This is a genomic window from Hydrogenophaga sp. H7, assembly GCF_002025745.1.
Lineage (GTDB): Bacteria > Pseudomonadota > Gammaproteobacteria > Burkholderiales > Burkholderiaceae_C > Hydrogenophaga > Hydrogenophaga pseudoflava.
This window is the reverse complement of sequence record NZ_MCIC01000017.1, coordinates 225,445-282,163: the sequence shown is the minus strand read 5'-3', so window position 1 is coordinate 282,163 and position 56,719 is coordinate 225,445. Positions and strand designations below refer to the sequence as shown.

The following is a 56,719-nucleotide window of genomic DNA, read 5'->3' as shown; positions in this document are numbered from 1 at the left end:
CGCCGGGCCGCACGCAGAGCATCAACCTGTTCGCACTGGGCAAGCAGGGCGTCACCGATGCGGTGCTGGCCGATCTTCCGGGCTATGGCTACGCCGCTGTGCCCAAGGAAGCCAAGCTGCGCTGGCAGCGCGTGATGGCCAACTACCTCGTCACGCGGGAAAACCTGCGTGCGGTGGTGCTGCTGTGCGACCCGCGCCTGGGACTGACCGAGCTGGACGAGGCCCTGCTGGAGATCATCCGCCCTCGCGTCGAGGACGGTCTGAAGTTTCTGGTGTTGCTGACCAAGGCCGACAAGCTCAACCGGGCGGAAGCCAACAAGGCGCTGTCGATCGCGAAGCTGCAGGCTGGCGGCGGCGAGGTCCGGTTGTTCTCGGCACTGAAGAAGCAGGGCCTGGACGAAGTCGCGCTGCTGCTCTGGAACTGGGCCCATGAAGCGCCCGCCGCGCCCCCGGCTGCGGACGAAGGCGCCGATGACTCCGACTCCGACGACGCTCAGCGATAGAACGAGGCTTCACCCGCCGGTCGGGTCTTGAAGCGCTTGTGCACCCAGTAGTACTGCTCGGGTGTTTCGTCGATCCACTCCTGCAGCAGCCGGTTCATGCGCGCGGTGTCGGCCACCACGTCCTCGGTCGGAAAGTCCTGCCAGGGTGGCAGCACCGTGATGTCGTAGCCCTCCGGCGTCAGGCGGCTCAGGATGGGCAGCACGCGAGCACCGCCCATGCGCGCAAAGCGCGAGAGCGAGGGAATCGTCGCCGCCGTCACCCCATAAAACGGCACAAACACCGAATCGCGAGGCCCGTAGTCCATGTCGGGCAGCAGGTACAGCGGCTCCCCGGCCCGCAGCGCGCTGACCAGGGCCTTGAGACCGGCGCTCTTGGCCACGATGTGCGGCTCGCCGAAGCGGCGCCGGCCTTCGGCCATCCACTGGTCCATCACCGGGTTGCGCTGACGTGCATACAAGCCACAGAAGCGCCGCTCCACATGGGCCGTCAGCCCGATCCAGCCCGCGTCCATGCCGACAAAATGCGGCGCAAACAGCAGCGTCGGGGCGGTGCTCTGCAGCTCGTGCACCGCACCACGCAGGCGCAGGCGGCTGCGGACCTGCTCTGCGCTCCCCTCCCACAGCCAGCCCCGGTCCAGCCAGGCCTGGGCAAACAGCACGAAATGCTGGCGCACCATGCGCCGGCGCTGGGCGGCGTCATGTTGCGGGAAACAGAGCGCAAGGTTGATTTCTGCGATGCGGCGGCGGCGGCCCACCAGGGCGTACAGCAGCCATCCGAGCATCGCACCCAGCGCCCGCAGCCAGGACAGCGGCAGATGCCGGGTGATGCGCAACATGCCCAGCACCGCCAGGCTCAGCAAGGTTTTCAGCAAAGGGCCGCGCGAAGGTGTTGTGGAGGCCGTCATGAGGTGCGCTCTGCCTCCAGCCGTGCCGCATGGCTAACGCCTGACGGCGCCTTGTAGCGTTCGTACGACCACAGGTACTGGGCCGGACACTCCCGCACCAGGGACTCCATGGCGAGATTGATCTGGTGCGCCGCTTCCTGTGGGTCGGACGACAGCTGTCCACCCGCTTCCGGACGGAAGGGCCGCAGGCGCACCCGGTAGCCGCGCCCCCAAGACAGGCGTTCGCCCCAGATGAGCAACACGCGGGCCCCCGCCGTCAGCGCCAGCCGGGCCGAGAGGGTCATGGTGTAGGCGTCACGGCCGAAGAAAGGTGCCCAGACCCCCTGCCCTTCGGGCGGCACCTGGTCGGGCAAGAGCCCCACCCCCTGGCGTTGCTTGAGCGCCTTGATCAGCTGCTTGACCCCCGCGAGCGTGGTCGGAGCGGTCAGCAGGCCGGGCCGGCTGCGCGCCTGCTCCATGATCTCGCGCAGCCAGGGCTGGCGCGCCGGCCGGTACAGCACCGTCACCGGCATGCGGTCGCCAAAATGCTGGGCGAACAACTGCGCGGTGACTTCGAAGCACCCGAGGTGCGGCGTCAGGAACAGGACGCCATTGCCCTCGGCGATGGCCTGCTCGATGAGCTCACGGCCTTCCCACTCCAGATGCACAGGAGCGCCCAGCCACAGGCGCGGCAGCTCGGTGACCATCTTGCCAGCCTCGGCCACCGACGCGAGCGCCACCGAACGGGGAAAACCGGCCTGCTCAGCGTGGGCGAACAAGGTGCGCCGGTAGCGACCCGACAAAGCGAAGCTCAGCCAGCCCAACAGCCAACCGAGGCCATGCAGCAGCGGAAGCGGCAGGCGCGACAGAAACCGGAACAGAAGTGGATACAAAGCTTTAGAACCGGATGGGCGTAAAATCCGCCCATCGCCGAGTTATTGAACTAATTGCGGGGCGATTCACAAATGCCGCTAAAGCGTTCGCCGAACCCAGAAAGACCGGCAACGCCGGTTCAAACACTCTGGAGTTTATATGGCGAACGACTTCCTCTTCACGTCCGAATCCGTCTCCGAAGGCCACCCCGACAAGGTTGCCGACCAGATCTCGGACGCCATCCTCGACGCGATCTTCAAGCAGGACCCGCGCTCGCGCGTGGCCGCCGAGACGCTGTGCAACACGGGCCTCGTGGTGCTGGCCGGTGAAATCACCACCAACGCCCATGTCGACTACATCCAGGTGGCGCGCGACACCATCAAGCGCATCGGCTACGACAACACCGAATACGGCATCGACTACAAGGGCTGCGCGGTCATGGTCTGCTACGACAAGCAGTCCAACGACATCGCCCAGGGCGTGGACCACGCCAGCGACGACCACCTCAACACCGGTGCGGGCGACCAGGGCCTGATGTTCGGCTACGCCTGCGACGAGACGCCCGAGCTGATGCCCGCGCCGATCTACTATGCGCACCGCCTGGTCGAGCGCCAGGCCCAGCTGCGCAAGGACGGCCGCCTGCCCTTCCTGCGTCCGGACGCCAAGAGCCAGGTCACCATGCGCTACGTGGACGGCAAGCCGCACAGCATCGACACCGTGGTGCTGTCCAGCCAGCACGCGCCCGAGTGGAGCCTGGGCGACAAGATGAAGCCCGAGTTCAACGAGGCCATCATCGAAGAGATCATCAAGCCGGTGCTGCCCAAGGAATGGCTGCAGAACACCCGCTACCTGATCAACCCGACCGGCCGCTTCGTCGTCGGCGGCCCGCAGGGGGACTGCGGCCTCACCGGTCGCAAGATCATCGTCGACACCTACGGCGGCGCCTGCCCGCACGGTGGCGGCGCCTTCTCGGGCAAGGACCCGTCCAAGGTCGACCGTTCCGCCGCCTACGCCGCGCGCTATGTGGCCAAGAACGTGGTCGCCGCAGGCCTGGCGCGCCAGTGCCAGGTGCAGGTGGCCTACGCCATTGGTGTGGCCAAGCCGATGAACATCACGGTGTACACCGAAGGCACCGGCAAGATCAGCGACGAGAAGCTCAGCGCCATCGTGGCCGAGGTGTTCGACCTGCGTCCGAAGGGCATCATCCAGATGCTGGACCTGCTGCGCCCGATCTACGAGAAGACCGCCGCCTACGGCCACTTCGGCCGCGAGGAACCGGAGTTCAGCTGGGAACGCACCGACAAGGTGGAGGCGCTGCGCGCTGCCGCTGGTCTGTAAGTCCTTTGCCTTCCTCTGGACAAAAGCCCCGCATCGCGGGGCTTTTTTATGGTTCCAAGCGGCGGGTCACAGGTCCACAATGCCTGAAGTTTTCCGTTTGGCCGCCGATACGGGCTGAACGGCAACCCATGCCTATTGCAACGCCACGACCTGGAGCCTGGAACCATGGAACCCCCTGTCTGCCCGGATCGGACCGACAACGCCAGTCCCGAACTTGAACGACTGGTGGCTTTGCGCACGCAGGAGCTCAAGATCGCCCTGGAGCGCGCCCAGTCACTGTATGACCAGGCCCCCTGCGGCTACTTGTCGCTGGATGCCGACCTGCGTTTCGTCAACCTCAACCGCACCCTGCTGGACTGGCTGGGTTACGAGCGCGAAGAACTGCTCGGCCAGCATCGCGACCTGGCCTCGCTGCTGGAGCCGGAGTGGGTGGCGCTCATGCGTGTCCGCATGCAGAACCTGATCGATACAGGCCGCACCGATCCGCTGGAACTTGAGATTCGCCGCAAGGACGGTTCCCGCTTCCACGCCCTGTGCTCCTCGACCGCGGTGGTCGATGAGCAGGGCCGCTTCCTCTACAGCAACACCACGATCACCGACATCAGCGAGCGCAAGGCCGCCGAGCAGCGGCTGGCGGCGCACGACGCCTTCCTGCGCAGCATCACCGACCGCATCCCGACGCACCTGGCCTACTACGACAAGGACCTGATCTGCCGCTTTGCCAACACCGCGCATGCGGCGCGCAGCGGCCGGCTGGTCGGAGAAATGGTAGGCGCGCACCTCAGCCAGCTGGTGGATCCCGAGCAGTTGCCGGACATCCTGCCGCACGTGGCCGACGCCCTCAACGGCCAGAAGCAGACCTTCGAGTCCGAGCGCACCGAAGCCGACGGATCGCGCAGCTTCTACGAAATCCACTACATCCCCGACTTCCAGCTGGGCACTGTCGAAGGCATCTTCATCGAGCTGCACGACATCACCGATCGCCGCCGCACCGAGGAGTTCGTGCTGGAGGCCAACCGCGACCTCGAAGAGCGCGTGCGCGAACGCACCGCCGAGCTGTTCCAGAGCGAGCAGCGCTACCGCCTGATGGTCGACGCCATCCAGGACCACTGCATCTACTTCGTCGACGAGTCCGGCGCCGTCACCGAATGGACGGAAAGCGCCCAGCGCCTGCACGGTTTCACCCGCACCCAGATGATCGGCAAACCCTACCTGCGGCTGCTGGCGGTGGACAACGCCGGTGAGGACGAGGTCGACCCGGCGCAGGTGCTGCGCCTGGCCACGGCCCATGGCCAGTGGGAAACCCGCGGCTGGCGCCTGCGCGACGACGGCTCGCGCTTCTGGGCGCACACGGTGCTGACCGCGCTGCGCAACGAGGCGGGCGAGCTGCAGGGGCTGTCCTGCATCACACGCGACATGACCGCCGCCAAGAGCCTGGAGGACGTGATGAACGACCTCAACAAGGAACTGGAAAAGCGCGTGGCCGAACGCACACAGCAGCTGGTGGCGGCCAACAAGGACCTGGACGTGTTCTCGCACATGGTCTCGCACGACCTGCGCGCGCCTCTGCGCCACATCAGCAGCTTCGTCACCCTGCTGCAGGAGCAGCTGGGCGAGGTCAACGACCCGATCGCGCAGCAGTACCTCAACTCGATCAACAAGGCCAGCAAGCGCATGAGCCTCATGATCGAAGGCCTGCTGGAATACGCCCGCCTCGGCCGCGTGGCCATCGAAGCGCAGCCGGTGCCGCTGGCACCGCTGCTGGAGGGCCTGATCTCGCACTTGAAACAGGAGAGCCAGGGCCGGACCATCGAATGGGTGGTCGAGGACGACCTGCCGGTGGTGCGCGGCGACGCCATGCTGCTGGCCCAGGCCTTCGGCAACCTGCTGAACAATTCGGTCAAGTACACGCGGCCGCGCGAGAAGGCCCACATCGAGATCGGCTGGAAGATCAACCCCGTGGGTGGCCGCACCTTCTACGTGCACGACAACGGCGTCGGCTTCGACCTGGAAAAGGCGCACAACCTGTTCGTGATGTTCCAGCGCCAGCACCACTCGATGGACTTCGAGGGCACGGGCACCGGCCTGGCCCTGTCGCAGCGCATCATCGAGCGCCACGGCGGCCGCATCTGGGCCGAAAGCGCGCCCGGCGAGGGCTGCACCTTCTACTTCACGCTGCCGTTCGAGGGACCCGAGCCGGAGATGGACTTTCCGAAGTCGTCGATGGCCGACCTGACGGTCTGAGCACCCGGCCCGCCGCCGGGCTCAGACCTGCAGCGGCGGCTGAGAGAGGTGCAACACCACCTTGCGCGGATCGTCGGAGAGGCGGTCCAGCGCCCGGTTCAGGCGCGCCAGCAGGCGTTCGTCGCTGAGTGCATCCTCCAGCGAATCCTTGTCGTCCGGCGGGGTGCTGGAGACCAGGCGGAAGCGCAGCGGCAGTTCGACGGGCAGGTTGGGCACCTTCTCCAGCCCCTTGGCCACCACGTGCTGGCCCAGCAGCTTGAGCAGCTCGGGCTTCTGCGGACCTTCGATCAGCATGGCGAAGCGGGTGTCCGAGATGCGGCACACCGTGTCCACGTCGCGCACCACGCCGCTCAGGCGCGACGCTGCCACCACCAGCGCCCGGTCACCGGCCTCGCGCCCTTCGCGCGCCACGATGTCCGCATGGTTGGACAGCTCCACCAGCATCACACCGCAGCGATGCCCCGAACGGCGCGCCCGCTTGAGCGCGTCGCGCAGGCGCAGGCGCAGCACCGGCGCGATCGTCAGCCCCGTCAGCGGGTCGGTGCTTTCCATCGCCCGCAGCCGCGCCCGGTTCTCGCTGAAGTCCTTGGCCCGCCGGTGCAGGATGTACAGCAGCAGGGGGATCTCGATCGCCGAGCCGATCAGCACCCCGTACTGTGTCGCCAGGCTGTCGGGCAGCACGCCGGCACTGCGCAGCGCCGGGAACGGGTACCCCAGGTGGACCGGCAGGAAGCCCAGGAAGAGCCAGCCGGCGTAGGTTTCGCCCCGGCGCCAGGTCCAGAGGCAGAGCGCAATGCTCAGCACCACCGACAGCAGGCCGTAGAGGTTGAGCAGCTTGAATGCCAGCGGCGACAGCAGGGCCGCGTAGACCAGGGAATAGACCACGCCGAACAGCGACCAGGCCACCACGAAGCGGTCGACACCCCGGGAATGGCGTGGCACCGCACAGGCCTCGCGCACGAACCAGATGCCCGAGCCGGTGAGCCAGAGCATGAAGAACGACGGCGCCAGATCGTTCCACACGGCCCAGTGGGGCCAGAAGAACAGCCCCCCGATACCAGTGAACGAGGCCTGGAAGCCCAGCATGGACGCCACGTAGAAACAGTAGGCGACAAAGGCCCGGTCACCATAGAGCCGGACGTGGACCCAGCCCAGGAACAGCACCAGCAGCCCGAACCCGAGGTAGCCGCCGATGAACAGGAAGGTGGTGTAGCGCTTGGACTGCAGGTTCTCTTCGGTCAGCAGCTGCAGCCGAGGGCTGGTGGGCGCCGGCGCGTTGGCCAGCCGCAGCCACAGTGGTTCGGTGAGCAGGGGATCGACCGAAAACACCGGCGTCTGGTCGGGGTGGCTCCACTGGGCCACCGGCAGGTGGTCGCCCGCACGCTGCTCGGTCCATCCACCGTCCGCCCCGCGGGTGTAGAGGCGGGCATCGTTGGTGAAGGCGGCCGCGGTCAGCATCAGGTACCAGCGCCGCCGGGAGTCCAGCTGGCCAGGCTCGATGCGGACCCACAGCGCCGACGAACCGAGCTCGAAGGACCGGTAGTGGTCCATCGCCTCCCAGGTGCCCGGGGACTCGGCGGCGACCTGGTCCACCGTGGCGCTGCCGGAGGAGTCGATCCAGAACCGCGTGGACAGGGTGATGTCGCCCTCGCCCGGCACCTTGTCGGCCCGGGCCGTCAGGGGCAGCAGCGCGGCCAGCGCCAGCAGTCCCAGCAACACCATGCGCCAACAGGCATGGAAGCTGGAGCGGAGGCGGGCAGTGGCGCTGGACGGCATGGCCGGATCGTAGCGGCTGCACCGCGCAGCTGTTACAACTTTCACGCCACTCATCCGGCCTTGGCGCCATCTGTCGCGTGAACGCCTCGAAGCGGTCGCCGGTGCCAGTCGCCGGTGGTCGTCAGCCGGTCTTCCAGCCGGTTCACCCAGCCTGGTGCGAGCGGGTCGTGGCTCCAGCCGGCGATCAGCTCGCCCATGGGATTGAGCACCCGGTCCGGCAGCGCCAGGGGCCGGGTCTGGTTCATCAGGAAGCGGGTGAGCAGGTGGTAGCCGACGGCGCGGGTGAACAGCCGGGACAGCGAGAAGCCGGGCACCACCAGGCCGACGACGCCGTCGGTCACGCCCACGAGCAGCCGCCCGAGCTGGAACACCAGCCGCGTGGCCCAGGACACGTGCCCGTCGATGCCGATGCGGGCCGCCGTCTCGGGCCCGATCAGCCACCGGGTCAGCGGCACCGGCAACCCGCGCAGCACCGGCACGCGGATCGAATGCGCCATGGCCGCCACGAGCGCCCGGCCCAGCGGCGGCCGCGGATCGGCCTGGCCCGGCAGCAGCGGAGCCTGGGCCTGCAGCACGTCGAACAGCGCCGCCGCCTCGTCCATGGTCCAGGCCATCAGCTCCCGGCGCACGCCCAGCACATGGCCCATCACGTTCCAGGCGTGCAGGTAGGCCTCCTCGTCCTCGCGCGGCAGGCCCAGCCCGAGGGTGCGCATGCCCTTGAGGAAGGAGTAGCTGAAGGTCAGCAGGGTGTAGGCCAGTTCGATCTGGTTGCAGGGCAGGCCCTGGGCGTCGACGTCCCAGCCGTGCGCGGCGAGTGCGCGGTGCATGCTGCGGTCGGCACCCGCCAGCAACTGCGGCAGCACGCGACCACGCACCTTCTGCGGGTCGCCGCGCAGGATCAGGTGCCGGATCGTGGCGTGGATCAGCCGCACCTTGAGCACCTGGGCCACGCCCGAGCCCTCGGGGTCGGTCAGGCCGCCCTTCATCATCACCGGGAACACCATGGCGGCGGTCTGGCGGATGCGGTGCTCGGTGTGCTGTTCCAGCTGGCCGGCGATGTGCAGCACCTCGGCCAGCTGCGGCATCACGTAGCACTCGGGCAGGCTGGAGCAGAACAGCAGGGTGCAGGACAGCGGGCCGTGCTCCATGAAGATCGCCTCGGCCCGTGCGATCTTGCCAGCGTCGGCCCAGTCGGGCAGCGCCCGGGCCTGGGCCACATAGGCCTCCAGCGCAGCCGCCACCTCGGGGTCGGCCTGGCTGGCCGCCGCCCAGCCCGGCGCCAGCGCCGCGTTGTGGGTCCAGGCCGACATCAGCTGGTTGGCCTGCGCCAGGCGGGTCGCCCCCTCGCCCGTGACCGCGCTGTCGCCCGTGCGCCGGCCGATCAGGGCGGTGATGGTGTCGTCCGCTGTCGGGTCGGCCTGCATCGACTGGGCGGCCAGATCCAGCCCGGCCAGCGGACGCGCACGGGCGGCGCGCTGGTGCGGGTGGGACCACTGGCGCCAGACGGCCCAGGCCACGACCACCGGCAGACCCATCGCAAAGAAGGCGATGGCCCGCACCTCGATGGGGTGGCCCAGCAGCACCTGGAACACCAGCCCGCTGGCGTAGATGAGGATGGGCACCAGCACCGCCAACGGCAGGCCATCCGCGGGCGGTGGCGAGCGGCGCGGCGCGGCCAGCGCCTGGAAGCTGCCAACGATCAGCAGCGACACCGCCATCCAGCCGGCAAAGCCCTGCAGGGTCTCGCCGAACCAGCCGCCGTCGGTCTTCTGCATGATCCAGGCCTTGAGCACAAACACGAAGTACGAGTCGGCGCCCAGGTCGAAGGCGGTGATCACCATCGCCGCCAGCCAGGCCGTCAGCAGGCCGCTGCGGAAACCTGGATTCGCGTGGACCGGCCGGCGCCAGAGCATCAGCGAGGCCATCACGTAGCCGATCAGCGCCAGCGCGAACCACATGAGGGGAATGGCCAGCGGCACGTCCCCCAGGCGCGGACCGAGCACCTCGGTGTAGGTGTAGCGGCCGAAGAACCAGCCGCGCGAGGAGCCCATCTGCTCGGCGAACCAGCCCAGGCCCAGGGCCAGCAGCATCAGGGCGCGCGTCCGCCGGTAGCCCAGCAGCCGGGTGGCCGACCAGGCGCAGACCCAGAACATCACGGCGCACGAAACCACCAGAGCCAGGGTGAGGCCGGGGTAGTGCCAGGCGGTCCAGATCAGCAGCAGCGCCGTGCCAGCCGCCGCCGCCTGGAACACGGCGCGGTCAAGAACAGATGGGGCGGAGGAAGTGAGGGCAAAAGAAGGGGCCACAGCCAACGGCTTTCATTGCTTGGTCAACCCCCTTGGGCCGGCATTGTGACCGCAAGCACGGCGCGATACCCGCGCGGGTTCCCCCGCCCCGCGCGCAGGCGCCGTCAGCGTGGCACGAGGAAGGTGGTCTTCTCGTCCAGCCGGATCGCCTCGTCGGTGCTCGACTGCAGCCGGAACACGATGGGGTGCGAGCCGCTCGCGGCGCCCGGGGGCACCTGCACCCGCACGGCCAGCGTGCGCACCTCGGTCGGCAGCACATCCACCACCGGCTCCGAGGCGAGCGCGATGCCCTCCATGCCCTCCACCGCCAGCCGGATCAGTTGCCGGTCCTCGGTGGCGTTCATGATCTGCAGGCGGTAGACGTTCTCGATCCGTCCCTGGTCGACCATGCGGGCGAGCGCGCCGCGGTCGCGGATCACGTCCACCTTCATCGGCACGCGCAGGTACAGGCTCACGCCCACCGCCACCGCGATCGCCCCCAGGATGGCCGAATACACCAGCACGCGCGGGCGCAGCGCGCGGCGGATCGTCTGTGCCTTGTCCCAGCCGCTGGTCATGGCGTTCTGGGTCGAGTACTTGACCAGGCCGCGCGCGTAGCCGAACTTGTCCATCACCTCGTCGCACACGTCGGCGCAGGCGCCGCAGCCGATGCACTCGTACTGCAGGCCCTTGCGGATGTCGATGCCGGTGGGGCAGACCTGCACGCACAGCGTGCAGTCCACACACGAACCCAGGCCCTTTTCCTTCGGATCGACCTTCTTGCCGCGCGAGCCGCGCGGTTCGCCGCGGGCGGCGTCGTAGGTCACGATCAAGGTGTCCTTGTCGAACATCGCGCTCTGGAAGCGGGCATAGGGGCACATGTACTTGCAGACCTGCTCGCGCATGAAGCCCGCGTTGCCGTAGGTGGCGAAGCCGTAGAAGAAGATCCAGAAGGTCTGCCAGGCACCCATGGTGCCCGCCAGCACCTCGGCGGTCTGGGCGCGGATCGGCGTGAAGTAGCCGACGAAGGTGAAACCGGTCCACAGCGCGAACAGCACCCAGGCCAGGTGCTTGGCACCACGGCGCGCGAACTTGGCGCCGCTCATGGGCGCGTCGTCCAGCCGGATGCGGGCCGCGCGGTCGCCCTCGATCTTCTTCTCGATCCACATGAAGATCTCGGTGTAGACCGTCTGCGGGCAGGCGTAGCCGCACCACAGGCGCCCGGCCACCGCGGTGAACAGGAACAGCGACAGCGCCGACATCACCAGCAGGCCGGTGAGGTAGATGAAGTCCTGCGGGTACAGCACCAGACCACCCAGGTAGAAGCGGCGCGAGAGCAGGTCGAACAGCACCGCCTGGCGCCCGTTCCAGTTGAACCAGGGCAGCGCATAGAACAGGATCTGGGTGAACCAGACCGCGGCCCAGCGCAGGTGGGTGAAGGTGCCGCTGACCGAACGTGTCTGGATCTTCCGGCGCGACTCGTACAGGGAGATTTCAACGGCGTCCGGCTCGGGACTGGCCGCCGGTGCGGCGGTGGCTGCAGTGGTGGTGGACATGGTGAGGGTGGGGGAAAGTCTGCCGATGCCTGCCACTTTCCAAGAACCGTGCCAGACAAAAAATTCTTTGAATTCAGGCACTTGCCATCGGCCAAGTCTCTGCGAAACACTGCCACTCCGCCAATGGCTGCCAATATGGCAGATCATCTGGCAGCCTGGAATTTCCGGGGACGCACTTGAAATGGGCAGGACCGGCCCTTATGATTAGCACTCGCTGGAGTTGAGTGCTAACACCCGACTCCCAGTCGATCCGCGGGGCCCAGCCCCATGGCCAGTGGCCCCGCCCATCTGACCCCCAACATTTGATCCATTTCAGGAGATGCAATGAACCTTCGTCCTCTCGCCGATCGCGTGATCGTCAAGCGCATTGACAGCGAAACCAAGACCGCCTCCGGCATCGTCATCCCCGACGCCGCCGCAGAGAAGCCCGACCAGGGCGAAGTCCTGGCCGTCGGTCCCGGCAAGAAAAACGACAAGGGCGAACTGTCCGCCATGAACGTCAAGGTCGGTGACCGCGTTCTGTTCGGCAAGTACAGCGGCCAGACCGTCAAGGTCGATGGCAACGAACTGCTGGTCATGAAGGAAGACGACCTGTTCGCGGTCGTCGAGAAGTAATTCGCCCCTCATCCATCCCCAATTACTGAATCGGAGAAATCAACATGGCAGCAAAAGACGTCATTTTCGGCGGCGAAGCCCGCGCCCGCATGGTTGAAGGCGTGAACGTCCTGGCCAACGCGGTCAAGACCACCCTGGGCCCCAAGGGTCGCAACGTGGTGCTCGAGCGCTCCTTCGGCGCCCCCACCGTGACCAAGGACGGTGTGTCCGTGGCCAAGGAAATCGAACTCAAGGACAAGCTCCAGAACATGGGCGCCCAGATGGTCAAGGAAGTTGCTTCCAAGACTTCGGACAACGCCGGTGACGGCACCACCACCGCCACCGTGCTGGCCCAGGCCATCGTGCGCGAAGGCATGAAGTACGTGGCCGCCGGCATGAACCCGATGGACCTGAAGCGCGGTATCGACCGTGCCGTCGAGTCCCTGATCGCCGAGCTGAAGAAGGCCTCCAAGCCCACCACCACCAGCAAGGAAATCGCCCAGGTCGGCTCCATCTCCGCCAACAGCGACACCTCCATCGGCGAGATCATCGCCAACGCGATGGACAAGGTCGGCAAGGAAGGCGTGATCACCGTGGAAGACGGCAAGTCGCTGCAGAACGAACTCGACGTGGTCGAGGGCATGCAGTTCGACCGCGGCTACCTGTCGCCCTACTTCATCAACAACCCCGAGAAGCAGGCCGCCCTGCTGGACAACCCGTTTGTCCTGCTGTTCGACAAGAAGATCAGCAACATCCGTGACCTGCTGCCCACGCTGGAAGCCGTGGCCAAGGCCGGCCGTCCGCTGCTGATCATTGCCGAAGACGTCGAAGGCGAAGCCCTGGCGACCCTGGTGGTCAACACCATCCGCGGCATCCTGAAGGTTGTGGCTGTGAAGGCTCCTGGCTTCGGCGACCGCCGCAAGGCCATGCTGGAAGACATCGCCATCCTGACCGGCGGCAAGGTCATCGCCGAAGAAGTCGGCCTGACCCTCGAGAAGGTGACGCTGGCCGACCTGGGCCAGGCCAAGCGCATCGAAGTGGGCAAGGAAAACACCACCATCATCGACGGCGCCGGCGCTGCCGCTGACATCGAAGCCCGCGTCAAGCAAATCCGCGTGCAGATCGAAGAAGCCACCAGCGACTACGACCGCGAAAAGCTGCAAGAGCGCGTGGCCAAGCTGGCCGGCGGCGTGGCCGTCATCAAGGTCGGTGCCGCCACCGAAGTCGAGATGAAGGAAAAGAAGGCCCGCGTGGAAGACGCCCTGCACGCCACCCGCGCTGCCGTGGAAGAAGGCATCGTCGCCGGTGGTGGCGTGGCCCTGCTGCGCGCCAAGCAAGCCGCTGGCGCCATCAAGGGTGACAACGCCGACCAGGACGCCGGCATCAAGCTGGTCCTCAAGGCCATCGAAGCCCCGCTGCGCGAGATCGTGGCCAACGCCGGTGGCGAGCCCTCCGTCGTGATCAACAAGGTGCTGGAAGGCAAGGGCAACTTCGGCTTCAACGCCGCCAACGACACCTACGGCGACATGATCGAAATGGGTATCCTGGACCCGACCAAGGTGACCCGCACCGCGCTGCAGAACGCCGCCTCCGTGGCGTCCCTGATGCTGACGACCGAGTGCATGGTCGCCGAGTCCCCCAAGGACGACGCACCCGCCATGCCCGGTGGCGGCATGGGCGACATGGGCGGCATGGGCATGGGCATGTAATGCCTTGACCCGGCCTGGGGGCTACGGCCCCCCGCCAAAGAAAAAAGCCCCGCAAGGCGACTTGCGGGGCTTTTTTTTGTTGGGCCCCGCCGTGGGGTCGGCAGCGTTCAGGCCACCCGCTGCGGACCGGCCAGCGCATCGCGCAGCGCCAGTGGCCGGAACAGGCGCCACCACGCCAGGCTGATGCCGATGGTGCCCAGCCCGCCCAGCACCACCGAGCCCACCGGACCGAAGGCCGCGGCCGTCACGCCCGACTCGAACTCGCCGAGCTGGTTGCTGGCGCCGATGAAGAGCGTGTTGACCGCCGCCACGCGGCCCCGCATCTGGTCCGGCGTTTCCAGCTGCACCAGAGTCTGGCGGATGACCACGCTGACCATGTCGGCCGCGCCGGACACCGCCAGCGCCAGCAGCGACAGCCAGAACGAGGTGGACAGACCGAACACCACCATGCACAGGCCGAACACGGCCACCGACACCAGCAGCTTGGGCCCGACGCGCCGCTCCAGCGCGACGTGCGAGAGCACCAGCCCGGCCGCCAGCGCACCCACTGCCGGCGCTGAACGCAGCAGGCCCAGGCCTTCGGGGCCGACGTGCAGGATCTCCTTGGCGAAGATCGGCAGGAGCGCGGTCGCCCCGCCCAGCAGGACCGCGAACAGGTCCAGCGACACCGCCCCGAGCAGCACCGGGTGGCCCCACACATAGCGCACCCCGGCCAGCAGGGTCTGCGCGCTGACCGGCTCGTGCGGCACCGGCTGGCGCTCGTAGCGCACCCACAGGCAGGCCAGCGCCGCGCCCAGGAACATAACGGTGCAGACGATGTAGACCGCGTTCAGGTTCACCGCAAAGATCAGCCCACCCAGGGCCGGCCCGCCGATGACGGCCGCCTGCGTGCCGGTGGAGGTGACCGCCGTGGCGCGGGCCAGCAGCGGCGCCGGCACCAGGGACGGCAGCAGTGCCTGCTGCGCCGACATCTGAAACGGCCGGATCGCTCCGAGCAGGGCTGACAGTGCCAGCAGCCACTCGCGCGAGACCGCGTGTGCCAGCGTGCCGGCCACCAGCAGCAGCGCCACCACCGCCTGCGCGGACAGGCACAGCGCCACGATGCGGGCGCGGTGGTGGCGGTCGGCGGCGTGGCCGGCGGGCAGCGTCATGGCCAGCGCGGGAGCGAACTGGAACAGCCCGACCAGCCCGAGGTCCCAGGCGCTGGCCGTCAGCTCGTACATGTGCCAGCCAATGGTCAGCATCAGCATCTGGGTGCCGGCCACCGCCGCCACACGGGCACACCAGAAGCGGACGAAGGACGGATGGGACAGCAGGTCGGACATGGGGCGCAGGCTAGCACGCGCCCCGGGGCGGCACCGGGGGCCGCAGGCTCAGTCGCGGACCACCGGCTCCCAGCGCCCGCTGCGCTCGGATTGCCACAGCGCGTCGATCACCCGGGCCTGGGCGACCGCCTCGCCGAGCCCCGACGCGTCGGGCGGCGTGCCGGCGCGCACGCGGCGCGAAAACGCCTCCACCTCCAGCCGGTACTGCTCGGCCGCGGGCAGGGTCTCCAACGTCACGCCGCTGCCGTCCAGCGCACCGCCCTCGTCCAGCGCCAGCGTCATCTGGCCGCCGCGCGCGGCGTTGAAGGGGATGAAGAGTTCGATGCGGCCATGCGTGCCCACCACCTGCACCCGCTGGAAGGGCACGCTCTGGGTCGACACGGTGAAGCCGACCTGCCGCCCGGCGCCGAAGTCCAGCAGCGCGCTGGTGAGACGGTCGACGCCCATCACCGGGTCGCGGTCGACCAGCGAGACCGCGCGCAGCGGCTCGGCCTCGAACAGGTAGCGACCGGCCAGCACCGCGTAGCAGCCGATGTCGTACAGCGCGCCACCACCGATGGCCGCCTGGTTGCGGATGTTGGCACCGTCGTCGTTGAAGTAGGAGAAGAACACCTGCACCGCGCGCGGCGTGCCGATGCGACCGGCGCGCACCAGTTCGCGGGCGCGCTGCCACTGCGGGTGGTGGCGCACCATGAAGGCTTCTTCGATGTGCACGGTGGCCGCGGCGGCGCGCACGCTCAGCGCCTCGTCGGCGCTGAGGGCGAACGGTTTCTCGCACAGCACGTGCTTGCCGGCCGCGGCCGCCTGCAGGGTCAGCGGCACGTGCAGGTGGTTGGGCAGCGGGTTGTAGATGGCCTCGATGGCCGGGTCGGCCAGCAGCTCCTCGTAGCTGCCGTAGGCCTGCGGGATGCCCAGCCGCTGCGCCGCCGCCTGCGCGGACGGCAGGCTGCGCGAAGCGATCGCGCGCAGTTCCACCAGCGGGCTGGCGAGCATCTCGGGGATCACCTTCTCGGTGCCGATCTTCGCCGTGCTCAGCACGCCCCAAACCACTGGTTTCATGCCCGCTCCCGGTTCGGTTCAATGCTCAGATGTAGCGGTTGAGCAGGTTCTCCAGCAGCTCCTGCCGCCCGGAGACCGGCCGCGTGTCCTGGTTGCGCTCCAGCACCCGTTCGGCCACCTGGTCCAGCCCCAGGCGGCCCGCCATCAGGTCCTGGCCGAAGGGGGTGTTCCAGCCGGCGTAGCGGGCCTCGACATGGCGGGCGAGCTGGCCGTCGAGAACCATCTGCTCGGCGATCAGCAGCGCGCGCGCCGACACGTCCATGCCGCCGATGTGGCCGTGGAACATGTCCTCGGCGTCGATGGACTGGCGCCGCACCTTGGCGTCGAAGTTCAGGCCCCCAGTGGTGAAGCCGCCGGCCTGCAGGATCAGGTAGAGCGCCAGCGCGGTCTCGGGGATGTTGTTGGGGAACTGGTCGGTGTCCCAGCCGCACTGCATGTCGCCTCGGTTCATGTCGATGGAGCCGAAGATGCCCAGATCAATGGCGGTGGCGATCTCGTGCTCGAAGCTGTGGCCCGAGAGCGTGGCGTGGTTGGCCTCGATGTTGACCTTGATCTCCTTCTCCAGCCCGTGGCGCTGCAGGAAGCCGTAGACCGTGGCGGTGTCGAAGTCGTACTGGTGCTTGGACGGCTCGCGCGGCTTGGGCTCGATCAGGATCGTGCCCTTGAAGCCGATCTTGTGCTTGTAGTCCACCACCATGTTCAGGAAGCGGCCCATCTGGTCCAGCTCCTGGCCGACGCGGGTGTTCAGCAGGGTCTCGTAGCCTTCGCGGCCGCCCCAGAGCACGTAGTTCTCGCCGCCGAGTTTCAGCGTGGCGTCCATCGCCTCCTTCACCTGCAACGCGGCCAGCGCGAAGATCTCGGGGTCGGGGTTGGTGGACGCACCCGACATGAAGCGCCGGTGGCTGAACAGGTTGGCCGTGCCCCAGAGCAGCTTCATGCCGGTCTGCGCCTGCTTGGCCTGCAGCACGTCCACCATCTCGTGCAGGTGGTTCACGCTCTCGCGCGGCGTCGCCCCTTCGGGCGCCACGTCGCGGTCGTGGAAGCAGTAGTAGGGCGCACCCAGGCGCGAGAAGAAATCGAACGCGGCGTCGGCCTTCATGCGGGCCGCGGCCATCGGGTCGGCCACCCGCTGCCAGGGGCGCTCGAAGGTGCCGTCGTAGCCGAAGGGGTCGAAGCCGTTCCAGCAGAAGCTGTGCCAGTAGCAGACGGCAAAACGCAGGTGGTCTTCCATGCGCTTGCCCAGCACCAGGCGGTCCTTGTCGTACCACTTGAAGGCCAGCGGGTTGGTCGATTGCGGGCCTTCGTAGGCGATGGCGGGAATGTCGGAGAAGTAGGTGCTCATGGTGGTCTCGGGTGAAGTCATCAGGGCCTGCGGTACAGGCTGCGGAAAAGCTCGTGGCGCGGCGCCAGCAGCGCGCGCTCGGCGGGGTCGGGGCGGTAGACGGTGTCGACCGGCGGCGGCAGGCAGACCGAGGCCATCGGCGCGCCCACGGCGAGCGCACCCAGGCGGGCCGCCCCCAGCGCACCGCCAACGGCCGAGCCGCCGTGGGTGACGATCTCGACGTCCAGCGCGCTGGCCAGCATCTGGGCCCAGAAGGCGCTGCGCGCGCCCCCGCCGACCAGCGACAGGCGCGAGACGGTGCTGCCGGCGGCGTTGAGCGCGGCCAGGCCATCGAGCAGGCCGAAGCTCACGCCCTCCATCACCGCGTAGCCCAGGCGCGCGGCGTCGGTGTCGAAGTCCAGGCCGTGGAAGCTGCCACGCACTTTCGCGTCGTTGTGCGGCGTGCGCTCGCCGCTCAGGTAGGGCAGGAACAGCGGGGACGCGGCGCGGTCGCTGGCGCTCAGGGCGGCGGCGCGCGTGGCCACCTCGCCCGCGTTGGCGGCGCCCAGCAGGTGGGACACCCACTGCAGCGCGCTGGCAGCCGAGAGCATCACGCTCATCTGGTGCCAGCGGCCCGGCACCGCGTGGCAGAAGGCGTGCGTGGCGCTGGCCGCGTTGGGCTGGTAGTCGGGCGTCACCACGAACAGCACGCCGCTGGTGCCCAGCGAGAGAAAGCCCTGGCCGGCCTCGACCGCGCCCATGCCCACGGCGCTGGCCGCGTTGTCGCCCGCGCCGCCGGCCACCACCGTGTCCGGCCGCAGGCCCAGCACCTGCGCCACATCGGCCTTGAGCCGGCCGCCGGCCTGGCTGCCTTCGACCAGGCGCGGCATGTGGGCGCGCGTCAGCCCCGTGAGGGCCAGCAGCTCGTCGGACCAGTCGCGCCGCCGCACGTCCAGCCAGAGCGTGCCGCTGGCGTCCGACAGGTCGCTCACGTGTTCGCCGGTCAGCATCAGGCGCACATGGTCCTTGGGCAGCAGCACCTTGCTCACTTGCCGGAACACCTCGGGCTCGTGGCGCGCCACCCAGCGCAGCTTGGGCGCGGTGAAGCCGGGCATGGCCAGGCTGCCGCCCAGGTCGCTGAGCGCCGGCACATCGGCCATCATCTCGGCGCACTCGGTCGCGCTGCGGGTGTCGTTCCAGAGGATGGCCGGGCGCAGCACGCGGTCCTGCGCGCCCAGCAGCACCGCGCCGTGCATCTGGCCGGACAGGCCGATGGCCTCGGTCGCGGCGTATTCGGCCGGGTGCGCAGCCCGCAGCGCGGCCAGCGCGGCCTGGGTGGCGGTCCACCAGTCGGCCGGGTCCTGTTCGCTGTGGCCCGGGTGGGGCCGCGACACGCTGAGCGCAGAACCGGCCGAGCCGATGACGCGCTGGTCTGGGCCCAGCAGCAGGGCCTTCACCTCGGAGGTGCCGATGTCGATGCCGATGTACATGTGTGTGAAGCTCAGTGAATGAGGGAGGGGGCGTGCATGGGTCGCAGCTCGTGGTGCAGCACCAGGGCGGCGGCGCCGACGGCCGAGGCCAGCAGACCGTAGCGCGCCGGCCGCACCGGCGGCGGTGCCACGCCCGCGCTGGTGGCGTAGGCGTCGAGCGTGTCGCGCGCGGTGCGCACGATGTCCGGGTGCCGTTCGCAGGACGGTCCGCCGACCACCAGGGCCCCCGGGTTGAAGGTGGTCCAGAGGTTCTGCAGCACCACCCCCAGGAACACGCCGCCACGCGCCGGGTCGGGCAGCTGGCCCAGGGCCCGCGCGCCGAAAAAGGTTTCGGCGCAGCCCCGGCGGCCGCAGGAACAGGCCGGGCCGTCGATCTGCAGGATGCTGTGGCCGATTTCGCCGGCCATGCCCTGCAGGCCGGTGAACAGGCGGTCGTTGAGCACGATGCCGGCGCCCACGCCGACGCCGCAGGTGACGAAGATCAGCGAGTCCTTCGCGTCACCGTCGGTGAACTCGTATTCGCTGAGCGCGGCGGTGTCGGCCTCGTTCTGCACATGCACCGCCACCGGCGGGCAGCCCGCCTCGGCCAGGGCGCGCGTGATCAGCGGCAGGAAGGACACGTTGCGCCAGCCCAGGTTGGGCGCGAAGCGCACGGTGCCGCTGGCTTCGTCGAAGGCGCCGGGCAGGCCGATGCCCACGCCCGAGACCAGCACCGGCCGCGCCGCCAGCGCGGCGTGCGCGCGCACCACCAGCTGCGCCACCTGGCGGCACACCGCCGCCGGCTCGTGCTCGGCCAGCGCTTCTTCGACGGACCACAGCACCTCGCCGGTGAGCGACACGCCCACCACGCGCAGCGACTCGACCGCGATTTCCACACCGATCATGGCGCGGCGGCTGCCGTCCAGCTGCAGCGGTGTCGACGGCCGGCCCAGGCCATGCGCGGCGGCCGGGCCGGTCTCGGTGACCCAGCCCTCGTCGATCAGCTCGCGCACCAGCAGGCTGACCGTCGACTTGGTCAGGCCGCTCTCCTGCGCGAGCTGGGCGCGTGAAAGGCCGCTGCGCCGCCGCAGCAGCCTCAGCAGCACGCTGCGGTTGATGCGTTTGACAAGTTGCTGGTCGCCGGTGGTTTTCATTCGGTGTGCGGGAGCGCGCAGGCCTCAGAGGCTGTGGGTCTGCGCCTTTCCTTCAGGTTGTTTGCCCGCGATGATCATGCCCAACACCTCGTCCTCATTGACGTCGGCGGTGCGGTAGGCACCCACCAGGCGGCCGTTCTTCATCACCGCCAGCCGGTCGCTGAGGCCGAACACGTCGGGCATGTCGTGGGTGATCAGGAAGATGCCCACGCCCTCGGCCTTGAGCTGGCGCACCAGGTTGCCGACCATCGCGGTCTCCTCCGGCCCGAGCGCCGCGGTGGGCTCGTCCATGATCAGGATGCGGGCGTTGAAGTAGATCGCGCGCGAGATCGCCACCACCTGGCGCTGCCCGCCCGAGAGGCGGCGCACCGGCGTGCGCACGTTCTTGAAGTTCTTGTTGAGGCGGTGGAACACCTTGCGCGCCTCGGCGTCCATGCGGTGGTCGTCCAGGGTGTTCCAGCGCGTGAGCAGCTCGCGGCCGAGGAACAGGTTGGCCACGGCGTCGAGGTTGTCGGCCAGGGCCAGGGTCTGGTAGATCGACTCGATGCCGCAGCGCTGCGCGTCGACCGGTGTGCGGATGTGGGCCTTCTCGCCGTTGATCCGCACTTCGCCGCTGTCGATCGGGTAGGCCCCGGCCAGCATCTTCATCAGCGTGGACTTGCCGGCGCCGTTGTGACCGAGCAGGGCCACGACCTCGCCCGGGTAGAGGTTCAGGCTCACATCGTCGACCGCGCGCACGCCGCCGAAGGACTTGCCGATCTGGCGCATTTCGACCAGTGGCGCGTTCATGACAGGTCTCCGGTGAGGCGGCGGTAGACCACGTCGAACACCACGGCGGCGATCAGCACCTGGCCGATGATCACGTAGCGAAGGCCGATGGAGATGTCCAGCAGCAGCAGGCCGCTGTCGATGCTCTGCATGATCAGCGCGCCCAGCACCGAGCCTAGGATGGAACCGCTGCCGCCGGCCAGCGCCGTGCCGCCGATGACCGCCGCGGCGATCACGTACAGCTCCATGCCGGTGCCCAGCGAGTTGGTGCCGGCGTTCAGCCGCGCGATGGAGACCATGGCGGCGATGGTGATCAGCACACCCAGCAGGGCGAACACCATCAGCGTGACGCGGCGCACCGGGATGCCCACCAGCGCCGCCGCCTCGGGGTTGCCGCCCATGGCGAACACGTAGCGGCCGAAGCGCGTGCGGTGCACGATGAAGGACAGCACCAGCGCCACGCTGCCCCAGATCAGCACCGGGATCGGCACACCCTGCGGCGCGTCCTTGGTCGGGATCTGGTAGGCGTTCATGGTGGCCACGAAGCCGACCACGATCAGCGCCGGCACCGCCGCCACCAGGGCGTCCAGCCACAGCGGCGGATTGGGCACGTCGTAGGCGGCCTTGGCGCGGCGGCGCAGCGCCGTCTGCAGGACCAGCGCCGCCACCAGCACGGCCGCCAGCACCCAGCTGGCCTGCACGCCGATGGCGCCGTCAAAGCCGCCACCCAGGCGCTGGAAGAAGAGGTCGTTGACCGGCTGCGTCTTGCCATCGGCCACCAGGAAGGCCGCGCCGCGGAAGGACATCAGCCCGCCCAGCGTGACCACGAAGGACGGCACGCCCAGCATGGCCGTCAGCGCGCCCTGGTAGAGCGACACCGCAATCGCCACCGCCAGCCCGGCCAGCGAGGCCTCGACCCAGTGCCAGCCGGCGGTGTACATCAGCGTCGCGATCAGCACGCCGACAAAGCCCATCACCGAACCCACCGAGAGATCGATGTGGCGCGCCACGATCACCAGCACCACAACCGTGGCGACGATGCCGACCACCGCCGTCTGCTGGGCGATGTTGTAGAGGTTCTCGGGCGAGAGGAACAGGCCGCCCGAGAGGATGTTGAACACGATGGCGGTGGCCACCAGGACCGCCCCCATCAGCACCAGCCGCCAGTCGATGGCCAGTTGCCTGAGGACATTGGGAACAGGACTCACAGACGCACTCCGCCGAAAAAAAGGACCGCGGGCTGAACCCAGCCCGCGGTCCGAGGGCCTCCATCCATCAGGAGAAACGCAAATTCAAATGCCGGGTCATTTGCAGGCGGCCGGACCCTTGGCCATGTCCACGCCCTTGCACAGGTCTTCCTTCTTGATCCAGCCGGCCTTGACCACCAGGTCCAGATTCTTGGCCGTGATCGGCACCGGCTTGAGGAACTGCGCCTGCAGCGACACCTTCTTCTCGCCACCGGCCCAGGCCGCGGCGCCCGCGACCTTCTGGCCCTTGGCCAGGGAGACGGCGGCGGTGGCGGCGTCGCGGCCGAGGTCGCGTGCGTCCTTCCACACCGACACCGTCTGCGAGCCCATGGCCACGCGGTTGAGCGCGGCATGGTCGCCGTCCTGCCCCGACACCGGAATGCCCTTGATGCCCTTGGCGGTCAGCGCCGCGACCACACCGCCGGCGGTGCCGTCGTTGGAGGCCACCACGGCGTCGATCTTGCCGCCGGTCTTGGTGATGATCTGCTCCATGTTCTTCTGCGCCACTTCCGGCTTCCAGCCGTCGGTGTACTCCTCGCCCACGATCTTGATGTCGCCCTTCTTGATCGCCGCGTCCAGCACCTCCTGCTGGCCGCCGCGCAGGAAGTTGGCGTTCGGGTCGGTGGGCGAGCCCTTGATCATCACGTAGTTGCCCTTGGGCTGGGCCTCGAAGACCGCGCGCGCCTGCATGCGGCCGACCTCGACGTTGTCGAAGGTGATGTAGAACACACCGGGCGCCTCGATCAGGCGGTCGTAGGCCACCACCGGGATCTTCTGCTGCGCGGCCTTGTTGACGGCGGGCAGGATGGCGTCCTTGTCCATCGCCAGCACGATCAGCACCTTGGCGCCCTTGGCGATCAGGGAGTCCACGTCGGACAGCTGCTTCTCGGGCGAGCCGCCCGCGTCGGCGCTGATGTAGCTGGCGCCCAGCTTGGCCAGCTGGTCCTTGATCGCCTTCTCGTCGGTCTTCCAGCGCTCTTCCTGGAAGTTGGACCAGCTCACACCCACCACCTGGGCGAACGCACCGGCGCTGGCCAGACCGAGCGCCAAAGCGGTCAACGTTGTCTTCAGTTTCATCCTTGTCTCCAGTGAACGGCCTGCTTTCGGGCCGCGGTTATTGAACGGATTGCTTGGACACATCGTGCGCTGGCCCCCTCGCCGGCAGCCATTTAGTACGAACGACAAACTAATTATTTGCCACCCCTTGTGTTGGCTCCTATTGGGACAAACCCGACATAGTTTGATGATTGAACTTAATAAGATGAACCATGACCTTCCCAATGACAGCAAGCGCGGGGCGCATTCACTGGCTCGACGACGGCCGCCAGCGCCTGGGCCTGGTGCCCGGCTTCGGCGGCTGCGCCGCCGCGTGGTTCCTGCACCCGCAGGCCGATCCGGACCCGCGCCACCCGGACGTGCCGTTCCATCTCTGGCGCCCCTGGTTTGGCGACCCCGACCCGTTCAGCGTGGCCTCGCTGCCCCTGGTGCCCTGGTCCAACCGCATCAGCGGCGGCGGTTTCGAGCAGGACGGCGTGTTCCACCCGCTGGCGCCCAACCGCGCCGGAGAAGCCTGCCCCATCCACGGCGAGGGCTGGCTGCAGGCCTGGGACGTCGTCACCCACGACGAGCGGCAGATCGAGCTGCGGCTGGACTCGCGCCACTTCATGGGCAGCCCCTACGACTACATCGCCACGCAGCGCTATCAGCTGCTGCCCGACGGCATCGAACAGACCCTGTCGGTGACCCACCGGGGCGTTGCGCCCCTGCCCTACGGCCTCGGGCAGCACCCCTGGCTGCTGCGCACGCCGGGCACCCGGGTGCAGGCCCGGGTGGGTGGTGTCTGGCTCAGCCACCCCGACCGCCTGCCCCGGGCGCACACGCCCGTTCCGCCAGACTGGGACCTGAGCGCCGGCATCGATGCCCACGGGTCGCTGATCGACAACGCCTTCACCGGCTGGGACGGCCTGGCCCGCATCGAATGGCCGGAAAGCGGCTGGGCCCTGACCGTGGAAGACACCGCCGCGACCGGCGACGGCTGCCTGCTGCTGTTCCGGCCCGAGGCCGGGCCGAGCTTCTGCGTGGAACCGGTCAGCCACCCGGTCGACGCGGTGCACCTGCCGGGCCGGCCGGGGCTGCACCTCCTCGGGCCGGGCGGGTCGATGACCCAGCGCCTGCGGTGGCGCTTCCACCGGCTCGGCGGGCCTGCGCTCAGCGCATCATCGCTTCGAGCTTGATCGTGTCGGCCACGAAGGCGCGGATGCCTTCGGCCAGCTTCTCGGTGGCCATCGCGTCCTCGTTCAGCGCGAAACGGAAGGTGGCCTCGTCGTACTGCACGAACGGGATGTCCATGGCCTGGGCCGCGGCAGCGTCCAGGGCCTTGGCCAGCGGCGCCTCGCTGGCCTGCAGCTGCGCCAGCAGGTCGGGGCTGATGGTCAGCAGGTCGCAGCCGGCCAGCGCGGTGATCTGGCCCACGTTGCGGAAGCTCGCGCCCATCACCTCGGTGGCGATGCCGTGCTTCTTGTAGAAGTTGTAGATCGCGCGCACCGACTGCACGCCCGGGTCGTTGGCGCCGGCCATCGCGGCCTCGTCCCACTTCGCGCCGGCCTGCTTCTTGTACCAGTCGTAGATGCGGCCGACGAACGGGGAGATCAGCTGCACCTTGGCCTGGCCACAGGCCACCGCCTGGCAGAAGGAGAACAGCAGCGTGAGGTTGGTGTGGATACCGTCGCGCTCCAGCCGCGCCGCGGCCTGGATGCCCTCCCAGGTCGAGGCGATCTTGATCAGGATGCGGTCCACGTGCACGCCCTCGCCCTGGTAGAGGTCGATGATGCGGCGCGCGCGCGTCACGGTGGCCTCGGTGTCGAAGCTCAGTCGGGCGTCCACTTCAGTGGACACGCGGCCCGGCACATGCTTGAGGATCTCGATGCCGAAGCGCACCAGCAGGCGGTTCATCACCTCGTCCGTTCCATGCTGCCCGTACTTCGCCACGGTTTCCTGCAGCAGGTGCGCGTACTCGGGTTTCTGCACGGCCTTGAGGATCAGCGACGGGTTGGTCGTCGCGTCGCGCGGTGAATAGGCGGCGATCTGGTTGAAGTCACCGGTGTCGGCGACCACGGTGGTGAGCTGCTTGAGGGCATCGAGCTGGTTCATCGGTCTCTCTCAGGGTTGTCGAGGTTTCACAGAAAGATGTAACTGGGTTACCATTTTCGCATGCTTGACCGAATCAGAGCCTCCATGCCCTCACTGGCGCCCGCGGAACAGCGCGTGGGCAAACTCGTGCTGCTCGACCCGCGCAGCTTCGCCAGCCTGCCCGTGTCCGAACTGGCCGACCGCGCCCATGTGAGCAAGCCGACTGTGGTGCGCTTCTGCCGCAGCATGGGCTACGACGGCCTGTCCGACTTCAAGCTGAAGCTGGCCGGCACCGTGAGCGAAGGCGTGCCCTTCATTCATCGCAGCGTCGACGTGGACGACAAGGTCAGCGACGTGCTGGTCAAGGTGATCGACAACACGGTCGCGGCCTTCCTCAAGTACCGCAACGACGCCTCGACGCACTCGATCGAGAAGGCGGTCGACGCGCTGCTGACCACCTACAAGAACAAGGGCCGCATCGAGTTCTACGGCGCGGGCAATTCCGGCATCGTGGCGCAGGACGCGCAGCACAAGTTCTTCCGCCTGGGCATCAACGCCATCGCCTACAGCGACGGCCACATGCAGGTGATGAGCGCCTCGCTGCTGGGCCCGGGCGACTGCCTGGTGATCGTCTCCAACTCGGGCCGCACGCGCGACCTGATGGACGCGGCCGACATCGCGCGCAAGCACGGCGCCACGGTCATCACCGTCACCGCCAGCGGCTCGCCCCTGGCCACCGCCGGCCACATCCACCTGGCCGCCGACCACCCCGAGGGCTACGACCGCTACAGCCCCATGACCTCGCGCCTGATGCACCTGATGGTGATCGACGTGGTCGCCACCTGTCTGGCGCTGCGCATCGGCGGCAACAAGCTGCAGCCGTTGCTCAAGGAAATGAAGAACAACCTGCGCAGCAAGCGCTACGCCTGAGCCCAGCCCGTCAGGGTGCCGGCTTGTGCGACTTCAGCTCCGTCAAGGTGCTGGTGTTCAGGCTGCTGTTGCGGTAGTCCTTGTAGTCGGACTTGACCGCACGCCCAATGGAAGGTGCGAACCAGATGGTCTGGGACACGCGGATTGCACCTTGCCAGCTGACTCCATTGATCCAGCCGTTCGACTCGATGCGGAAGGCATCGAACTCTCCACCGGGCGTCGCGACTTTCTCCTGCGCCACCACCTTGACTTCCAGTTCGGAGCGGGAGCGGCTTCCTGCCAGTCCCACCGCCTCAGAGCGGGTCTTCCAGGAATCGCCCACCTTCAAGGGAAACCGGTAGATTTCGATGGCCGGCTCGAACCTGGTTCCGGAAGCGCCTGAGACCAGCGGATTCAGATCAAGGTTGGTCACACCTTCGAGCTCCGGAGGATTGCGGTCCGGACGAACGTGCTTCGTCTTGATCTGCCCTCCCTCCACCGAAGTGACCGTGACCGTCTCTTCCGACTGCTTGTTGTCGCTGCGGTTGTTGACCACGTAAACCGAGACATCGCCCACTTTGACCGAGGGCCCGGCGTTGCCGTCCGACTGCGCCAGAACCACCACGGGCCAGGCCAGGAATCCAAACAGAAGATGTCTCAGCAGCATGGGACCTCCTGATCAAAAACGCGTGGCCCACTGTAGGACAAAGCCCCCAGCGGCTCAAGTCCTAGCCGGAAATCCGCCCCTCTTCCACCGCGTGGCAGGCCACACGGGCACCACCGAAGTCCAGCAGCACCGGCCGTTCAACCCGGCAGCGCTCGTTCGCATGCGGACAGCGCGGATTGAACGCACACCCGGCCGGAGGGTCCAGCGGATTCGGCACCTCGCCCTGCACCGGCGTGCGAGCCTTGCCGGTGTCGTGGATCTTGGGGATCGCGTCCAGCAGCATGCGCGTGTACGGATGCCGTGGGTTGTCGAACAGCGTGTGCTTGTCCGCCAGTTCCACCAGCCGCCCGAGGTACATCACCCCCACCTGGTCGCTCACATGCCGCACCACCGCTAGGTTGTGGCTGATGAACAGGTAGGTCAGACCCTGCTGCCGCTGCAGGTCCTTCATGATGTTGAGCACCTGCGCCTGCACGCTCACGTCCAGCGCCGAGGTCGGCTCGTCGCAGACCAGGAACTCCGGGTGCGTGGCCAGGGCGCGCGCAATCGAGATGCGCTGGCGCTGCCCGCCTGAGAACTGGTGCGGAAACTTGACCGCGTCCAGCGGCGACAACCCCACCGACTGCAGCAGCTCGCCCACCCGCTCGCGCAGCTCGCCAGCACCCGACAGCAGGCCGTGTTCGACCAGCGGTTCGGCCACGATGTCCTGCACACGCCAGCGCGGGTTCAGGCTGGCGTACGGGTCCTGAAAGATCATCTGGATGCGGCGGCGCAGCTGGCGCCCCTGCGGTGTCTTGAACGCCGCGTGCGCGTCCTGCCCGTCGAACTGGAAGCCTCCGCGCGTCGGCGCGTAGAGGCCCACCAGCAGGCGGGCCACCGTGCTCTTGCCGCAGCCCGATTCGCCCACCAGCGCCAGCGTCTGGCCACGCTGGATGTCGAAGCTCACCCCGTCCACCGCGCGCAACAGCTGGCGCGGGCGCCGCTCCAGCACGCGGTTGAGCCAGGGTGCCGAGACATCGAAGGTCTTGGCCAGGTCGGTGGCGCGCACCAGGGGCTGCGCAGCAATGGCATCGCTCACGACGCGCCTCCCGTGGTGCCTGCGTGCAGCCAGCAGGCTGCCCGCGTCGTCCCGGCCGGCATCAGCTCGGGCCGCTGCGCGTGGCAGCGGTCGAACGCGCGGTCGCAGCGCGGGTGGAAAGCACAGCCGGCCGGAATGGCGTTGAGCCGCGGCATGGCGCCGTCGATCTGGTGCAGGCGCTCGCGGTCCTGGGTCATGTCGGGAATGCAGGCCATCAGGCCCGCGGTGTAGGGGTGCGACGGCCGGTGGATCACGTCGTGCACCGGCCCGATCTCGGCCACGCGACCCGCGTACATCACGGCCACACGGTCGCAGGTTTCGGCGATCACGCCCATGTCGTGCGTGATCAGCATCACCGCGGCGCCGCGCTCGCTGCAGATGCGCTTGAGCAGGGTGATGATCTGCGCCTGGATCGACACGTCCAGCGCGGTCGTCGGTTCGTCGGCGACGATGAGCTTGGGCTCGGCTGCCAGCGCGAGCGCAATCACCACCCGCTGGCGCATGCCGCCGGAAAACTGGTGTGGGTGGTGGTCGATGCGCTGCTCGGCCGCCGGGATGCCCGTGTCGCGCAGCAGCTGGATCGCCCGCTCGCGCGCCTCGGCCTGGCCCACGGGCAGGTGGGTGCGGATGGTTTCGGTCAGCTGACGGCCCACGGTGTACAGCGGATTCAGCGAGGTCAGCGGGTCCTGGAAAATGGCCCCGATCTGCCGCCCGCGCACCTTGCGCAGTTCGGCGAAGGGCAGGTCGTCGATGCGTCGGCCCTCCAGCAGGATCTCGCCGCCCGCGATGCGCCCCGGCGGCTCCAGCAGGCCGATGATGGACGCGCCCGTGAGCGACTTGCCCGCGCCCGATTCGCCCACCACGCCCAGGATCTCGCCCGGCGCGATGTCGAAGGAAATGTCGTCCAGCGCCCGCAGCGTGCCGCGGCGGTGCGGGAACTCGACGACCAGGTTCTTGACTTGCAGCAGGCTCATCGCAGTTTGGGATTGAGGGCGTCGCGCAGCCAGTCGCCCAGCAGGTTCACCGAGAGCGCGATCAGCACCAGCATGGCGCCGGGGAACACGGTGATCCACCACTCGCCCGAGAACAGGTAGTCGTTGCCGACGCGGATCAGCGTGCCCAGAGAGGGCGCGGTGATGGGTGCGCCGACACCGAGGAAGGACAGCGTGGCCTCGATGATGATGGCGGTAGCCACCTGGATGGTCGCCAGCACCAGCACCGGCCCCATCACATTGGGCAGTACGTGCCGGCGCATGATGCGCAGCGGCGGCACGCCGGTCACGCGGGCGGCCTGCACATACTCCTTGTTGCGCTCCACCAGCGTGGAGCCGCGCACCGTGCGTGCGTACTGCACCCAGCCCGTCAGCGTGATGGCCAGCACCAGCACACCGAACGCGAGCTCGTCCTGCGAGTTGGGAAACAGCGCCCGGCCCACCCCCGCGATCAGCAGCGCCACCAGGATCGGTGGGAAGGACAGCATCACGTCGCACAGGCGCATCAGGAAGGCGTCCACCCAGCCGCCGAGGAAGCCGGCCAGCAGCCCCAGCACCACCCCGATCAGCACCGACAGCATGACCGAGGTCAGTCCCACCGCCAGCGAGATGCGCGCGCCGTACATCAGCGCGGACAGGATGTCGCGCCCCTGGTCCTCCGTGCCCAGCAGGAAGGCGGGATTTCCGCCCTCCATCCAGGCCGGCGGCAGGCGCGCGTTGCTCAGCTCCAGCGTCGCCAGGTCGAACGGGTTGTGCGGCGCCACCCAGGGGGCGAACGCCGCACAGAACACGCAGGCGAAGGCGATCAGCGCCGCCACCATGGCGGTGGGCGACGAGCGGAAACTGTGGCCGACGTCGCCGTCGAGCCAGCGTCGAAGGGCGGCGATCAAGGCTCAGCCGATCACTTCACCGACATGAAGCGAAACGGCATGAAGTTGTCCGCTAGCTGGACCAGCTGCACGTTGCTGGCCACGCCCCAGGCCAGGGCCTGCTGGTGCAGCGGCAGATGGCCGACATCGTCGGCGTGCAGCTTGAAGGCCTCCTTGATCATCGCGTCGCGCTTGGGCTTGTCGGTCTCCGACTGGATCTTCAACGTCAGCTCGTCCACCTTCGGGTTGCAGTAGGAGCCAAGGTTGAACTGGCCACTGCCCTTGTCGTCGACGCAGCGCATCAGCGCGTTCAGCGCGTTGTGCGAGTCGTAGGTGCCCGGCGTCCAGCCCAGCAGATAGAAGCTGGTGTCGCGCTTGAGGATCTTGGGGAAGTAGGTGCCCTTGGTCTCGGCCTGCAGGTTCACCTTCACGCCGATCTTCGCGAGGTTCGCGGCCACCGCCTGGCAGATGTCGCCGTCGTTCACATAGCGGTCGTTCGGGCAGTTCATGCCCACCTCGAAGCCGTTGGGGTAGCCGGCGTCGGCCAGCAGCTTCCTGGCGGCGTCGGGGTCGTAGGGCAGGCGGGTGTTCATCGCGGCGTCAAAGCCGTTGATGCCGGGGCCGACCATCAGCGCCGTGGGCTTGGAGGCGCCCCGCATCACCACGCGCTGGATGGTGTTGATGTCGATGGCCTGGTAGAAAGCCTGGCGCACGCGCTTGTCCTTGAACGGGTTCTTACCCTTCACGCTGGAGTACAGCAGCTCGTCGCGCTTCTGGTCCATGCCGAGGAAGATGGTGCGCAGCTCAGGCCCCTGCAGCACCTTGGACTTGCCGCTGGCGTTGATGCGCGCCACGTCCTGCAGCGGCACCGGCTCGATCACGTCCACCTGCCCGGACAGCAGGGCGGCCACGCGGGTGGCGTCGTTGCCGATCGGCGTGTACTCCACGTTCACCACGTTACCTTCGATCTTGCCCCAGTAGCTGCCGTTGCGGACGAAGCTGGTCTTGACGTTGGGCTGGCGCTCGCGCAGGCGGTACGGGCCGGTGCCGTTGGAGCGGAAGGAGGCCGCGTTCTCGATGCCCTTGCGGCGGTCCACCGGCCGGGTGGCCTGGTTCTCCTCGGCCCACGGCTTGCTCATGATGTAGACCAGCGCCAGCAGGTCGGGCAGGATGGGGAAAGGCGTCTTCGTCTCGATCTCGATCGCGGAATCGCCCACCTTGCGCACTTGCTTGAAGTCGTTGGTGTAGCTCTGCATGTCCGAGCCTTCGCCCGCTGCGCGGGCAAAGGAGAACAGCACATCGTCGGCCGTGAACGGCTTGCCGTCATGGAACTTGACGCCCTTGCGCAGTTCGAAGCGCCACACGGTTGGCGAGGTCTGCTTCCAGCTGGTGGCCAGCGCCGGCACCAGCCTGAGGTCCTTGTCGCGGGCCACGAGCCCTTCGTAGACATTGCCCGTGACGCTCAGTTGCAGGGACTCGTTGAGCGAGTGCGGGTCCATCGACAAGGCGTCGCCCTGGTTGCCAATGCGCACCGTCTGCGCCACCGCCGTGCCCGCGATGGCGGCCAGAGCGATGGAGGTGATCAGCGAATGCTTGAAGTTCATGGTTTCTCCTGGTCGGTTGGATGAAAGCTCAGGGGGACTCTTCGGACAGGGGCATGCCCTGTTCGATCAGGCTGGCGTGCAGGGCCGCACCCAGCGGCAGCACCTCGTCGTTGAAATCGTAGCGGCTGTTGTGCAGGAAGCAGCTGCCCTCCCCGCCCTGCCCCAGCCGCAGGTAGGCGCCCGGTTTGACCTGCAGCATGAAGGAGAAGTCCTCGGCGCCCATGCTGGGGTCCATTTCCGCGTCCACGTGCTCATCACCCACCAGATCGCGCGCCACGCGGGTGGCGAACCGGGCCTCGTCGGGCGTATTGATGGTGGCGGGATAGATGCGCTCGTAGCGGACATGCGCCGAAGCGCCCAGACCCAGCGCCACCCCGGAACACACCTCGTTCAGCCGCCGCTCGACCAGCGACTGGATCTCGGGGCTGAAGGTGCGGACCGTGCCGACCATCGTCGCCTTTCCCGGCACCACGCTGAAGGCCCCGGGATCTCCTGCCTGCATGGAGCACAGGCTGATGACCGCGTTGTCGATGGCCCTCACGTTGCGCGAGACGATGCTCTGCACGGCCGTGATGATGTGGGCCGACACCAGCACCGGGTCCACCGTGAGGTAGGGGTGCGCACCGTGTCCGCCCTTGCCGGTGACTTCGATGGTGATGCGGTCGGCCGCGGCCATCATCGGCCCTGGGTTCACGCCCACAGTGCCGGGCCGCATCTGCGGCCAGTTGTGCATGGCATAGACCGACTGCACCGGGAAGCGCTCGAACAGTCCGTCTTCGATCATGGCCTTTGCGCCGGCGAAGCCTTCTTCGCCCGGTTGGAAGATCAGGACCGCCGTGCCGTTGAAGCGCCGGGTCTCGGCCAGGTAGCGCGCTGCACCGATCAGCATGGCGGTGTGCCCGTCGTGCCCGCAGCCGTGCATCAAGCCTGCCCGGGTCGACTTCCAGGCGAAATCGTTGAGTTCGGTCATCGGCAACGCGTCCATGTCGGCGCGCAATCCGATCATCCGACCGCTGTCCCGGCGGCTTCCGTGGATCAACGCCACCACGCCGGTCTTGCCGATCTGTGTGTGGATCTCGTCCACGCCGCAGATCTTGAGGGACTCGACCACCCGCCGGGCGGTGTAGTGCTCCTCGAAACCGAGTTCCGGGTGGGCGTGCAGCTCGCGGCGCAGCGCCGTCAGTTCAGGGTGCAGGGCAGCGATGTGGGCGAACGCGCGGCCATGGGCACGGATGCGGGAGGTGTGGGGGATCATCAGTGGGCTCCGGCCCTTTCAATGCGCAAACGGGGATCAACAGCGAAATAGAGCAGATCCACCACCAGATTGATCACGACAAAGATCAATGCGATCAGGCAGAGATAGGCCGCCATTACGGGGACGTCGGCGAAGGTCACGGCCTGGATGAACAGCAACCCCATGCCCGGCCACTGGAACACCGTTTCGGTGATGATGGCAAAGGCAATCAGCCCCCCGAGCTGCAGGCCGGTGATGGTCATCACGGGCACCAGCGTGTTCTTCAACGCGTGGCCGAAATGCACCGCCCGGTTGGTCAGTCCGCGGGCACGGGCGAACTTGATGTAGTCGGTGCGCAGCACCTCCAGCATCTCCGCCCGGACCAGCCGCATGATCAGCGTGAGCTGGAAGATCGCCAGGGTCAGTGCCGGCAGGACGATGTGGTGCCATCCTTTGGCGGTGAGCAGCCCGCTGCTCCACCATCCGAGCTGGACCACATCACCGCGGCCAAAGCTCGGAAACCAGCCCAGGTTCACAGCGAACACCAGGATCAGCAGGATGCCGATCAGGAACGTTGGCAGGGACACCCCGAGCAGCGAGACGGTCATGAGCAGCTGGCTCACAAAGGTGCCGCGCTTCAGGGCCGCATACACACCCATCGGGATGCCCAGAAGCAAGGCGAGCACGGCGGCCACCATCGCCAGTTCCACCGTGGCAGGCAGGCGCTCGGCGATCAGGCGCGAGACCTTGGCCCCCTGGCGCAGGCTGATGCCAAATTCACCCTGCGCCGCGTTGACCAGAAAGTGCCAGAACTGCACCACCACGGGCTGGTCCAGCCCGAGATCGGCGCGGAGGTTCCTGATCTGCTCCGGCGTGGCGTCCTGGCCCAGCAGAAACACCACCGGATCACCCACGTACTGAAACAGCATGAAGGCGATGAACGCCACGCTGACCATGACGAGCACCGCCTGGGCCATGCGTCGTAAAACAAATGCAAGCATGAATGACGATCTGAGACGCTCGGCTGGGACATTGGCCGCACCCACAAAGGGCAGCCGCAGAACGCACGAAGACTTTGCAACAACTGTTCCAGCCACCCAAGCGTGCTAACCCTATGGAGCGCCTGAGCAGGATGCCACAAGACTCAGCGAGCGGTGAGGGTCATGCGGCCATACCAGGCACGCAAGCTGGACTGGGTGTTGTCGGTGTCGGTCATGATGGCAACCGCCCGCAAAGGTCCAGGCTCCTCTCCGAAGGCCCGGAAAAAATCTGCTCGGATGTTTCTTTGATAGTCCCGCCAGTGGCCCACCTGCTGCGCACCGCTCTCCACCACCACCTTGCGGATACGGTCAGTTCGTGCGTTGACGATGACCGTCTCTGGGGCATCGTGGTTCGCCCAGACGTACATCAGCGTGGCATAGGGCAACTCTTCCCCCGTGAGCAGACGACTCATTTCGGAAATGCGATGGTTGCGCCCTGTCCACTTGCTGCGGTCGCCGTCGAACGACAGCAGAATCCGGACAGGCGCATCGTCCTTGCCCGCCTCGCCCAGGCGCGCCTTGTCGGGGAGACCATCGACCTTCCATGAAAACGCAATCCGGTCGACCTCGGGCAACGCTTTGTCGAAGCGCTTGCGCAGAATGCTGACAGAACCGTAGGCACTCACCGACAGCGCTGCGCTCCCTGCTTGCCCGGCCACCTCAAAAGCGGCAAAACGCTTCCCCGGTAACAGAAAGGGCTGCCAGGCATCTCCACCGGGCGGGGTTTTCAGCAGCTCATCGACAGTGGCCCGCCACTCGGCCTGCTGATGCAATCCCACATCAGGCTTTAACCCACCGGTAGAAGCTTCGCCCGTCTCTTCGAGCTGTGGCGCCTTCGCAGCGCAGGCAGCAAGCACCAAGGCAGTCGCGGCCGGCAATGCCCTGATCAGCATGTTTTTCACTAAGCCGCCCATCCATACCCCGCAGACGTTGATTCTTGCGACAAAAAGTAGCTAGTTTGCAGTCTATCGTTTCTGACCTGCGCGTACCCCTCTCTGGGGAAGTCAAAAACCAGGGCATTCGATACATTTTTCGCCGTGGATCCGCCAATGCGCCCACGTTCACCGCTGTCACTTTCACTTTTCAGGAGGAACCCATGTACAAAAAGCTGTTGTCCCTATTCATCGCGGCGTTCACAGCCACATCGTTCGCAGCCGTGGACGTCAACACCGCCAATCCTGCCGATTTGGACAGCATCAAGGGCATCGGCCCAGGCACCTCGACCAAGATTCTCGAAGTCCGCAAGAACGGCAAGTTCAAGGACTGGGCGGACTTGATCGAACGCATGCCTGGCATCGGTGAGAAACGCGCAGCCAAGCTGTCCGCAGAAGGTCTCACGGTGAACGGCGAGGCCTTCAAACCCGTCGCAGCAACCGACAAATCCGTCAAGCCCGGAACGACGCCTGCGTCCACTTCCAAGCAATAAACAACCAAGAACAAAAAAAGCCACTTGGCAATGCCAAGTGGCTTTTCAACTTTCGGAATCAAGCGGCCGAGGCCGCCGTCATCAGAAGGTGTGCTTCAGACCAAAGCCGTAGCGGGTGTCGGGACCGGTGTTCTTCGTGTCCAGGAAACCGCCGTAAACGGTGGTGCGCTTGGACAGCGAGTAGGCAACGCCCAGACCCAGGCCGGACAGGCGCTCAGCACCGTCGGTCTTGGAGGAAGCGTAACCAGCAGACAGCACCAGATTGGCACCCAGCGGCACGTCGGCGCCGAAGGACAGGTCGGTGGTCTTGACGCTACCGGCCTTCACGTTGCCGTAGCCAGCCAGCAGCTTGGCAGCGCCCAGATCATAGGAGCCGTTCACGCGGGTGAACTTGGTGTCGCCAGCGGCGGTCTTGTCCACTTGGTAAGCGACGCCAGCGTACACCGGGCCACCTTCGTACTTGACGTGGAAAGCGTTGGACTGGTTGTCCGAACCTTCCTTCAGGTTGGTGCTGAAAGCACCGCTGACGCCGCCCATTGCCGGCGTAGCGTAGTAAATACCGTTGGACGGATTGGCAGCGTAGCCAACGCTGGCCCACACAGAGTTGTTGGGCGACAGAACGGAGTCGAACACCGGATTGGTAGCGCCAGAGATGTCGTCATAGGCGGTCCAGATGCGGCCCAGCTTGAACTCACCGAAGCCACCGGACAGGCCAACATAGGCTTGACGGTTGAACGAAGAACCTTCTTCGCCTTGCTTGCCGGTGTCGATCTTGAAGCCGTGCTCCAGCAGGAAGTTGGCCTTCAGGCCACCACCCAGGTCTTCCGTGCCCTTAAAGCCCAGACGGCTACCGCTCACACCACCCGAGGTCAGAGCAGCGGACGCATCCTTGTCCTTGTGCAGCACAGCGTCGGCAATGCCGTAAACGCTGACGGAGGACTGGGCCTGGGCCACGCCGGCCACCGAACCCAGAACGGCGAGAGCAATCAGAGATTTCTTCATATCAACATCCTTTAATGCTGGGCTTTACAGCCCGGTTGAGAAACTGACACTTCATGGTAGCGCGAGCCATCCCGCACTTCGAGGGAAAACCCGTAAAAAGATAGCATGCCGTTGGATTTTGGCGACACGCCGACATCCCCATACCGAAGGTCGCGGGTAGGAGCAAAAAAAGCCTGTCTTGTTCCCAAGACAGGCTTTGATTCTCCTTACATCAACCGGCTTTCGCCGGCAGACGATCAGAAATTGTGGTGCAGAGTGAAGTCGGCGCCGCCCACGTTCTTGCCGGTGGCGGTCTTGGCCTTGCTGTCACGACCGTAGGTGAATTCCAGCGCAGTGCGCTTGCTCAGAGGGTAGTAGTAACCCAGACCAACCTTCTGGTTGGTGGTGGTATCGGTGGTTTTGTTCTTGGCTTGAGCAACACCGACCAGCACCTTGCCAGGACCCGCAGGGATCGTGGCACCGAACAGCAGGCCTTCGGTCTTCACGCCAGCGGCGGTCTTCTTGTTGCCCAGGCCAAACGCCAACTTGGCAACGCCCAGATCATAAGTGGCATAGGCGTTGGTCACATCGCTGCCAGCATCCTTGTCGGCACCGACGCCCACGTCCAGAGGACCATTGGCGTATCCGACGGCAAAGCTGTTGTGGGCCTTGGCTGCGCCTTCCTTCAGACCGGTCGACACGGCGACGTTCACACCACTGAAGCTGCCACTGTAGTGGATGATGTTGGCGGTACGGACGTGGGTCGTCTGCATACCGATACCACGCAGTGCACCGGCGCCATCACCACCGAAGGGGTCGGGCTTGTTGTTGGCGCCCAGGAAGTTCGCGCTGTAGTAGCGGCCCAGACGGATTTCACCGAAGGAACCGGCCAGACCAACCGTGGACATACCGTTCCAGAAAGTCGACGAAGCGGGAGTCACGACACCGGTCGTGGGATTGGTGCCACCCGGGCTGTAAGTTGCATCCATGCCCGTGTCGGGGCTGAAACGGTGCTCAATCTGGAACTTGGCTTGCAGACCGCCGCCGAGGTCTTCAGCACCGCGGAAACCCAGACGCGAGCCGTGGATGTTGGTCATCTTCAGCGAGTCGCCGTTCATCTTCTGCAGACCGGCTTCCACCTTGCCGTAAATCGTCACGGAGGACTGAGCGAATGCAACGCCGGTGGCAGCCACAGCGGCCAGAGCAATCAGGGTCTTTTTCATTGAGGGTATCTCCAAGGTTGATGAATGGGCCGGCGGTCTGAGCCTCCGAGCCAACCTCCGTTACTGGAAGTGTCTTCATTGCACCAGAAGGGCTCGGGGGGTGCAAAGCTTTCAGGGGTGTTTGTCGTTCATGGACAACAAGGAAAAGCCCTTCCTCGGGTGACTACCTAGAACAATAGTAATCACCGCCTTTAATGCATCGAGCGACAATCAATTTGCCATTTTTCATGACTGCCAAATCCATGGACTCTCTTCTGGTTGCTGCCGACACTGCTTTGCGAACCCTTTTTGCCAGGCCGCGCGCGACTCGACCTTGCAACACTGTGGCTGAATCTCCGCACACCCACCTGAGTGCGGAGGACAAGGCGACATCTGGTGCGCTGATGCGCGTGAATCACGTCGGCGAGGTCTGCGCCCAAGCGCTTTACACCGCTCAGGCCATGGCTGCGCGCAGCAGCACCCATCCGCAACGAGAACGGCTGGCGCAACAGCTGGAAGCAGCAGGACGGGAGGAGACAGACCACCTGGCCTGGACCCGGGACCGACTGGATGAACTGGGCGCCCACCCGTCTATCCTCAACCCCCTGTGGTATGCAGGAGCGTTCGGAATCGGTCTGCTCGCTGGACGGATGGGGGCCGGCGTCAGCCTTGGGTTTGTGGTCGAAACCGAGCGGCAGGTCGAGGATCACCTGGTCTCTCACATGGACCGGCTGCCCATCTCGGACCACGCATCAAGAGCCATCGTGGCCCAGATGCAGGCCGATGAAGCCAGGCATGCCCGGGAAGCACAGCATGCCGGCGCCGTGGAACTTCCCTTGCCTGTCAAGCTGCTCATGAAGACTGCAGCGAAGGTGATGACCACCGTGGCTCACCGGTTCTGAGCCTAAAGAGAGGGTACTCAGGCTTCCAGCAGATCGAAGCTGGTGCTGATCTCCGCTGTCTTGCCCAACATGATGCTGGCAGAGCAATACTTCTCGTGGCTCATCGCGATGGCACGTTCCACGGCAGCAGGAGGAATCGCCCGACCGGTCACAGTGAAATGCATGTGGATTCGCGTGAACACCTTCGGATCGGTCGGCGCGCGCTCGGACGTGAGCTTCACACTGCAGCCCCGCACATCATGGCGACCGCGCTTGAGGATCAGGACTACATCGTAGGCCGTGCACCCACCCGTACCGGCCAGTACGGTTTCCATGGGCCTGGGCGCCAGATTCGCGCCCCCGTTTTCCGGCTTGGCCGCATCCGGGGCGCCGTCCATGGCCAAAATGTGACCACTGCCTGTTTCAGCGACAAATCCCATGTGGGAGCGGGTACCGGCGGCGCCGGTCCAGGTCACGGTGCATTCCATAGCTGTGTCGGTTGTGAAAAATCTGACAGTTCGAGAGTCAGCTCCCTAAAAGGTAGCAAAAACACTTTCAACCGTGTTGCGCCGCAGCATTTCTCGATACAATGGCGGCATTGTATTGAAGGTTGTCTCCTCTGCCCTCTACGGGTGGATTCAAACCCGGACCGGTTCCACCAGTCCGGGTTTTTTTTCGCGACCTCGGCTCGCTATCATCGTTGGACAGGACAAACAATGACCACACGATCCAACAGAAAGAGGGCCGCGGCACCGGCGCCTCGCACCAGCGCCCCGCTCAGTCCGTCGGACTACCTCACCAGAATCCTGAATGCGCGCGTCTACGACGTCGCAGTGGAGTCTGCACTGGAACCGGCCCGCAACCTCAGTCGCCGCCTTCACAACAAGGTACTCCTCAAGCGCGAGGACCAACAGCCGGTATTCAGTTTCAAGCTGAGAGGCGCATACAACAAGATGGCGCATCTGACCCCCGACCAACTTCGCAAGGGCGTGATCTGCGCTTCGGCCGGCAACCACGCGCAAGGCGTTGCCCTGGGCGCCCACAAGCTGGGCACTCGAGCCGTGATCGTCATGCCCACCACCACACCCCAGGTGAAGGTGGATGCAGTCCGCTCCTTTGGCGGAGAGGTGGTGCTCCACGGCGACAGCTATTCCGATGCCTACGGACATGCGGTTCACATCCAAAAGAAGGAAGGGCTTACGTTCGTTCACCCTTTTGACGATCCGGACGTGATTGCGGGACAGGGCACGATCGCCATGGAAATCCTGCGCCAGTTGCAAAGCCTCGGATCGGATCATCTGGACGCGGTGTTCGTTGCCATTGGCGGAGGAGGTCTGATCTCCGGCGTGGCCAACTACATCAAGGCCGTGCGCCCCGAGATCAAGGTGATCGGCGTTCAGACGGTCGACTCGGACGCCATGCTGAAGTCCGTCCAGGCGGGAGAGCGGGTCACCCTGGGAGACGTCGGCCTCTTTGCAGACGGCACCGCGGTCAAGCTGGTGGGGGAAGAAACCTTCCGGATTGCCAGCGGTCTTGTGGACGAGTTCGTGGTGGTGGACACCGACGCGGTCTGCGCGGCCATCAAGGACGTCTTCGTGGACACCCGCAGCATCGTCGAGCCGTCGGGCGCAATGGCCGTGGCGGCCATGAAGCAGTACGTGGCGAAGCACAAGACCAAGGGCGAGACCTACGCCGCCATCCTGTGCGGTGCCAACATGAACTTCGACCGCCTGCGTTTTGTCGCCGAGCGGGCGGAAGTCGGCGAAGAGCGCGAGGCGCTGTTCGCAGTCACCATTCCTGAAGAGCGAGGCAGCTTCAAGCGCTTCCTCGAGTCGTTCGACTCACTGCCCGGAGGCCCGCGCAACATCACCGAGTTCAACTACCGCATTGGTGACGCGAAGGTGGCCCATGTGTTTGTTGGTCTCACCACGCAGGGGCCTGGCGAGTCGACCAAGATCGCCAGCAACTTCCGCAAACGGGGTTTCGAGTCGCTGGACCTCACGCACGACGACCTGGCCAAGGAACACATCCGGCACATGGTGGGCGGCCACTCGCCACTGGCCCAGGATGAACGCCTGCTGCGCTTCGTGTTTCCGGAGCGACCCGGCGCGCTGCTGAAGTTCCTGAGTCTGATGCGTCCAAGCTGGAACATCAGTCTGTTCCACTACCGCAACCAGGGTGCCGACTACGGCCGGATCCTGGTCGGGCTGCAGGTGCCGCCCAAGGACGACAAGGCGTTTGCAAAGTTTCTGGGAACCCTGGGTTACCCCTATGTGGAAGAAACCCACAACCCGGTGTATCGACTGTTCCTCAAAAGCTGAGCAAGCCCATGAATCAACGGCCCAGGTCCCTTCCTGACCTGTCGACGGACAGGGATGACCGGGCATTGCCACCATGGCCTGAGGTGTCACCGACGGCGAACGCCCAACTCGGCCTGATGGTGCAGAACCGTCTGCGCGGCACCCATGGAGAGGAGCCGCCTCTTGGGCGTCTTGAGGGATTGGCCATGCAGTTGGCCCGCATTCAGCACCCCTCAGGGCACGGATTGGAGGAACTTCGGTTCGAGTCTCCCCAGCTGGTGGTATTTGCTTCCGACCACGGCATCGCGGATGAGGGTGTGTCCAAATCGCCGCAGGACCTGACCCACCAAAGCGCCTGCGAGCTGCTCGCGGGCAAGAGCCCTGCCAGTGCGCTGGCCGGGCACCATGGCTTCGATGTGACCCTCGTGGACGCCGGTGTCGCCCACCATATTCAGCTGCCCGAGGGCACCGAGACCGCCGCCACCCTCCTTCGGCGCAAGATAGGCTACGGCACACGCAACGCGGCGCTGGCGCCGGCCATGTCGCAGGCACAGGCGCGCGCTGCCATCCAGGCAGGCATGGATGTGGTGCGGCACCTGCCCGGCAATGTGCTGGCACTGGGCAGCATCGGCGTTGCGGGTGAGGCCTCGGCGGCCTTGCTGTTGTCCCGCCTCTGCGGGGTTCCGCTGTCCGATGCCTGCGGCAAGGACCAGGAAGCAGACGAGGTGTTCGGGCAGCGCAAGCTGGAGCGGCTGTTCGTTGCCGCCAGCAGGCACCGCCGCGCCACCTCGGCGCAGGTGGCTCTGGCCGCCATGGGAGGTTTCGAGATCGCCATGCTGTGCGGCGCAATGATCCAGGCCGCCAGCGAGCGACGGGTGGTGCTGGTCGACGGCTTCGTGGCCGGAACCGCCGCGCTGGTGGCCCGCGCCCTGGTCCCGGCCGTGGCCGACTATCTGGTGTATGCCCACCGCGCGGCCGAGCCAGGGCACCGGCTCCTGCTGATCCACCTCCAGGCCAACCCGCTGCTGGACATGGAGCTTCGCAGCGCAGAAGGCCTCGGGGCCCTGCTGGCCTGGCCGCTGCTGCAAGCGGCACAGCAACTGCTCCAGCGCTGACCCGCGGCCCAGTCCGCCCTCAGCGCTCGGCCAGCCAGCGCCGGTGTCCAGCCAGTCGCACGACATCGCGCCAGCGACCACCCTCCGGCGCGATGCGAGGCCACAACCGGAGCAACAGCTCGGCCGTGGCCAGCGTGTCGGCGGACGCCTGGTGCCGGGCCGGGCACCGGATGCCGAAATGCGCCATCCAGTCGTCCAGCGACCGGGCCCGCACCTCCTGGTGGGTCACAGCACAGAGATGGGCCAGGTCCAGCCAAGGGTTGACCAGCCGGCGTCCCAGGTGCCGCCGGCAATGCCGGTCGATCAGGGTTTCGTCGAAGGCGCTGTGAAAGGCCAGCAGCGGCGCCTCGCCAATGAAGTCCACAAAGGCCTGCAGCGCCGTCGCAGGCTCCACGCCGTCCCGCTGACGCTGCTCACCGATGCCGTGCAGGAGGATGTTGTCGCGATCAGACACCGCCTCCTGACGCAGCACCACCTCGAAGCTGTCGCCCAGCACAATCTCCGGCCGCGATGCCGGCGCAGGACCAACCCTGAGACCGATGGCCGCGATGGCCAGGAGCCGGTCATTCTTTGCGTCCAGTCCACTGGTCTCCACGTCGACGACCACCCAGCGTTCGGCGTCGGAAGAAGCTACCGGGTCCTGGGGCCCCCACCATGACCGCACCGACGCCAGCAGCGTTGCAATCATCGCTGGTAGTCGAGCTGCACACGCTGCTGCAGGCTGCGCACCACCCGCAGCGTCTCCCGCAGGATGCGGCGGTCGATGTCGTTGAGTGCGCCCACCGCGATGCGGTTGGGGTTGTCGCCCACCGAGGCGCCATCGAGCTGGGCACGCAGACGGAGCATCTGCAGAAACTCGAACCCGGCCACCCAGGCCTGGTGTTCGCGGGCAGGGACGCCGAGCTTCGGACCCGCGGTTTCGAACCGCTCCCGGGTCGAGGTGGCTGCGATGCCGTTGGCCAGCGCGTACAGCCGGGCCACATCGACCAGGATAGCCGTACCCTGCAGCTTGAGATCCAGCGTGTCGAGACCATCCACCGGCTTGGTGTCGATCTGGCCACGCCAGTTCAACGGTGGTGCCTGCAACAGGCCATTGACTGCCAGCTGGCGGACAAACCGCGGGTTGGCCGACGCGCGCTGGGTCACGAAACCGCGCAGACTGGCGGCCATACCGGCCTGCCCGGTCAGGGCGCGAAAGTCGAAGTAGATGCTGGCGTTGAGCAGATCCTTGGGTGCGCCCTGCTCGATCCACTGCACGAAACGCTGCTGCCACTGGGACAGCGTCAGGCAGCAATCGGGGTTGCCCGCCATGATGTTGCCCCTGCACAGCGGATAGCCACAGGCGTCCAGGGCGTGGTTGATGTCCTGTGCCATGTGCAGCAAGGCGTCCCGCTCGCCGGGGTTCACGTCGTCGGCGAGTATCAGCGCATTGTCCTGGTCGGTGGCGATGGTCTGCTCGCCCCGCCCCTCGGACCCCAGGGCGATCCAGCAGAAGCACTGCAGGTCAAGACCGTGTTCGCCGGCCTTCAACGCCACCAGCCGGGTCGTCAGCAGGTCGTTGAGGTGGCTGATCAGCTGTGTCAGCTGCAGCGCCTGCACACCCTGGCCGAGCAAGTGGCGCGCAAACTCGCGGATGTCATGGGCCGCGGCCTGCAGGTCGGGAATGCCTGTCGCATGGCGAATGCGCTCGCTCACCTGGTTGAGGCTCATGCGCTGAAGGGCATAGAGGTCGCGCTCGGACACGATGCCCACCAGCCGCCCCTGCTGCGTCACGGGCACGTGGCGAATGCCCTTGGCCGACATCAGCAGCGCCGCTTCCTGGGCGCTGCGGTCGGACTCCAGCGTGTGCACCGGACCCACCATGACCGCCGACATCGGCACGTCCAGAGACACACCGGCCAGCGCGACGCGGTCCAGCACGTCGTAGCGGGTGAGGATGCCGACCGGGCGCTGCCCTTCGTCCACCACCAGCATCGACCCGATGCGCAACCGGTGCATGTCCTCCAGCGCCTGGCGCAGCGGCGTGCCGGGCGCGCAGCTGACGGGCGCGTGGCGGCACAGACGCTCCAGCGGTGTTTCCATCGACTGCTCGGCCAGGACCCTCGATGCGTAGGCTGCCTGCAGCGCCGCGCGTGAAAGCTCCAGGAACCGCAGCACACGCCGGTTCAGGAAGTCCCCGAACACCGGACTGAGCTGCGCCAGCGCCTGCATCCGCTCGGCTGGCAGGCGCAGCACGAAGGTGTCTTCGGTGGCCAGGTAGGCGGTGCTGGTGGCGCGCTGGGCGAGCACCGCACTGATCGGGAACAGGTCACCGGCCTCGTACTCGAACGCCCCGCCTGCGACATCAGAAAGCCCCCGCTTGCCCACCACCGCGCCGCGACGGATGAAAAACAGTTCGCTGGCGGGCCCATCCTCTGGCCGAACCAGTGCCTCGCCGGGAGCGAAGTACGCCTGCCGCGACGCCTCCACGAAGGCCCGGACGTGGCCCGCATCCATCTCGTCAAATGGGGGAAACCGGCCCAGCTCCACCGCCAGCTGGTCCAGCAGCGAGGCGGACGGGCTGGGGGCAGATGGTGCCAGGCTCACCGAGACTCCACGGGCTCCGGGAGATTGAGCTCCAGTGCTAATGGGTCTCCAGCGGTGGTGCCCAGGCGGACCACTTTGGGCCCGACCGAGAGCAGTCGCAATTCGCCGTCGACCACACCCCCCACCACCACGGGGCGCGGCGGCTGTCCATCGACGGCGATCAGCGCAGCACCGCTCTGGCCTGGCTGGCTTGCCAGCCCCAGAAGCCTGAAACGGGACGACAGAGGAGCCGTCGCCGGAGCGGTCGCCTGCGCCTCGGGCACGGCACCGAGCACGCGGGCGACGCCCGCTGCGTCCGACTGGATCGGCGGGGTTCCAAGGGCACCCACCGGAACCAGCGGTTCCCGGCCCCACAGCTGCAACATCCAGTAACCCGAAAGCAGCGCCACCACCAGCCAGAGCAGGCCGGCCGCGAGGCTTGCAAGGGAAGGTGTCTTGAGCATGAACACATTATCATCCACCTTCTCTGGCGCACCGCGCCGCGTGCTTCCGGGAGCCTGTCTTGAAATTCGCATCTGCCACTTCGATGTCCACCCTTGGTCCCTCGTCTGCGCACGGTCTGCGTCAGCGCGGTTTCACGCTGATCGAGCTGATGGTGGTGCTGGTCATCATTGGTGTGCTGGCGGCCCTCATCGTGCCCAACGTGCTGAACCGCGCCGACGATGCGCGCGTAACCGCCGCCAGGACGGACGTCAACAACCTCATGCAGGCGCTCAAGCTGTACAAGCTGGACAACCAGCGCTTCCCCACCGGTGCGCAAGGCCTGACCGCACTGGTGGCCCGGCCCACCGCTGCACCGGTGCCGCCCAACTGGCGCCCCTACCTCGACAAGCTGCCGGCCGACCCCTGGAACCAGCCCTACCAGTACGTGAACCCCGGTGTGCACGGCGAGGTGGACGTGCTGTCGCTGGGAGCCGATGGTCAACCCGGCGGAGAGGGCAAGGACGCCGACATCGGCAGCTGGCAGTGAACACCCGCACACGCGGCTTCACACTGCTGGAGCTGCTGGTGGTGGTGTCCATCATCGCGCTGGCCACCGCTGGCGTGAGTCTTTCCTTGCGGGACAGCGATTCCACGGCGCTGGAGAACGAGTCCCTCCGGCTGGCCGCACTGCTCGAGTCGGCGCGTGCGCAGTCGCGCGCCAGCGGCGTGCCGGTGCGCTGGAAGCCCAACGGAGAGGGTTTCGAGTTCCAGGGCATCACCTCGCGCTCCAAGTCGGCGGATTCACTGACCAGGCCCCGCAGCTGGCTCCACCCGGAAACACGGGTGCGCGTGGTCCAGCCGCCCGGCGCCTCGGAGCTGCTGCTCGGGCCGGAACCGCTGATCGCAGCCCAGCGCATCGAACTGGCCCGAGGCGAGCAGCGGCTGGTTCTGGGCACAGACGGCCTCGCTCCCTTTGCCGTGATTGCAGAACCGGCCACGCCATGAACCGGCACAGCCGCGGCTTCACGCTGATCGAGATCCTCGTGGCCCTGGCCGTGGTGGCAGTGGCGCTGGCCGCCGGTTCCCAGGCCACCTCGGCACTCACACGGGCCGCCGCGCGCCAGAGCGACCAGTGGCTGGCGCAGCTGTGCGCCGAAAACGAGCTCATCCGGCTGCGCCTGCTGCGCCAGTTGCCGGGCACCGGTGAAAGCACCGCCGAGTGCCAGCAGGCAGGCCGCACACTCAAAGTGAGGCTGTCGGTGCAGCCCACCCCCAACCCGAATTTCCAGCGCGTCGACGCGATCGTGGAGGGCGCGGTTGATGGCAACGAAGTCCGGCTGCTGAGCCTGTCGACCGTGATGGGACGGTACTGATGCGCACGGGTGACCGGACCCCACTGCGACGCGAACGGGGCTTCACCCTGGTCGAACTGCTGGTGGCGCTGGCGGTGATGTCCATGCTGGCCATGCTGAGCTGGCGTTCCATCGATGCCATGCAGCGGACCCAGACCCTGACCCAGGAGCGGGCCGACGAGCTGCTGCGGTTGCAGGCGGCGCTGGGACAGTGGGCCGCCGACCTGGACGCGCTGGTGGACACCAAGGAGCTCAGCCCGCTGGCGTTCGACGGCCGGGTGTTGCGCCTGACCCGGCGGGATGCCGCAGAAAGCGCGCTGCGCAGCGACGGCATCCGAGTGGTGGCCTGGACACGCATGCAGTCCGGCAGTGCGGGCGCCCAGTGGATGCGCTGGCAGTCCGGCCCGATCAAGCGCCGGGACGAACTGGCCGATGCCTGGGCCAGGGCCGCGGCATGGATCGAATCGCCCGCGGAGATCGACGGCCGAGACACCCAGGTCGCGCTGGCGGCGATCGACCAGTGGCAGCTGTTCTATCACCGTGGTGAAACCTGGGGGAACCCGCAATCCTCCGTCGGAAACGAAAACGCAGGCGTCACCCTGGGGGGCGGCGACGCGATCCCCAACGGCGTGCGTCTGGTGCTGAACCTGTCGGCGGGAAGAGGCCTCTCCGGAACGCTGACCAGCGACTGGGTGCGCCCGTCCCTGCTGGCCGCACGCTGATGAAGAAGATGCGCGCTTCATCCAAAGAACGTGGTGCCGCCCTGCTGCTGGCCATGCTCACGGTGACCCTGGTGGCGACCCTGGCCTCCGCGGCCCTCTGGCAGCAGTGGCGGTCCTCCGAAGTCGAGGCCGCCGAGCGGCAGCGCCTTCAGGCCGGCTGGATCCTGGTGGGCGCCCTGGACTGGGCGCGGCTCATCCTGCGCGAAGACGGGCGCAGCAACCGCACCAGCGGGGCCGCCGACCACCTGGGCGAGCCGTGGGCGACGCCTCTGGAAGAAGCCCGGTTGTCCTCCTTCCTGGCCGCCGACAAGAACAACAGCGCGGACGACCTGATGCCCGCGTTTCTGTCCGGCGAAATCAAGGACGCCCAATCCCGGCTGAACTTCGGCAACCTCGTCAGGGTCAGCCAGACGGGTTCTCAATCGAAGGTCGAGCTGTCGTCCGCCGACCTTGCCATGTTCGAGCGGCTGTTCGCCCTGCTGAACCTGCCCAAGCCCGAACTGGAAGCGGCGTCGGCCAACCTGCTCAAAACCACCGAACGGGCCCTCAACGACCCGGAACCGTCCACCTCGCCGCTGACGCCCCAGCGCTTCGCCCAGCTGGCCTGGCTGGGCCTGAGTCCGAGCACCCTGCAGGCCCTGCGGCCCCATGTGACGGTCCTGCCCGAACGCACCCTGCTCAACCTGAACACCGTCACACCCGAGGTGCTCAGCGCCAGCGTGCCGGGCCTGGACCTGGCGCTGGCCCAGCAGGTGGTGGCTGCGCGGGACACCATGCCCTTCACCAAACTGGAGGATGCCATCCAGCGCATCCCTGGCGCCAGCCAGCAATCGGTCAGCAGCCAGCGCCATGATGTGCGCAGCCGGTTTTTTGAGGTGTACATCCGTCTTCGACTGGACGACACCGTGATCGAAGAACGCTCGCTGGTCCAGCGTGATGGCTTGAGAACCCGGGTGCACTGGCGCGAACGGGTGGCGCCATCATGAACATCAGCTTCATCCGCTGGCCCCGCCTCGTCCCTAAAATAGCCCTCCGCCCAGTACCCACGGGGCATTGCAGCCCCTCTATCACGTGCTGATCCTCACTCCGACCAACTTCAGCGCCGCCATGCCCACATCGACCTCGGTGCTGGACTGGGTGCTTTCTTCCAACGGACGGGTCGCGTCGGACCACGGGGGCTGCGCACTGTCGTTGCTGCCCGCCGACGACGATGTCGTGCTGGTGTTGCCGCCCCGCCTCGTGTCCTGGCACCGGGTGGCGCTGCCCAAGGTGGCGAGCGCCCGCGTGAGGGCCGCCCTGGACGGGATGCTGGAAGACCGGCTGCTGGATGATCCGGCGGAGCTTCACCTGGCCCTCGAACCAGGCAGCCGTCCCGGGCAGACGCTCTGGGTGGCGGCCTGCAACAAGGCCTGGCTCCAGGCCTGGCTCCAGGCCCTCGAAGCCGCCGGACGGCCGGCCGCACGCATCGTGCCGGCCCTCTGGCCCACTTCAGTGGGCGGGTCGGAACACGGCGAAACCGTGCATTGGGCGCACGACGAAGGCAACCGTGTCTGGCTGTCCACCGCCAGCCCGCTGGGGGTACGCAGCATTCCTCTGCGCGAAAACGGTTCGAGCACCTTCGGTGCCACCAGCAGGTTCGGCGCCGACAGCTCCTTTGGCCCGGCCAGCACCTTCGGCGACTCCAGCTTCGGCAGTCTCGGACCTTCAACCGGCCGAGGCCCCGAGTACACCCTGACCGCGGCGTCCGACCCGGCCACCACGAGCTGGTTCGCGGACCCGTCGATCACCGGTCTGGCCGAACAGGTGTGCAACCAGCGCTTCGACCTCATGCCGACAGCCGACTGGCTGCTGCGCTGCGCGCAGTCCGACTGGAACCTCGCCCAGTTCGATCTCCGGCTGTCCAGCGGAGCGCGGCGCACGCAGCGCATGCGGCAGGGATGGCGCCACTTTGCCAGCGCCGCACCATGGAAGCCGGCGCGCTGGGCCCTGGTGGCGCTTGTGCTGACCGTCCTTGGCGGCGTGAACGCGATGGCCTGGAAAGAACGTTCGGCCCTCCAGGCCAAGCAACAGGCCATCCGGCAGACCTTGCAGAGCACCTTCCCCGAGGTCGGTCTCGTGCTGGACGCCCCGGTGCAGATGCAGCGCGAACTCACCCGGCTGCAGCAGGCCAGCGGCACCCTGTCGGCACAGGATCTCGAAGGCATGCTCGCCTTCATTGCGGCGACCGAGCCTGGCGCGTCTCTCAGCAGCATCGACTTCCTGAGCGGCGAAGCAAGACTGGGCATCGGGGGGCTGCCCGACGACCGCCTGTTGGCACTGCAACAGGCCATGGCCTCGCGGGGCTGGCAGGTCAGCTCGGATTCGGGCATGTTGAATGTCCAGGCAAAGGCCCCCTGATGTCTGCCAAACGATCTATCCCAGTTTCTTCGGCCTTCGCCCGGGTGGGCCAGCGCCTCGGTGCCTCCTTGCAAGGCCTGCCCGCCCGCCAGCAGAAGGCCCTGCGCCTTGCGGCCTGGGTGGTGGGTGTGGCCCTCTTGTGGTGGGTGGCACTGGCGCCGGCCGTGTCCACCCTGCGGCAGGCGCGCACACAGCACATCGAGCTGGACAAGTCCTTGGGGCGCATGCAGGAGATGGCGGCCAGCGCCGAAATCATCCGCACCCAGAATGCTGCCCCCGTGCCCGCACCCGAAGTGGCCAGGCAGGCGCTGGAGCAGGCCACCAGCGGACTGGGCGCCGGCGCGCAGCTCGCGCAGCAGGGCGACCGCGTCACCATCACCCTGCGGGAGATTCCGGCTGCGACCCTGGCGCAGTGGCTGCAGCAGGTGCGCGTGAACGCCCGCGTGGTGCCGGTGCAAGTGCAGCTCCAGCGCAGCGGCAACAACCCCTCATGGACAGGACAGGTGGTGCTGGCCGGTCCGGGACTGGGGGGCCAATGACGGAACACCGCAAACCCGCACGCTGGGCCTGGCTGGGGGCCATCCTCGGCACGCTGCTCGCCCTGATCGCGTTTGCGCCCGCGTTGTGGGTGGGTGCCCTGCTCTCGCACTACACCAGCGGCAAGGTGCAATTGCTCAACACCGGGGGTACGGTTTGGAGCGGACATGGCGATGTGCTTCTGAGCGGCGGCGAGGGCAGCCGCGGCCAGACGGCGCTGCCACAGGGACTTCGCTGGAAGCTGCGTCCCGGCTGGTCCCAGGGCCCGGTGCTGCGCATGAGCCTGTCCTCGCCCTGCTGCACCGAACAACCGATGTCCATTGCCTTGCGCCCCAGCTTCGGCGGTGCACAGGTGCGTGTCGACGCCTTCAGCAGCCGCTGGCCGGCCGCCATGCTGGTCGGCCTGGGCACGCCGTGGAACACCCTCCGCATGGACGGGCAACTGCTGGTGCAGTCGCCCGGCTTCTCCCTGGCCCTGAACGGCGGGCGTCCCCGCCTGGACGGGCAGCTGGTGGTGGAGGCCCACGACCTCGCCACACGCGTGTCCACCCTGCGCCCTCTGGGCAGCTACCGGGTCGAGTTCCGCTCGGCGGGGGATGGCGACAACGCCGCATTGAAGCTGGCCACGCTCAAAGGCGGCCTGCTGCTCGATGGCGATGGTCAGTGGTCGGGCGGGCGCCTGCGCTTCCGGGGTGTGGCATCGGCTGCGCCCGGCCAGGAGTCGGCCCTGGCCAACCTCCTGAGCATCATTGGCCGCCGCGATGGCGCCCGTACCCTGTTGACGTTTGGTTAACAGCCAGAGCGAGACTTCGCGATAGGATCAACAGATGAAATCGACCCATTCCCCTGCCGTGCTGGCACTGGCGCTCGCCGTGCTGACCGGCACCCTGGGCGCCCCGACCGCATGGGCCCAGTCCAAGAACGCTGCCGAGCCGGTCGTGCTCAACTTCGTCGGCGCCGAGATTGAAGCCGTGGCCCGCACCATGGCCACCATCACCGGACGCAATGTGGTGGTGGACCCGCGGGTCAAGGGCACCGTCAACCTGTCGACCGACAGGCCGGTGGCCCCCATCGTGGCTCTCAACCAGTTTGCCGCCGCGCTGCGCCTGCAGGGCTTCTCGCTGATCGAAACCGGCGGCCTGTACAAGATCGTGCCCGAGGCCGACGCCAAGCTCCAGAGCAACACTGTCAGTGCCGGCCCGGTCAGCCAGTTGCCCGCCAGCAACCAGATCGTCACCCAGATCTTCCGGCTCAACCACGAATCCGCCAACAATCTGGTGCCCGTGCTGCGCCCGCTCATCGGGCCCAACAACACCATCAACGTCAACCCGGGCAACAACTCGCTGGTCATCACCGACTACGCCGACAACCTGCAGCGCATCGGTCGCATCATCGCGTCGCTGGACGTCTCCGGCGCCACCGATGTGGAAGTGATCCCGCTGCAGCACGCCCTGGCCGCCGACCTGGCCCCCATGGTGCTCAAGCTGATCGAGCCAGGCAGCACGGGCGTGGCCGCCGCCGGACAGGCGGGGGACACCTCGTACAAGACCACCCTGATCGCCGAACCCCGCAGCAACAGCCTCGTGTTGCGGGCCGCAAATCCCGCGCGCCTGGCCCTGGCCCGATCCCTGGTGGCCCAGCTGGACCGCCCGAGCAGCGTCGATGCGGCCGGCAACATCCATGTGGTCTACCTGAAGAACGCCGATGCGGTCAACCTCGCGGCCACGCTGCGGGCCGCCATGGCCGGCGAAGGCAGCGGCGGAGCGGCCGGGGCGACCGGCGTCACGACGGTGCGCAGCAGCACCGGCGGCATGTCCCAGACGCCCAGCACCGCCGCCAACCCCGCCACCACGCCGGTAACGGCGAGCGCCGGCCCGTCCACCGGCGGCCAGATCCAGGCCGACCCGGCGACCAACGCCCTGATCATCACTGCGCCCGAGCCGCAGTACCGCCAATTGCGCGCCGTGATCGACCAGCTGGATTCGCGCCGTGCGCAGGTCTATGTGGAGAGCCTGATCGCCGAAGTCAATGCCGACAAGGCCGCCGAGTTCGGCATCCAGTGGCAGGGCCCACTGGGCAACCTCGGCGAGAACACCGTGGGGCTGCTGGGCACCAACTTCGGCACCGGCGGCAACAACATCCTGACCAACCTGCTGCCCATCGCCCAGGCCGACACCGCCAAGATCCAGGCGCCCGGCACGGGCCTGAACTTCGGTATGGCCTCGCGCCGCAACGGCATCTACCTGCTGGGCTTCCTGGCGCGCTTCCTGCAGCAGAACGGCGACGGCAACATCCTGTCCACGCCCAACCTGCTGACGCTGGACAACGAGGAAGCCAAGATCGTGATCGGCCAGAACGTGCCGTTCGTGACCGGGCAATTCACCAACACCGGCGCCGGCAACGGCAACAACGGCTCGGTCAACCCGTTCCAGACCATCGAGCGCAAGGACGTGGGCCTGACGCTGCGCGTCAAGCCGCAGATCAGTGAGAACGGCACCATCAAAATGACCATCTTCCAGGAGGTCAGCAGCGTGCAGGCGTCGTCGGTCAACTCGACCACCGGCCTCATCACCAACAAGCGCACCATCGAATCGACCGTGCTGGTCGATGACGGCGGCATCGTGGTGCTGGGCGGCCTGCTGCAGGACGAATACTCCGGCAACCAGGAGAAGGTGCCCGGCCTGGGCGACATCCCGCTGTTTGGCAACCTCTTCAAGAGCGAGAGCCGCAACCGCAAGAAAACCAACCTGATGGTGTTCCTGCGGCCGGTGGTGTTGCGCGACGCCCGCGCCACCAACAGCTTCTCGCTCGACCGCTACGAACTGATGCGGTCGGCGCAGAAGGACGCGCAGCCTTCCTCCAGCGCTGTGGTTCCCGTGAATGTGGGTCCGGTCATGCCGCCGCAGCGTGCCCCCGAAAGCACACCCCCGGCCGCGCCTGCAGCCACTCCGGCATCGCCGGCTGCGCCGTCGAACTGACGGAGCCCCGATGAAACACCCGCTGCCCTATGCCTTCGCGCGCGAGAACCTCTGGCTGCTGGAAGAGGAGGACGGGCGGCTGACCCTGCGGGGCAGCTCCAGCGCCGCCGAAGACGAAGATGCGCAGACGCGCCGGCTGTCGGCGCTGTCGGAAATCCTCCGCTGCCACGACGTGGAGGAACTGCAGTGGGAGCCGGGCGAGCTGCTGGCCCAGCGCATCAGCGCGGCCTACGCACAGGGCGAGTCCAGCGCCGCGGCGGTGGTCAGCGAGGTGCAGAGCGACGCCGACCTCAGCCGCATGATGCAGGAACTGCCGGCCATCGAAGACCTGCTGGAGACCGCCGACGACGCGCCCATCATCCGCATGCTCAACGCCCTGCTGACGCAGGCCGCGCGCGACGGGGCCAGCGACATCCACATCGAACCCTTCGAGCGCCATTCGAGCGTGCGCTTCCGCGTCGACGGCACGCTGCGCGAGGTGGTACAGCCCAACCGGGCGCTGCACGCTGCACTCATCTCGCGCCTGAAGATCATGGCCGAACTGGACATCTCCGAGAAGCGCCTGCCGCAGGACGGCCGCATCTCGCTGCGCATCGGCACCCGCGCGGTGGATGTGCGCGTCTCCACCCTGCCCAGCGCCCACGGCGAGCGCGCGGTGCTGCGCCTGCTGGACAAGAGCGAGAGCCGCCTCAACCTGGAAGCGGTCGGCATGCAGGGCGATGTGCTGGAGCGCTTCGAGAAGCTGATCCACCAACCGCACGGCATCATCCTCGTGACAGGGCCGACCGGCTCGGGCAAGACCACCACGCTGTACGCCTCGCTGCAGCGGCTGGACGCGACGCAGCAGAACATCATGACGGTCGAGGACCCGATCGAGTACGAGCTGCCCGGCATCGGCCAGACCCAGGTCAACGCCAAGATCGACCTCGACTTCGCACGCGCCCTGCGCGCCATCCTGCGCCAGGACCCGGACGTGGTCATGATCGGCGAGATCCGCGACTTCGAGACCGCGCAGATCGCGATCCAGGCCTCGCTCACCGGTCACCTGGTGCTGGCCACGCTGCACACCAACGATTCGGTCAGCGCCGTGACGCGCCTGATCGACATGGGCGTCGAGCCCTTCCTGCTGAGCAGCTCGCTGCTCGGGGTGCTCGCGCAGCGCCTGGTGCGCAAGCTCTGCCCGAAGTGCAAGCGCCAGGACGCCAACGGTCGCTGGCACCCGGTCGGCTGCGCGCACTGCAACCAGTCCGGCTACAAGGGCCGCACCGGCATCTACGAGCTGCTCGTGACCGGCGACAAGATCCGCTCGCTCATCCACAACCGCGCGGCTGAAAGCAAGATCTTTGTGGCCGCCGAAGCCGCCGGCCTGCGCACCATGCGCGCCGACGGTCAGCGGCTGATCGACGAAGGCATCACTTCGGAAGCCGAAGTCCTGAGCGTGACGAGAGACTGAGCGTTCTCATGCCCGCCTATTCCTTCGAAGCGCTGAACGCGCAGGGCGCGACGCAGAAAGGCCTGATCGACGCCGACACCGCCAAGGCGGCGCGCAGCATGCTGCGGGGCCGGGGCCTGGTGCCGCTGGCGGTCGAGCCGGCGGTGTCATCCAACAGTGGTGGCCGTGGCAGCGGCCTGAACATGACGCTATGGGGCGGCCGTGTCTTCAACGCCACCACACTGGCGGTCTGGACCCGGCAGCTCGCCGGCCTGGTGTCCTCGGGCCTGCCACTGGAACGTGCGCTCTCGGCCCTGGCCGAGGAAGCCGAAAAAGACGAGCAGCGCCGCCTGGTCGCCAGCCTGCGGGCCGAGGTCAACGCCGGGGCGTCGTTCGCCACCGCGCTTGGCCAGCACCCGCGCGAGTTCTCGCCCATCTACACCGGCGTCATCGCGGCCGGCGAGCAGAGCGGGCAGCTGGGCACGGTGCTGGAAAGCCTGGCCGACGACCTCGAAACCCGCGAGGCCCTCAAGAACAAGCTGATCGGCGCCTCGCTCTACCCCGCCATCGTCACCGTGGTGGCGATCGTGATCGTGGTGTTCCTGGTCAGCTACGTGGTGCCGCAGGTGGCGGGCGTGTTCGCGGGCAGCAAGCGCGCCCTGCCCTTCCTGACCGTGGTGATGCTGGCCATCAGCGACTTCGTGCGCAACTACGGCTGGCTCATGCTCGGCCTGCTGGTGCTGGCCGGTGTGGGGCTGGTCCTGGCCCGGCGCAACGACGCGCTGCGATTGCGCATGGACGCGGCCTGGCTGCGCCTGCCCCTGGTGGGGCGCCTGGCGCGCGGCTACAACGCGGCCCGCTTCGCCGCCACGCTGGCCATGCTGGCCGCGGCGGGGGTGCCGATCCTGCGGGCGCTGCAGACCGCGGCCGAAACCCTGTCCAACCGCTCGATGCGCGCCGACGCGCTGGACGCTCTGGTGCTGGTGCGCGAAGGTGCGCCGCTGGCGTCCGCGCTGGCCAGCAAGAAGCGCTTTCCGCCGCTGGTGGCCATGTTCGCGCGGCTGGGCGAGCAGACCGGCCAGCTGCCGGTGATGCTGCAGCGCGCCGCCGTCCAGCTCGGCGCCGAGGTGCAGCGCCGCGCCATGCACCTGGCGACCATCCTGGAGCCGCTGCTGATCGTGGCCATGGGTGTGGTCGTGATGCTGATCGTGCTGGCGGTGCTGATGCCCATCATCCAGCTCAACCAACTCGTCAAGTAAACATGCCGGTCACCCTGGACGGACAGCTCGTCGTCGCCATTTCCTCGCGCGCCCTGTTCGACTTCGAGGAAGAGAACCGCGTTTTCGAAACCGGTGACGACCGGGCCTACATGAAGCTGCAGCTGGACCGGCTGGAGCAGCCCGCCCAGCCGGGCGTGGCCTTCTCGCTGGTGAAGAAGCTGCTGGCCTTCAACGACCCGCAGGCCCAGCGGGTCGAGGTGGTGATCCTCTCGCGCAACGACCCGGTCTCGGGCATGCGGGTGTTCCGCTCGGCCCAGCACTACGGCCTGCCGATCCAGCGCGGCAGCTTCACGCGCGGCCAGCCGCCCTGGCGCTACCTGCGGCCGCTGCGCGCCAACCTGTTCCTCTCGACCCACCTGGCCGATGTGCGCGCCGCGCTCGACGCCGGCGTGCCGGCCGCGCAGGTCTACCCGCAGTCGGTGCGCGCCAGCGACGCCCACCCGAACGAGGTGCGCATCGCCTTCGACGGCGACGCGGTGCTGTTCTCCGACGAGGCCGAGCGCGTGTTCCAGGCACAGGGTCTCAACGCCTTCCAGCAGCACGAGCGCGACAAGGCCGCACAGCCGCTGGCCGGCGGACCGTTCAAGCCCCTGCTCGAAGCCCTGCACCGACTGCAGGCCGAAGGCACGAACGCCATGCGCATCCGCACCGCGCTGGTCACGGCGCGCTCGGCGCCGGCCCACGAACGGGCCATCCGCACCCTGATGGACTGGGGCATCGACGTGGACGAGGCCATGTTCCTCGGCGGCCTGCCCAAAGGGCCGTTTCTGCGCGAGTTCGAACCCGACTTTTTCTTCGACGACCAGACCGGCCACATCGAATCGGCCTCGCTCCATGTGCCCGCCGGGCACGTGGCCAGCGGCATTTCGAACGACTGACCCATGAACAAATTCCAGAGCTTTCGCGCCTTCGCGCGCAAGGTGCTTGCGCTCGCCGTGCCCTACTTCAACTCGGAAGAAAAGTGGCGGGCGCGCGGCCTGCTGGCGGCGATCATCGTGCTGAACCTGGCCGCGGTGTACATGCTGGTGCTGCTCAACGAGTGGAACCGCGTCTTCTACGACGCGCTGCAGAACAAGGACCAGGTCACCTTCTGGCGCGAGCTGGGCCGCTTCACCTACCTGGCGTTCGGCTTCATCATCATCGCGGTCTACCGCTTCTACCTGCGCCAGGTGCTGGAGATGCGCTGGCGCACCTGGATGACCAAGCACTACCTCGACCGCTGGCTGTCCAACAAGGCCTTCTACCAGCTCGAACTGCACCGCTTCGCCAAGGACACCGACGCGCCGCCCGACAACCCGGACCAGCGCATCGCCGAGGACCTGAACCTGTTCACCAGCTCGACGCTGGGCCTGTCCATGGGCCTGCTGAGTTCGGTGATCACGCTGGTGAGTTTTGTCGGCATCCTCTGGACGCTCTCGGGCAGCTTCTCGTTCGGCTTCAACGGCGGCTCCTACACCATCCCCGGCTTCATGGTCTGGAT

52 protein-coding genes (2 of these 52 running past the window's edge) are annotated in these 56,719 nt (G+C 67.1%); 24 read left to right on the top strand and 28 right to left on the bottom strand.

Annotation, left to right across the window (positions count from 1 at the left end):
* On the top strand, positions 1-503 hold the 3' portion of the coding sequence (gene yihA, locus BC358_RS17040; RefSeq protein WP_079366754.1) for a ribosome biogenesis GTP-binding protein YihA/YsxC. It extends 232 nt beyond the left edge of the window; only the last 503 of its 735 coding nucleotides appear in the window; the start codon falls outside the window, past its left edge; its stop codon occupies positions 501-503.
* Here yihA and BC358_RS17035 read toward each other — a convergent pair.
* Together BC358_RS17035 and BC358_RS17030 are read right to left on the bottom strand one after the other, a co-directional pair.
* Positions 494-1,408: a lysophospholipid acyltransferase family protein gene (locus BC358_RS17035; protein ID WP_079366753.1), complete on the bottom strand. Its 915-nt coding sequence runs from the start codon at positions 1,406-1,408 to the stop codon at positions 494-496. The two genes, yihA and BC358_RS17035, sit on opposite strands and share 10 nt — an antisense overlap.
* Entirely contained in the window at positions 1,405-2,280 is an 876-nt protein-coding gene (locus BC358_RS17030) for a lysophospholipid acyltransferase family protein (RefSeq protein ID WP_079366752.1), read from the bottom strand. Before BC358_RS17030 ends, BC358_RS17035 begins: the two co-directional genes overlap by 4 nt.
* 139 nt (positions 2,281-2,419) lie before the next feature.
* Here BC358_RS17030 and metK point away from each other — a divergent pair, with 139 nt between their 5' ends.
* On the top strand, positions 2,420-3,598 hold the full coding sequence (metK, locus tag BC358_RS17025; protein WP_066257905.1) for a methionine adenosyltransferase: 1,179 nt from the start codon (positions 2,420-2,422) through the stop codon (positions 3,596-3,598).
* A gap of 165 nt (positions 3,599-3,763) precedes the next feature.
* Positions 3,764-5,842, top strand: a complete 2,079-nt coding sequence (locus BC358_RS17020) for a PAS domain S-box protein (RefSeq protein WP_079366751.1) — start codon at positions 3,764-3,766, stop codon at positions 5,840-5,842.
* Between the two features lie 21 nt (positions 5,843-5,863).
* On the opposite strand, the gene BC358_RS17015 is transcribed toward BC358_RS17020, so the two are convergent.
* From BC358_RS17015 to ccoG, 3 genes are all read right to left on the bottom strand, one after another.
* Positions 5,864-7,618 carry a 7TM diverse intracellular signaling domain-containing protein gene (locus BC358_RS17015; RefSeq protein WP_165961748.1) on the bottom strand — a complete coding sequence of 585 codons (1,755 nt, stop codon included), beginning with the start codon at positions 7,616-7,618 and terminating at the stop codon, positions 5,864-5,866.
* A 50-nt stretch (positions 7,619-7,668) separates the two neighbouring features.
* Positions 7,669-9,870 carry a carotenoid biosynthesis protein gene (locus BC358_RS21960; protein WP_143434343.1) on the bottom strand — a complete coding sequence of 734 codons (2,202 nt, stop codon included), beginning with the start codon at positions 9,868-9,870 and terminating at the stop codon, positions 7,669-7,671.
* Between the two features lie 158 nt (positions 9,871-10,028).
* On the bottom strand, positions 10,029-11,459 hold the full coding sequence (gene ccoG, locus BC358_RS17000) for a cytochrome c oxidase accessory protein CcoG (RefSeq protein ID WP_079366749.1): 1,431 nt from the start codon (positions 11,457-11,459) through the stop codon (positions 10,029-10,031).
* 324 nt (positions 11,460-11,783) lie between these two features.
* On the opposite strand from ccoG, the gene groES reads away from it, so the two are divergent.
* Entirely contained in the window at positions 11,784-12,074 is a 291-nt protein-coding gene (groES, locus tag BC358_RS16995) for a co-chaperone GroES (protein WP_066152738.1), read from the top strand.
* Between the two features lie 44 nt (positions 12,075-12,118).
* Positions 12,119-13,762, top strand: a complete 1,644-nt coding sequence (gene groL, locus BC358_RS16990; RefSeq protein ID WP_066152735.1) for a chaperonin GroEL — start codon at positions 12,119-12,121, stop codon at positions 13,760-13,762.
* 107 nt (positions 13,763-13,869) lie between these two features.
* Here groL and BC358_RS16985 read toward each other — a convergent pair whose 3' ends face one another.
* The 8 genes from BC358_RS16985 to xylF all read right to left on the bottom strand — a co-directional run bounded on the left by BC358_RS16985 (position 13,870) and on the right by xylF (position 23,182).
* Positions 13,870-15,087 carry an MFS transporter gene (locus tag BC358_RS16985; protein WP_079366748.1) on the bottom strand — a complete coding sequence of 406 codons (1,218 nt, stop codon included), beginning with the start codon at positions 15,085-15,087 and terminating at the stop codon, positions 13,870-13,872.
* Positions 15,088-15,135: 48 nt separating this feature from the next.
* Positions 15,136-16,146: a Gfo/Idh/MocA family protein gene (locus BC358_RS16980; protein WP_079366747.1), complete on the bottom strand. Its 1,011-nt coding sequence runs from the start codon at positions 16,144-16,146 to the stop codon at positions 15,136-15,138.
* A 25-nt stretch (positions 16,147-16,171) separates the two neighbouring features.
* Positions 16,172-17,488 (bottom strand): xylose isomerase, encoded by a 1,317-nt coding sequence (xylA, locus tag BC358_RS16975; RefSeq protein WP_079366840.1) that lies wholly within the window; start codon positions 17,486-17,488, stop codon positions 16,172-16,174.
* 20 nt (positions 17,489-17,508) lie between these two features.
* The gene (xylB, locus tag BC358_RS16970) at positions 17,509-18,957 is read right to left on the bottom strand and encodes a xylulokinase (RefSeq protein ID WP_079366746.1); all 1,449 of its coding nucleotides are present in this window, start codon (positions 18,955-18,957) and stop codon (positions 17,509-17,511) included.
* An 11-nt stretch (positions 18,958-18,968) separates the two neighbouring features.
* Complete coding sequence (locus BC358_RS16965; protein WP_066152719.1) at positions 18,969-20,090, bottom strand: ROK family transcriptional regulator; 1,122 nt, start codon at positions 20,088-20,090, stop codon at positions 18,969-18,971.
* Positions 20,091-20,114: 24 nt separating this feature from the next.
* Positions 20,115-20,879 carry an ATP-binding cassette domain-containing protein gene (locus BC358_RS16960; protein ID WP_079366745.1) on the bottom strand — a complete coding sequence of 255 codons (765 nt, stop codon included), beginning with the start codon at positions 20,877-20,879 and terminating at the stop codon, positions 20,115-20,117.
* Positions 20,876-22,009: a sugar ABC transporter permease gene (locus tag BC358_RS16955; protein ID WP_079366839.1), complete on the bottom strand. Its 1,134-nt coding sequence runs from the start codon at positions 22,007-22,009 to the stop codon at positions 20,876-20,878. Before BC358_RS16955 ends, BC358_RS16960 begins: the two co-directional genes overlap by 4 nt.
* Positions 22,010-22,162: 153 nt before the next feature.
* Positions 22,163-23,182 carry a D-xylose ABC transporter substrate-binding protein gene (gene xylF / locus BC358_RS16950; protein WP_079366744.1) on the bottom strand — a complete coding sequence of 340 codons (1,020 nt, stop codon included), beginning with the start codon at positions 23,180-23,182 and terminating at the stop codon, positions 22,163-22,165.
* A 191-nt stretch (positions 23,183-23,373) separates the two neighbouring features.
* Here xylF and BC358_RS16945 point away from each other — a divergent pair, with 191 nt between their 5' ends.
* The gene (locus tag BC358_RS16945) at positions 23,374-24,339 is read left to right on the top strand and encodes an aldose 1-epimerase (protein WP_256861559.1); all 966 of its coding nucleotides are present in this window, start codon (positions 23,374-23,376) and stop codon (positions 24,337-24,339) included.
* On the opposite strand, the gene tal is transcribed toward BC358_RS16945, so the two are convergent.
* Positions 24,314-25,255, bottom strand: coding sequence for a transaldolase (tal, locus tag BC358_RS16940; RefSeq protein WP_079366742.1), 942 nt, complete (start codon positions 25,253-25,255; stop codon positions 24,314-24,316). The genes BC358_RS16945 and tal overlap by 26 nt on opposite strands.
* Before the next feature lie 60 nt (positions 25,256-25,315).
* On the opposite strand from tal, the gene BC358_RS16935 reads away from it, so the two are divergent.
* Positions 25,316-26,164 carry a MurR/RpiR family transcriptional regulator gene (locus BC358_RS16935; protein WP_066152707.1) on the top strand — a complete coding sequence of 283 codons (849 nt, stop codon included), beginning with the start codon at positions 25,316-25,318 and terminating at the stop codon, positions 26,162-26,164.
* 10 nt (positions 26,165-26,174) lie between these two features.
* On the opposite strand, the gene BC358_RS16930 is transcribed toward BC358_RS16935, so the two are convergent.
* The 8 genes from BC358_RS16930 to BC358_RS16895 form a co-directional block, all read right to left on the bottom strand.
* Positions 26,175-26,810, bottom strand: coding sequence for a hypothetical protein (locus BC358_RS16930; protein ID WP_079366741.1), 636 nt, complete (start codon positions 26,808-26,810; stop codon positions 26,175-26,177).
* 61 nt (positions 26,811-26,871) lie between these two features.
* The gene (locus BC358_RS16925; RefSeq protein WP_179130097.1) at positions 26,872-27,888 is read right to left on the bottom strand and encodes an ABC transporter ATP-binding protein; all 1,017 of its coding nucleotides are present in this window, start codon (positions 27,886-27,888) and stop codon (positions 26,872-26,874) included.
* Positions 27,885-28,862, bottom strand: coding sequence for an ABC transporter ATP-binding protein (locus BC358_RS16920; protein ID WP_079366739.1), 978 nt, complete (start codon positions 28,860-28,862; stop codon positions 27,885-27,887). Before BC358_RS16920 ends, BC358_RS16925 begins: the two co-directional genes overlap by 4 nt.
* Positions 28,859-29,767 carry an ABC transporter permease gene (locus tag BC358_RS16915; RefSeq protein WP_079366838.1) on the bottom strand — a complete coding sequence of 303 codons (909 nt, stop codon included), beginning with the start codon at positions 29,765-29,767 and terminating at the stop codon, positions 28,859-28,861. Before BC358_RS16915 ends, BC358_RS16920 begins: the two co-directional genes overlap by 4 nt.
* A gap of 14 nt (positions 29,768-29,781) precedes the next feature.
* Complete coding sequence (locus BC358_RS16910; RefSeq protein ID WP_066152691.1) at positions 29,782-31,353, bottom strand: ABC transporter substrate-binding protein; 1,572 nt, start codon at positions 31,351-31,353, stop codon at positions 29,782-29,784.
* 28 nt (positions 31,354-31,381) lie between these two features.
* Entirely contained in the window at positions 31,382-32,608 is a 1,227-nt protein-coding gene (locus BC358_RS16905; protein WP_066152687.1) for a M20 aminoacylase family protein, read from the bottom strand.
* A complete protein-coding gene (locus BC358_RS16900; protein WP_079366738.1) occupies positions 32,608-33,588 on the bottom strand; it encodes an ABC transporter permease in 981 nt (326 codons plus the stop codon). The genes BC358_RS16905 and BC358_RS16900 overlap by 1 nt, the downstream gene beginning before the upstream one ends.
* 143 nt (positions 33,589-33,731) lie before the next feature.
* A complete protein-coding gene (locus tag BC358_RS16895; protein WP_079366837.1) occupies positions 33,732-34,520 on the bottom strand; it encodes a DUF3047 domain-containing protein in 789 nt (262 codons plus the stop codon).
* 203 nt (positions 34,521-34,723) lie between these two features.
* Between BC358_RS16895 and BC358_RS16890 the strand changes: the two genes are divergently transcribed.
* Positions 34,724-35,053: a helix-hairpin-helix domain-containing protein gene (locus tag BC358_RS16890; protein WP_066152681.1), complete on the top strand. Its 330-nt coding sequence runs from the start codon at positions 34,724-34,726 to the stop codon at positions 35,051-35,053.
* An 81-nt stretch (positions 35,054-35,134) separates the two neighbouring features.
* Here the strand turns inward: BC358_RS16890 and BC358_RS16885 are convergent, their stop codons facing one another.
* Entirely contained in the window at positions 35,135-36,055 is a 921-nt protein-coding gene (locus BC358_RS16885; protein ID WP_066152678.1) for a porin, read from the bottom strand.
* Positions 36,056-36,291: 236 nt separating this feature from the next.
* On the bottom strand, positions 36,292-37,257 hold the full coding sequence (locus BC358_RS16880; RefSeq protein ID WP_066152675.1) for a porin: 966 nt from the start codon (positions 37,255-37,257) through the stop codon (positions 36,292-36,294).
* A gap of 227 nt (positions 37,258-37,484) precedes the next feature.
* On the opposite strand from BC358_RS16880, the gene coq7 reads away from it, so the two are divergent.
* Positions 37,485-38,138 carry a 2-polyprenyl-3-methyl-6-methoxy-1,4-benzoquinone monooxygenase gene (gene coq7 / locus BC358_RS16875; RefSeq protein WP_079366737.1) on the top strand — a complete coding sequence of 218 codons (654 nt, stop codon included), beginning with the start codon at positions 37,485-37,487 and terminating at the stop codon, positions 38,136-38,138.
* Positions 38,139-38,155: 17 nt separating this feature from the next.
* On the opposite strand, the gene BC358_RS16870 is transcribed toward coq7, so the two are convergent.
* Entirely contained in the window at positions 38,156-38,605 is a 450-nt protein-coding gene (locus BC358_RS16870; RefSeq protein ID WP_066152668.1) for an OsmC family protein, read from the bottom strand.
* 228 nt (positions 38,606-38,833) lie between these two features.
* Here BC358_RS16870 and ilvA point away from each other — a divergent pair, with 228 nt between their 5' ends.
* Both ilvA and BC358_RS16860 read left to right on the top strand, forming a co-directional pair.
* Positions 38,834-40,438, top strand: a complete 1,605-nt coding sequence (gene ilvA / locus BC358_RS16865; RefSeq protein WP_079366736.1) for a threonine ammonia-lyase, biosynthetic — start codon at positions 38,834-38,836, stop codon at positions 40,436-40,438.
* Positions 40,439-40,446: 8 nt separating this feature from the next.
* Positions 40,447-41,532: a nicotinate-nucleotide--dimethylbenzimidazole phosphoribosyltransferase gene (locus tag BC358_RS16860; RefSeq protein WP_079366735.1), complete on the top strand. Its 1,086-nt coding sequence runs from the start codon at positions 40,447-40,449 to the stop codon at positions 41,530-41,532.
* Between the two features lie 19 nt (positions 41,533-41,551).
* Here the strand turns inward: BC358_RS16860 and BC358_RS16855 are convergent, their stop codons facing one another.
* Genes BC358_RS16855 through BC358_RS21955 form a run of 3 tightly spaced genes read right to left on the bottom strand, consistent with a single transcriptional unit; the run spans position 41,552 to position 44,561 of the window.
* Entirely contained in the window at positions 41,552-42,220 is a 669-nt protein-coding gene (locus tag BC358_RS16855; protein ID WP_079366734.1) for a PolC-type DNA polymerase III, read from the bottom strand.
* A complete protein-coding gene (locus BC358_RS16850; RefSeq protein ID WP_256861558.1) occupies positions 42,217-44,118 on the bottom strand; it encodes a DUF294 nucleotidyltransferase-like domain-containing protein in 1,902 nt (633 codons plus the stop codon). Before BC358_RS16850 ends, BC358_RS16855 begins: the two co-directional genes overlap by 4 nt.
* The gene (locus BC358_RS21955; protein ID WP_143434341.1) at positions 44,115-44,561 is read right to left on the bottom strand and encodes a general secretion pathway protein C; all 447 of its coding nucleotides are present in this window, start codon (positions 44,559-44,561) and stop codon (positions 44,115-44,117) included. The genes BC358_RS16850 and BC358_RS21955 overlap by 4 nt, the downstream gene beginning before the upstream one ends.
* A gap of 83 nt (positions 44,562-44,644) precedes the next feature.
* On the opposite strand from BC358_RS21955, the gene gspG reads away from it, so the two are divergent.
* From gspG to BC358_RS16785, 13 genes are all read left to right on the top strand, one after another.
* Positions 44,645-45,088: a type II secretion system major pseudopilin GspG gene (gene gspG, locus BC358_RS16845; RefSeq protein WP_079366733.1), complete on the top strand. Its 444-nt coding sequence runs from the start codon at positions 44,645-44,647 to the stop codon at positions 45,086-45,088.
* Positions 45,085-45,546, top strand: coding sequence for a prepilin-type N-terminal cleavage/methylation domain-containing protein (locus BC358_RS16840; RefSeq protein WP_256861557.1), 462 nt, complete (start codon positions 45,085-45,087; stop codon positions 45,544-45,546). The genes gspG and BC358_RS16840 overlap by 4 nt, the downstream gene beginning before the upstream one ends.
* Complete coding sequence (gspI, locus tag BC358_RS16835; RefSeq protein WP_066257968.1) at positions 45,543-45,914, top strand: type II secretion system minor pseudopilin GspI; 372 nt, start codon at positions 45,543-45,545, stop codon at positions 45,912-45,914. The genes BC358_RS16840 and gspI overlap by 4 nt, the downstream gene beginning before the upstream one ends.
* Positions 45,914-46,615, top strand: a complete 702-nt coding sequence (locus BC358_RS16830) for a type II secretion system protein J (protein ID WP_079366732.1) — start codon at positions 45,914-45,916, stop codon at positions 46,613-46,615. Before gspI ends, BC358_RS16830 begins: the two co-directional genes overlap by 1 nt.
* A gap of 8 nt (positions 46,616-46,623) precedes the next feature.
* Entirely contained in the window at positions 46,624-47,601 is a 978-nt protein-coding gene (gene gspK / locus BC358_RS16825; protein WP_066153381.1) for a type II secretion system minor pseudopilin GspK, read from the top strand.
* 85 nt (positions 47,602-47,686) lie between these two features.
* Positions 47,687-49,012 (top strand): type II secretion system protein GspL, encoded by a 1,326-nt coding sequence (gene gspL, locus BC358_RS16820; protein ID WP_079366731.1) that lies wholly within the window; start codon positions 47,687-47,689, stop codon positions 49,010-49,012.
* Entirely contained in the window at positions 49,012-49,551 is a 540-nt protein-coding gene (gene gspM, locus BC358_RS16815; RefSeq protein ID WP_079366730.1) for a type II secretion system protein GspM, read from the top strand. Before gspL ends, gspM begins: the two co-directional genes overlap by 1 nt.
* Positions 49,548-50,342 carry a type II secretion system protein N gene (gene gspN, locus BC358_RS16810; protein WP_066152643.1) on the top strand — a complete coding sequence of 265 codons (795 nt, stop codon included), beginning with the start codon at positions 49,548-49,550 and terminating at the stop codon, positions 50,340-50,342. Before gspM ends, gspN begins: the two co-directional genes overlap by 4 nt.
* Before the next feature lie 34 nt (positions 50,343-50,376).
* Positions 50,377-52,527 (top strand): type II secretion system secretin GspD, encoded by a 2,151-nt coding sequence (gspD, locus tag BC358_RS16805; RefSeq protein WP_066152640.1) that lies wholly within the window; start codon positions 50,377-50,379, stop codon positions 52,525-52,527.
* A 10-nt stretch (positions 52,528-52,537) separates the two neighbouring features.
* Positions 52,538-53,980: a type II secretion system ATPase GspE gene (gene gspE, locus BC358_RS16800; protein ID WP_079366729.1), complete on the top strand. Its 1,443-nt coding sequence runs from the start codon at positions 52,538-52,540 to the stop codon at positions 53,978-53,980.
* An 8-nt stretch (positions 53,981-53,988) separates the two neighbouring features.
* On the top strand, positions 53,989-55,218 hold the full coding sequence (gene gspF / locus BC358_RS16795) for a type II secretion system inner membrane protein GspF (RefSeq protein ID WP_079366728.1): 1,230 nt from the start codon (positions 53,989-53,991) through the stop codon (positions 55,216-55,218).
* Positions 55,219-55,220: 2 nt separating this feature from the next.
* The gene (locus BC358_RS16790) at positions 55,221-56,117 is read left to right on the top strand and encodes a 5'-nucleotidase (protein WP_079366727.1); all 897 of its coding nucleotides are present in this window, start codon (positions 55,221-55,223) and stop codon (positions 56,115-56,117) included.
* A 3-nt stretch (positions 56,118-56,120) separates the two neighbouring features.
* Positions 56,121-56,719: the 5' portion of an ABC transporter ATP-binding protein/permease gene (locus BC358_RS16785; protein WP_079366726.1), read on the top strand. 1,162 nt of this gene lie beyond the right edge of the window; only the first 599 of its 1,761 coding nucleotides appear in the window; its start codon is at positions 56,121-56,123; its stop codon lies beyond the right edge, outside the window.

What these genes read in the sequence shown, in the direction of transcription:
- xylF (WP_079366744.1), bottom strand. Translation starts at nt 23,182, where the DNA reads ATGAAACTGAAGACAACGTTGACCGCTTTGGCGCTCGGTCTGGCCAGC.
- BC358_RS16860 (WP_079366735.1), top strand. Translation starts at nt 40,447, where the DNA reads ATGAATCAACGGCCCAGGTCCCTTCCTGACCTGTCGACGGACAGGGAT.
- gspE (WP_079366729.1), top strand. Translation starts at nt 52,538, where the DNA reads ATGAAACACCCGCTGCCCTATGCCTTCGCGCGCGAGAACCTCTGGCTG.
- BC358_RS16920 (WP_079366739.1), bottom strand. Translation starts at nt 28,862, where the DNA reads ATGAGCCTGCTGCAAGTCAAGAACCTGGTCGTCGAGTTCCCGCACCGC.
- gspG (WP_079366733.1), top strand. Translation starts at nt 44,645, where the DNA reads ATGTCCACCCTTGGTCCCTCGTCTGCGCACGGTCTGCGTCAGCGCGGT.
- BC358_RS16870 (WP_066152668.1), bottom strand. Translation starts at nt 38,605, where the DNA reads ATGGAATGCACCGTGACCTGGACCGGCGCCGCCGGTACCCGCTCCCAC.
- groL (WP_066152735.1), top strand. Translation starts at nt 12,119, where the DNA reads ATGGCAGCAAAAGACGTCATTTTCGGCGGCGAAGCCCGCGCCCGCATG.
- BC358_RS16830 (WP_079366732.1), top strand. Translation starts at nt 45,914, where the DNA reads ATGCGCACGGGTGACCGGACCCCACTGCGACGCGAACGGGGCTTCACC.
- tal (WP_079366742.1), bottom strand. Translation starts at nt 25,255, where the DNA reads ATGAACCAGCTCGATGCCCTCAAGCAGCTCACCACCGTGGTCGCCGAC.
- xylA (WP_079366840.1), bottom strand. Translation starts at nt 17,488, where the DNA reads ATGAGCACCTACTTCTCCGACATTCCCGCCATCGCCTACGAAGGCCCG.
- BC358_RS16910 (WP_066152691.1), bottom strand. Translation starts at nt 31,353, where the DNA reads ATGAACTTCAAGCATTCGCTGATCACCTCCATCGCTCTGGCCGCCATC.
- BC358_RS16955 (WP_079366839.1), bottom strand. Translation starts at nt 22,009, where the DNA reads ATGGGGGCGGTCCTGGTGGCCACCGCCATCGTGTTCAACATCCTCTCG.
- BC358_RS16985 (WP_079366748.1), bottom strand. Translation starts at nt 15,087, where the DNA reads ATGTCCGACCTGCTGTCCCATCCGTCCTTCGTCCGCTTCTGGTGTGCC.
- xylB (WP_079366746.1), bottom strand. Translation starts at nt 18,957, where the DNA reads ATGTACATCGGCATCGACATCGGCACCTCCGAGGTGAAGGCCCTGCTG.
- gspF (WP_079366728.1), top strand. Translation starts at nt 53,989, where the DNA reads ATGCCCGCCTATTCCTTCGAAGCGCTGAACGCGCAGGGCGCGACGCAG.
- BC358_RS16900 (WP_079366738.1), bottom strand. Translation starts at nt 33,588, where the DNA reads ATGCTTGCATTTGTTTTACGACGCATGGCCCAGGCGGTGCTCGTCATG.
- coq7 (WP_079366737.1), top strand. Translation starts at nt 37,485, where the DNA reads ATGACTGCCAAATCCATGGACTCTCTTCTGGTTGCTGCCGACACTGCT.
- BC358_RS16905 (WP_066152687.1), bottom strand. Translation starts at nt 32,608, where the DNA reads ATGATCCCCCACACCTCCCGCATCCGTGCCCATGGCCGCGCGTTCGCC.
- BC358_RS17015 (WP_165961748.1), bottom strand. Translation starts at nt 7,618, where the DNA reads ATGCCGTCCAGCGCCACTGCCCGCCTCCGCTCCAGCTTCCATGCCTGT.
- gspI (WP_066257968.1), top strand. Translation starts at nt 45,543, where the DNA reads ATGAACCGGCACAGCCGCGGCTTCACGCTGATCGAGATCCTCGTGGCC.
- BC358_RS16930 (WP_079366741.1), bottom strand. Translation starts at nt 26,810, where the DNA reads ATGCTGCTGAGACATCTTCTGTTTGGATTCCTGGCCTGGCCCGTGGTG.
- gspM (WP_079366730.1), top strand. Translation starts at nt 49,012, where the DNA reads ATGTCTGCCAAACGATCTATCCCAGTTTCTTCGGCCTTCGCCCGGGTG.
- BC358_RS16895 (WP_079366837.1), bottom strand. Translation starts at nt 34,520, where the DNA reads ATGCTGATCAGGGCATTGCCGGCCGCGACTGCCTTGGTGCTTGCTGCC.
- BC358_RS16935 (WP_066152707.1), top strand. Translation starts at nt 25,316, where the DNA reads ATGCTTGACCGAATCAGAGCCTCCATGCCCTCACTGGCGCCCGCGGAA.
- groES (WP_066152738.1), top strand. Translation starts at nt 11,784, where the DNA reads ATGAACCTTCGTCCTCTCGCCGATCGCGTGATCGTCAAGCGCATTGAC.
- BC358_RS16945 (WP_256861559.1), top strand. Translation starts at nt 23,374, where the DNA reads ATGACCTTCCCAATGACAGCAAGCGCGGGGCGCATTCACTGGCTCGAC.
- BC358_RS16980 (WP_079366747.1), bottom strand. Translation starts at nt 16,146, where the DNA reads ATGAAACCAGTGGTTTGGGGCGTGCTGAGCACGGCGAAGATCGGCACC.
- BC358_RS16890 (WP_066152681.1), top strand. Translation starts at nt 34,724, where the DNA reads ATGTACAAAAAGCTGTTGTCCCTATTCATCGCGGCGTTCACAGCCACA.
- ccoG (WP_079366749.1), bottom strand. Translation starts at nt 11,459, where the DNA reads ATGTCCACCACCACTGCAGCCACCGCCGCACCGGCGGCCAGTCCCGAG.
- BC358_RS16965 (WP_066152719.1), bottom strand. Translation starts at nt 20,090, where the DNA reads ATGAAAACCACCGGCGACCAGCAACTTGTCAAACGCATCAACCGCAGC.
- BC358_RS16880 (WP_066152675.1), bottom strand. Translation starts at nt 37,257, where the DNA reads ATGAAAAAGACCCTGATTGCTCTGGCCGCTGTGGCTGCCACCGGCGTT.
- BC358_RS17020 (WP_079366751.1), top strand. Translation starts at nt 3,764, where the DNA reads ATGGAACCCCCTGTCTGCCCGGATCGGACCGACAACGCCAGTCCCGAA.
- gspD (WP_066152640.1), top strand. Translation starts at nt 50,377, where the DNA reads ATGAAATCGACCCATTCCCCTGCCGTGCTGGCACTGGCGCTCGCCGTG.
- BC358_RS16960 (WP_079366745.1), bottom strand. Translation starts at nt 20,879, where the DNA reads ATGAACGCGCCACTGGTCGAAATGCGCCAGATCGGCAAGTCCTTCGGC.
- BC358_RS16885 (WP_066152678.1), bottom strand. Translation starts at nt 36,055, where the DNA reads ATGAAGAAATCTCTGATTGCTCTCGCCGTTCTGGGTTCGGTGGCCGGC.
- metK (WP_066257905.1), top strand. Translation starts at nt 2,420, where the DNA reads ATGGCGAACGACTTCCTCTTCACGTCCGAATCCGTCTCCGAAGGCCAC.
- gspN (WP_066152643.1), top strand. Translation starts at nt 49,548, where the DNA reads ATGACGGAACACCGCAAACCCGCACGCTGGGCCTGGCTGGGGGCCATC.
- BC358_RS21955 (WP_143434341.1), bottom strand. Translation starts at nt 44,561, where the DNA reads ATGCTCAAGACACCTTCCCTTGCAAGCCTCGCGGCCGGCCTGCTCTGG.
- ilvA (WP_079366736.1), top strand. Translation starts at nt 38,834, where the DNA reads ATGACCACACGATCCAACAGAAAGAGGGCCGCGGCACCGGCGCCTCGC.
- BC358_RS16790 (WP_079366727.1), top strand. Translation starts at nt 55,221, where the DNA reads ATGCCGGTCACCCTGGACGGACAGCTCGTCGTCGCCATTTCCTCGCGC.
- gspK (WP_066153381.1), top strand. Translation starts at nt 46,624, where the DNA reads ATGCGCGCTTCATCCAAAGAACGTGGTGCCGCCCTGCTGCTGGCCATG.
- BC358_RS17035 (WP_079366753.1), bottom strand. Translation starts at nt 1,408, where the DNA reads ATGACGGCCTCCACAACACCTTCGCGCGGCCCTTTGCTGAAAACCTTG.
- BC358_RS16855 (WP_079366734.1), bottom strand. Translation starts at nt 42,220, where the DNA reads ATGATTGCAACGCTGCTGGCGTCGGTGCGGTCATGGTGGGGGCCCCAG.